Raw genomic sequence first — 57,671 nt, 5'->3', positions numbered from 1 at the left:
AGTCTGTATGCGATTCAGGCAGATAACCGTATTTTTGAATGCCTTCTCCAAGACCGAGACCGAAAAAACCGCCTGAGCCGATCGCATAATACGAATTTATAATCTGCAGGCCTGATGTGCTGGCGTATTTAAATGGATTTTCAAGGCTTTCAAACCGGCTCATACGCCCGGGTGTCAAAATATCGTCCCATTTCAGATAGATGATCGGGCTGACAAGGAGCAATACGATTCCCGCCATGAGCACCAGCCTGAGCAGGGTCCTTCCGCTGAATCCCGAACACATAATGACGCAAAACGCGATCAGACCGATAATCATCGCCGTTCCGAAGTCGGGCTGAATGGCGATAAGCGCACAAATAACTACGGTGACGATCACCGGCGGAGCAACCCCCGTCAAAAGCTGATCGATGTAGCTTTGTTTCTTTGCGTATACCGCGGCAAGGTACAGTATCAGGGTCAGCTTGACAAATTCCCCCGGCTGAATGGCCATTCCGCCAATTTTAAACCAGCTTTGCGCGTTTCCGGCAACATGTCCGAAAACAAACAGCGCGCAAAGCGCAGCCACTGACGCAAGCAGTATGAATTTCTGGATCTTTTGATGGGCGAACACTTTGTACGGAAAAACGGCTGCGATGATAAACAGCACAAACCCCGCGATGACGGCGAACAGCTGCCGTTTAAAGAAATAGTCGCTGCTCACGCCGTAACGCATAACGGCGGTAATCATGCTTGAGCTGTATACCATTACCAATCCGAAACTGCACAGCAGAATGATAGCGCATATCAATGAATAATCGTAAGATTTTAACATTCTTTTAAACATAACATCCTCTTTCCTGCTTAAAGCTTACGTTTAATACCTATTGCGTATTATATTTTACTATAATTCATAAACATTTTACGCAGTTTCTTTATAGTTTTTCGGATGAAATGCAGATTAAGAGACCGTCTTACGAAAAGAAGATGCAAAAAAACGGTTTACGGTTATAAAAAAACCCAAACCGTTGAATAGTTTGAGTTTGATCATTTATTTTCCTGTAAACGCGTCATGCAAAGCAGACAGTTCTCTTTCAAGTCTGTCCAGCAGCTCTTTGCCGTCGTTTTCGTCAACTAATCCCAGGCGGACAGCAAAATCGATTTCCCTCGACAGTCCGAACATCTGAGTATCCAAGACCTCTTCATACAGAGGACATTGAGGCATCGTTAAGTTATCCATTTGTACTCGGATCAGCTTCAAAATCTTCTCAGCATCTAACTTCAACAGCTCGAATGCTTTCTGCTGATGGTCAACTATAATCTCTGAAGCCAAAAGTATCCCTCCGTTCCCCAGGCGAGTACCTAATTCTTCTATTTATCATAAAGGGTATCAGATGAAATTGCAAGAGGATTTAAGCAGATGTTATGATAAAAAATGTTTCAAAAAATACTCAGCCTGTATTTCTCAGACATGATTTCCAAAAGCTTCACACCCGCGATGCTGTTGCCTTTTTCATCAAGCGCCGGGCCGAATATACCGATTCCGAAGTTGTACGGCGAAATGCCCATGATTCCTCCCGAAACGCCGCTTTTAGCGGGAATGCCGACCTTAATCGCGAATTCCCCGCTCGCATTGTACATGCCGCATGTCACCATAAACGTCTTGCAGATTCTCGCCACATCTTTTTTAATGACCTGCTCCCCGGTTTCCGGATGCTTGCCGTCAAGGGCGAATACGCAGCCGATTTTGGCTAAGTCCAGACTGCTCATCTTAATCGCGCACTGTTTTGTATACAGATCCATGACCTCTTCTACATCGCCTTCAAAAATGTCATACTGCTTCATGTAATAACACATGGCCCGATTAATCATGGATGAACTGAATTCCGATTCCGCGACATGTCTGCAATATGTAATGTCCTGATTATTCGCAAGTCTTCTGATGAATCCGAGCAGGTAATCCAGGCGGTCTTTCGGCGAATGCCCTTTAATGAAACCCGTAACGACGAGAGCGCCCGCATTAATCATCGGATTTAAAGGCTTGCCCGGATTCACTGTTTCAAGCTTAATCATGGAATTAAACGGGTCGCCGGTCGGCTCCTGACCCACGCAGCTGAACACCTTTTCCTTTCCGTAATCCATCAGTACGAGCGCCAGAGAAAGCACTTTCGAAATGCTCTGCAGCGTAAATGTCCGGTCGGCGTCTCCTGCCGTCAGACATGTATTTTCCGCATGATAAATTGTGACCGAAAGGCTGTCTTGTTCAGATTCAGCCAGAGCCGGAATATAGTCTGCCACTTTGCCTTCTTCGGTCCTTTTTTTCGCTTCTTGAACTAATGCGTCCAGCTCTTGGTAATGCCGGCATACCATGTCGATCATCCTCACTTCGCTGCCGTTGTATACATCTAATTTGCGACGCAAAGTGACAATTCATGCGAAAACTTTTATACTTTAAGTAAAGGGGGGCTTCACCATGAGCGTTATTCAAGTAAAAGGCAATGTTACATACCCGATTACAATTGATCCGAGTGTCTGGATTTTCGATGACCGCAAGTTTCCGTTTGAAAAAAATCAGCCCGTTCATCCGGACGGCTCTGCAGAAACCCAGGAGCATACGCTTGATCCGGAACGGGTGATCAGAGAAGGGCGCATTTCGCCGCCGACTTTAAAAAGCGAAAAACGTTATGAAAAAGAAAGACTGATGAACGGCAGCTTCGCCATGAAGCTCGGCGCTGTTTTAGCAAATGCCGAGCCGAAAGAAAGCGCTGTCCTGTGCGCATTTATTTCAAAATCAGAAAGAACCGAAGTGCCGCTCGAAAAGGCGATGGACGCAATCGCGCATTTCAGCGATGCGGGGAAACCCCTTCAAGCCGGCGGCCCGGTCCATTTTTACGTGGACGGCGACTTTGAGAAACCGATAACGGGCGTCACAGAAATCGAAGTTTTATAACAAATCGGCGGCAAGCTGTGCAAGGCCGGATCTCTCACCTTTCACAAGCTTCACGCTGCCGGAGACGGTTTGTTCTTTAAACCGTTCTACAACATAAGCAAGTCCGTTGTTTAAACTGTCTAAGTATGGGTGATCTATTTGCTCCGGATCGCCCATCAGGACAATTTTGCTGCCCTCTCCCACCCGAGTCAAAAGCGTTTTGACCTCGTGCCTCGTCAAATTCTGAGCCTCATCAATAATAATAAACTGATCCGGAATGCTTCTTCCCCGAATGTATGTCAGCGCCTCCACCTGAATCGATCCGATTCCTGCCAAAATCGCTTCAAGTTCACCCGGCTTTTTCGCATTGAATAAAAATTCAAGATTATCAAAGATCGGCTGCATCCACGGCTTGAGCTTTTCCTCTTTTTCGCCCGGCAAATATCCGATATCCTTTCCCACCGGGACGATGGGACGCGCGACGATCAGTTTTTTATAAATACCGAGATCCTCCGTCTGCAGAAGCCCTGCCGCGAGAGCAAGCAAGGTTTTTCCCGTTCCCGCTTTTCCGATCAGGGTGACAAGCGGGATATCTTCCCTCAGCAGGAGTTCAAGCGCCATTGTCTGCTGGACGTTCTTCGGCCTGATACCCCATACGTGCTCATCATCGAAAACGAGTCTTTTTACGGTCTCGCCTTTCTTATCTGTCATGCCGACCGCAGACGAAGATCCTCCTAATTCATCTTTCATCAGCACAAATTGATTCGGATAAACCTGATGTTGCTGAAGCTCCTTGACTGAAATTTGTTTGTCTCTATAAAACGAGGCAAACCGCTCTTTATTCATAAATATATCTTTGTACCCGCTATATATTTCATCATGGTCAACGACTCTGTCGTTTAAAAAGTCCTCCGCCAAAAGCCCGATGGCATCCGCCTTTACCCTGACAAGCACATCTTTGCTGACCAGGATGACGAGGCGGCCGTTTTCTTTCGTCTCCTCCTCAAGGCTTAAATTTTTTGCCACCGCCAAAATTCGGTTATCATTCGTTTTTTCGATAAAAATTTCTTGGAGCTGGTGAAATGACCGGTGGTTCAGTTCAATTCTGAGCGTTCCTCCGCTTTCAAGCGGAACTTTCTCGTGCAGCCTTCCTTTCTCCCTGAGCCCGTCTATCAGCTTAGATACGTGCCTCGCATTCCTCCCGACCTCGTCCATATACCGCTTTTTTGAATCGACCTCTTCCAGCACGACGGCGGGGATGACAACTTCGTTTTCTTCAAAGGAAAAAATGGCGTTAGGATCCTGCAAAAGTACATTCGTATCTAACACATAAATTTTACTCAAGTCTCAGCCTCCTGAAATAAGGATCAAAGCCCATCGTGTGCTTCTCTTTCCGCGAATAACGGGGATGCCTGCTAAAATATATGATTTGGTGAATAAAGATAGAAGGTTAATTCAACAATAAAATAAATGAAAGCATTCAAGGAGGAAATCTGACGTGCGAATTCTTTTCATTATCATACAAGCCTTTTTTATCCTTACCGGCTGCACTGCTGTACAGGACGGCCGCGGCCGCAATATTCAGAACGAATCAGCCGATCAGCGCGATGCAAAACCGATCCATGTGAAAAATACGGCTCCTGAGACAGCTGAAAATCCCGGCCGGACAGACATCGCTAAGCATCTCGTCGAGGTAACCGAAAAAATCCCCGGCATTTCAGATGCCACTGCGGTTGTACTCGGAAGATACTCCGTTGTCGGTATCGATGTGGATGACAATTTAGAAAGAAGCAAAGTGGAGAGCATTAAATACACGGTTGCCCAGGCGTTAAAAAACGATCCTTACGGCGCCAATGCCGTTGTCGTGGCTGATCCTGATACGGTTTCCCGTCTGAGAGGCATGGGCAGCGACATTAAGGCCGGCCGCCCCGTTTCAGGCATTTTGGACGAACTTGCCGCCATCGTCGGCCGTGTCATGCCGGAAGTCCCGAATGATGTGACCGACAATGAAAAAGAATCACCGACTCAATCGAATGATGATCAGCTGAACCAAAGAGACCAGAACAAGCTGCAGAACGAACAGAACGATCAATCGGATCATCATATGAAAAACCGCCGGTAAAAAGCAGCGCCCGCTCCAAAGGAAGGGCGCTGCTTTCTTTCCCTTTGGCAGGAGGGGCATCCATGATATAATGCTTGTCATAGTGAAAGAGGTGAAAATCAATGAGAGTAAAATGTTCCATTTGCGACAAAATCGAACAAATTGATGATGAAACACTGACAGCCAAACGCCTCCGCAATCGTCCGATTCATACATATATGTGCCGGGAATGCCATGACCGAATCAAAGTCAAAACGGAGGCGCGGCTGAATACCGGACACTTTTCCTTTCATCCCGGACAAAAAGCGAAAAAAGATAAACTGAAAAAATAAACCGAATAAAAAATGACCCGCCGGAAGGCAAGGTCATTTTTTTATTGCGGTTTAGCTGACTGGCTTTTTTTGGACTGGTGCAGACGGATTTTGTAAATGATCAAAATCAAGGCGGCGACAACAAGCCCTTCTCCGACCGGCAGAAACACACCGAAAAAAGTCAGCACGGTGCAGCCGAGCACGAGAAAGAGATAAACTGCCGCAGCCTTCAACACCGGCAGCCGTTTGGCAAAGCCGAGTTTAAATACAATCACCGAAAGCACGACGATCGTTCCGTATAACAGCCACATTCCCGTCAGCGGATGCTCATCCACTTGGTAAAGAGCCGCAAAGAACGACAGTCGTTCACTTACTTCATTCAAAAAGATCCCCCTCCCCTTTTCCGTTCGGGTTCTACCTTTTCAAATTCTGCAAGTGATTAAGACATTCCTGCTGTTTTTTTCTTTTTCGCCGCTTTTTCACGTTCGTTTTTATTCAGGATTTTCTTTCTTAAACGGATGGATTCCGGCGTTACTTCACAGTATTCATCTTCGTTTAAGTACTCGAGTGATTCTTCAAGCGACATAATGCGCGCTTTCTTAATCGTAGTCGTTTGATCCTTCGTAGCGGAACGGACGTTTGTCTGCTGTTTCATTTTGCTGACATTGACGACAAGGTCATTGTCACGGTTATGTTCACCGACAATCATGCCTTCATATACTTCTGTTCCGGGCTCAACGAAGATGACGCCACGGTCTTCAATACCTTGAATTCCGTAAGATGTCGCTTTTCCGTTTTCCATGGAAACGAGCACACCCTGACGTCGGCCTCCGACTTGGCCTTTTTGCATCGGCTGATAGCTGTCAAACGTGTGGTTCAGAATACCGAAACCGCGTGTCAGTGACAGAAACTCAGTAGAATAGCCGATGAGTCCACGTGAAGGTACGGTAAAGATCAGGCGGACCTGGCCGTTTCCGTTATTAATCATATCAAGCATTTCGCCTTTTCTCGCACCCATTGATTCCATAACAGAACCGGTATGCTCTTCAGGCACGTCAATCTGCACGCGCTCAACAGGCTCGCAGCTTACGCCGTCGATTTCCTTAATGATAACTTCAGGTTTAGACACTTGAAGCTCATAGCCTTCACGGCGCATGTTTTCAATTAAAATGGACAGGTGAAGCTCACCGCGTCCTGAAACAACCCATGCGTCAGGTGATGCAGTCGGTTCGACACGAAGACTGACGTCTGTTTGAAGCTGCGCGTTCAGACGCTCTTCAATTTTGCGGGCTGTGACATATTTGCCTTCACGGCCTGCAAACGGGCTGTTGTTTACGACAAATGTCATTTGAAGCGTAGGCTCATCAATGCGCAGAACCGGCAGCGGCTCATGGTGGTCAGCCGGACAAACCGTTTCACCGACATTGATGTCTTCCATGCCCGAAACGGCAACGAGGTCTCCCGCTCTCGCTTCTTCAATTTCCACGCGTTTCAATCCTTGGAAACCGAAGATTTTCGTTACGCGGAATGATTTTACCGTTCCGTCAAGTTTCATCAATGAAACCTGCTGACCCACTTTCATCGTGCCGCGGAAAACGCGTCCGATACCGATACGGCCGACATAATCATTGTAATCAAGCAGCGCCACTTGGAATTGAAGAGGCTCTTCGGCGTTATCTACCGGGGCAGGGACATGTTCAAGAATCGTTTCATACAGTGATTCCATATTTTCGTCCTGCTTTTTCGGATCCAGACTTGCCGTTCCGTTAATCGCAGAAGCGTAGACGACAGGGAACTCAAGCTGTTGTTCGTTTGCGTCAAGCTCGATGAACAAATCAAGCACTTCATCAATGACTTCTTCCGGGCGGGCGAAATCACGGTCGATTTTGTTTACGACGACAACCGGATTTAAGTTCTGCTCAAGCGCTTTTTTCAGTACGAAACGGGTTTGCGGCATGCAGCCTTCATATGCGTCAACGACTAACAGAACACCGTCAACCATTTTCATAATCCGTTCTACCTCTCCGCCGAAGTCGGCGTGTCCCGGAGTGTCCAAAATATTAATGCGTGTATCTTTATAGTTAATCGCAGTATTTTTCGCAAGAATTGTAATACCGCGTTCACGTTCAAGATCGTTTGAATCCATTGCGCGTTCGGCAATATTTTCGTTGGCACGGAATGTTCCGGCTTGGTGAAGCAATTGGTCTACCAAAGTCGTTTTCCCATGGTCAACGTGGGCAATAATCGCGATGTTGCGAAGATCGTTTCGAAGTTTCACATTTTCATCTCCTAAAAAAATTAGATAACTTTCATATTATACCACACATCCTCTTTAAAAGCGTTACGTTTTTCTGTAAACTGAAAGTATGACGTTAAAGGGGATGGAAATATGAAAAAATTGAATTGGCTCTTATTATTATTTGCATTCGCAGCAGTCTTCAGCATGATGCTGATCGGCGTATCAATCGCTGAGAAAAGCGCATGGGGCATCATCGGAAGCATTGTTCTCGTTATCGCCATGATGGGAAGCGGTTTCACTGTAAAGAAAAAAATGCGCGAACAGGGACTGCTTGATTAAAAGCATGACCCTTTGCAAAATTCCGTAAACATGGAAAGAAAATATCTAATGAAGCCTGAATCAAAGATTCAGGCTTTTTTACATCCTCAAAACAGGCTGAGATGTAAGGCTTATCTCCCCCGCCGCCTAGTCAGGAAGCCGGAAATGACAGCTCCCATTCTAGTTACATCAGCAGATTCCCTCAGAATATGCAGTCTGAAATAGTCCGGCATCGTTATGCAGAAAATACCATACCTCCTATTTCAATTCCATCATTGTCTTTTTATACTTGTGGCTGTAAGCAAATACACATGACAAGGAGAGAACGAAATGAAAACATCTTTTTTGAAGAAAACCGCTGTAACTGCCGCCGCAACCGCCTCAGCCGCCTTGCTTGCATTCAGTCCGCTTGATTCTGCCGGCGCAAAAACGATTCAAGCAAATGAACCGCATGCCCTGCAGGCTTCCGCAGAGAAAACACCGGAAGACGCGGCAAAACTCATTGACATCATCAGCCAATCGATTTACGAAAAAGACGGTGTCTATTATTTTGACGGTGAAAAAGCGGTTGAATTGGGATTAGATCAAGAACAAGCCCAGATCATTCAAAAGCTGTGGGACAGTTCAACCGAATTTTTAACCGTACTTTCCCAATGTATTGAGAAAACGGACGGCGAATATACATTTAATAAAGAAAAAGCGGTGGAGCTCGGCTTTACGGAAAAAGAGGCCCTTATCGTTGATCAGCTGTTCACCGCTTTTTCCCAAAGTCTTCATATCCTTCAATCTGCGCTGATTGAAGAAGACGGTGTGTATACATTTGATCAGGAACTTGCTGAAAAAGCAGGAGCAGGAAAAAAAGAAGCAAAGCTGTGTGCCGGATTCTTTAATTCACTGCCCCAGGAATTGCTTGAAGGCATTTATACAGCCTTTCATCCGGCTGAGTAAACGGATTAGAACGCCCGGTCATTCAGCCGGGCGTTTTTTTAAATCAGCAGTTTAAGGACCAGCATGATAAGAAATACAGCGCCGAACAAACAGGCTGCTTTTATCAGCAGCTTTCCGTAATACCGTTCCTTAAACCGCCTTTCTTCTTCTGCATAACAGGCTGGCGCCTTCATCTCAGGGCTGCCGAGGTCAAGCGGCTCCTTCATCATATGATATAAACTCCCGCACTTACCGCATGATTCAAGATGGCGGGAAATAAACCGCTCCGTTTCTGTTTCACAATCGCCTTCAATATATAAAGGGAGTAAATCTCTCACTAAACAGCAAGTCATATCTGTCCGTCCTTCCTTTTTTCCCCAAAGTGCTGTTTCAGCTGCATTCTCGCCCTGTACAGGGTGCTCTTCACCTTCGAAAGACTCCAGTCCAAAACATCAGCAATCTCTTCGTAAGACAGCTCTTGAAATTCCCTTAAAATTAAAACGGTCTGCTGATCGCTTTTCAGACGCTGAATCTGCCCGGTCAGCGCATTCTGAGTGTCTGTCCGGGCGACGTAATGCTCCGGCAGTTCATATGTTGTTTGCTGAAGCCCTTCATTCAGGGTGATATCTGAAAATTGATATTTTCTATCACGTCTGTACCAATTGATGAAGGTATGATGCGCAATTGCATAGAGCCACGTTCTGATAGACGAATGGCCCTTAAACGAATCAAGCCCGTTAAATGCTTTCATAAATGTATCCTGAGCGAGGTCTTTAGCGGTCTCAGCATGATGTGTGCGTCTGTAAAGGTAATACATAATATCTTGATAATGTTCACGATACAGCTGTTCAATTGACATCTTGTTTTTCATTTAAAAATAAAACCACACTGTCATCCAGATTGAGAGCACAATGAAGAATCCGTACAATCCATACGTCAGGCATTTCATGTATTTAATCTGGCGGATATCGCCGGACGGCGCATTCAAACCATGTTCATACTGCCCTTTTCTGTTTTCCGCCTCAGCTCCGAATAAATGCTCATGTTCTTTCATCCACTGGAGCGTGCCGCCTTCAAGTTCCCCCTCCTTATATAGGTCGTATAAATCGAAGAAGACAGCCTTTTTTTCTTTATTGTTCATAAAGGTTCACCGCCTCGTAAGTATCCGCGTTCACTACATATGCGTCATGACGGTTTGAACCGAACGGCTGAATAATGACGAGCCATGCGTTATATGTTACGCCGTCTTTCACCGCTATGACAGGCTTCACCCGCTTTTTGTAAATGGTGCCGTTATAAGCTGCCGCCACTTTGTTGAAGGCTGTTTGTCCGTCTCTGTATGTATGCGGGAATGTTTTGGCACTTACCTGTCCGTAGAATGAGGCCTCTTTCATGCCTTCTTCATTCCGGAGCGTATAAACGAATGTGCCTTCAGAGTTTTCAAAAACGAGATTGCCTTCCGATTTATCAATTTGTCTAAGCTTTGAAGTATCCGCGTCCAGCAATGAAAAAAGCTTCTTCTGAAGTTCTGTTTTTGTTAAAACGGTGCTGTCAGGTGAGACTCTGATTTTCATAAGACGTCCGGATACTGCATCAAATATCAGCTCCGTTCCGTTATTCGCAGTTACGGTCAAACTGCTGCCGATCAGGCTGTTTATATCTGTATTTGTGATTTCAAATGTCTGATCAGGCATTTGAAGCGTACGAAAGGCGGCTTTTGATGCTTTCACTATGTCTTTTTCCGTCATATGCACCTGCGGCAGTGACTCAAGCTGATAAATAGACGGGTCTTCTGAAAAACCCATAATGGTGTCTTTTTCCCAGTAAAATACTGTGCCCGAATCTTCGTGTTTCGTCCCTTGTGTTTTCGGCGCAATCTCCACGACAAACTGTCCGTTTTCTTTTCTCACTGTTGTCTGAATGCCTTGTGTTTTTATTTTTCGGCCGTGTGCCGACAAGAAATCCAGCGACTTTTTCCGGTATTCCTCTTCTGTTAAAGTGCGGCCTTCCGGTTTTTTAAGATATTGGTAATTTGTAATCAATCGGGAAACCTCGTCCACTTCCGCTTCATAATCTTTCGTTTTAAAACGGTAAAAGTAATGGAGATCCTGATTGGTTTCTGTTAAATAAATCGGATTCTCTGCCGGAAAAAATGATGTAAGGATCCGTTCCGCTTGGTCTGAAGTGATATGTCCACCAACATCCTCAACAGTATCTTCAGCCATTGGCTTTGAAACCGCAAAAGCGGCATCTCCCGCATTGTATACCGGATTCAAAAAGACAATAAAACCAGCGGCCGTTGCTCCCGCAAGAAAGCTTTTCGTCCGCTGTCTGATCCTGTCTGACCGATGAAATAAATGATGGGTCATCAGAAAACCGGCCATCGTTAAATACACCGTAAATGGGAGAAGTCTGCCGTAATCTTTTGTTACACCTGCCGAGGGCGCAGCGAGCACCCACACCAACAGCCCGATGACTCCAACATAAAACACTCCGATAAAAACAGGTCTCGGTTTCCAATACATTTTAAAGAATAAAACATTCATAGAAATCAGCAGAAGTAAAACAATCGTAATAAAACATAGCATCGAAACTATATCCTCCCCCGCCATCGCATCGGGACTGATATTCCAGAAAGTGAAAAAGCTGAAGATCAGCTGAATGACGGGCAGTGTCACCACAGCGAGATCAAACGTATAAAACATGCCCTTTCCCCTCTGCTCCCGCGTCATGAGCATATAGTGAAACGCGGTGAGCAGCACATACCCATACATTAAGAGATGAACGATCGGAAGAAGCTCTCTTTCTTCCGATATCAAATAGTGCGCGCTAAAGTAAGTACTCTGCACCTGATGAACCAATTCAACTGTTATGCCCGCTAATAATACGGCCCTGAGCAGAATTCCTGAATAAAACCAAACTCTCTCACGGCTGATTTTCGGATGAAAAGTCAGCGCGTATAAAACAGCAAGGCAGACGGCTGACCACTGAATGATCAACACGCTCTGTCTGCTTAAAATGAAATACCTGTCGAAATGCTGAATAAAATGACTGAAAATCTCTGACATCTGAAACAATCCTTTTCGTTTATTAAGGCCTCACCCATTTAGACAAACGGCTATAAAAAAAGTTTTACAGATCGGAACATTTTTCCCCTATCATTTTTCCCGACTTCATTTGTCATTTTTTTCAGAATAAATCGCATCATTCGACTCATGTCTGATTCAACACGTGCCTCTCGGCTTATCCCCCGATGCCGGCCGCCGGAAGCCTTTCCGGGACGATTCTATCAATTCATCAGCGGAGTCTAGTTTTATATTGCAGAATGAGAGAATGCTGGTTTATTATAACAATATAAGTTTTCATTATTTTCAAAAAGGGGGATTTATTGTGGGTTTAGGTAAGAAATTGTCTGTTGCTGTCGCCGCTTCTTTTATGAGTTTAACTATCAGTCTTCCGGGTGTTCAGGCCGCTGAGAATCCTCAGCTTAAAGAAAACCTGACGAACTTTGTGCCGAAGCATTCTCTGGTGCAGTCTGAGTTGCCTTCAGTCAGTGACAAAGCAATCAAGCAATACTTGAAACAAAACGGCAAAGTCTTCAAAGGCAACCCTTCTGAGAGACTGAAGCTGATTGACCACACGACCGATGATCTCGGCTACAAGCACTTCCGTTATGTGCCTGTCGTTAACGGTGTGCCTGTGAAAGACTCGCAAGTCATTATTCACGTCGATAAATCCAACAATGTCTATGCGATTAACGGTGAATTAAACAACGATGCTTCTGCCAAAACGGCAAACAGCAAAAAATTATCTGCAAATCAGGCGCTGGATCATGCTTTTAAAGCAATCGGCAAATCACCTGAAGCCGTCTCTAACGGCAACGTTGCAAACAAAAACAAAGCCGAGCTGAAAGCAGCGGCCACAAAAGACGGTAAATACCGCCTCGCCTATGATGTAACCATCCGCTACATCGAACCGGAACCAGCTAACTGGGAAGTAACCGTTGATGCGGAGACAGGGAAAGTCCTGAAAAAGCAAAATAAAGTGGAGCATGCCGCTGCAACCGGAACAGGTACGACTCTTAAAGGAAAAACGGTCTCATTAAATATTTCTTCTGAAAGCGGCAAATATGTAATGCGTGATCTTTCTAAACCTACCGGAACGCAAATTATTACGTACGATCTGCAAAACCGACAATATAACCTGCCGGGCACGCTCGTATCAAGCACTACCAACCAGTTCACAACTTCTTCTCAGCGCGCTGCCGTTGATGCGCATTACAATCTCGGCAAAGTGTACGATTATTTCTATCAGACGTTTAAACGCAACAGTTACGACAATAAAGGCGGCAAAATCGTATCTTCCGTTCATTACGGCAGCAAATACAATAACGCGGCCTGGATCGGCGACCAAATGATTTACGGTGACGGTGACGGCTCATTCTTCTCGCCTCTTTCCGGTTCAATGGACGTAACGGCCCATGAAATGACACACGGTGTTACACAGGAAACAGCCAACCTGAACTATGAAAATCAGCCGGGCGCTTTAAACGAATCCTTCTCTGATGTATTCGGATACTTCAATGATACTGAGGACTGGGATATCGGTGAAGATATTACGGTCAGCCAGCCGGCTCTCCGCAGTTTATCCACTCCGACAAAATACGGACAGCCCGACCATTACAAAAATTATCAAAACCTTCCGAACACTGATGCCGGCGACTACGGCGGCGTGCATACAAACAGCGGAATTCCGAACAAAGCCGCTTACAACACGATTACAAAAATCGGCGTGAAAAAAGCAGAGCAGATTTACTACCGCGCACTGACGGTATATCTCACTCCGTCATCAAACTTTAAAGATGCAAAAGCAGCTTTGATTCAATCAGCGCGGGACCTTTACGGCTCTCAAGACGCTGCAAGCGTAGAAGCGGCCTGGAATGCGGTCGGCTTGTAAACAAGAAAAGAGACCGGAGAAATCCGGTCTCTTTTTTATATCTGAAACATTTCACAATGGCTTCACCATGATCATATATGTCTTTTCACGATCGTCTTTTTCAAGCTTAAGCTGTTCAAAGCCGCATTGGCTTAAAAACAAAACCCATTCCTGCCTGTCCAGGGGAACGGCTGAAAACATCGCTTTATGCTCCCCTCTCAGCCGGCCCGCAATCTCTTCAATGACCGCGCGTCCGATTCCTTTCTCTTTTGCTTCCGGAGCGACGGCCACGGTTCCGAGCCACGGTTTTCCGTTTGAAGGCGCCCATTCCAAATGAAAACTGACGGCGGCAGGAGCGCCGTCAATCTCCCATACGAGCCATGTTCCATTGTACATGGAGTATGCAAGCATAAACTCCGCCGCATTTTTTGTTCCGAACTCTTCGTTTTTCCACACCGGGTGTGATGTCGCCAGCTGCTCCAGAAACCCGAGATCTTCTTCTTCAAAATCTCTACCTGTCAGCATGTAAATAGTCGTCAAAGATAATTTTATGTATTGCCGGATTGCCCGCAAGCACGCTGTGGTTGTCTAAAAACGTAAACGGTTCGCCGTCTGTGGTCGTGTAAATGCCCCCGACTTCGTTCAGCAGCACGCAGCCGGCAGCGTAATCCCACGGCGCGAGCCTCATCGTAATGTATGCGTCAATGCGGCCGGCCGCAACACTGGCCAGCTCAAGTGCCGCCGAACCGTAGGAACGCGTTCCTCTGACCCGTTTTACGAGCGGCGCCAAAATACTCGGGTCAATCCTTCTGTTTTCCGTCACCCATGTGGCATTGATTGCAATAATGGCTTCTTCAATGGAAGCTTCTTTTAAAGGAGCAAGCGGCGTGTCGTTCAGATAAGCCCCTTTTCCGCTGAATGCGTGATACAGTTCGTCCTGCATCACATCATAAATTAAGCCGATTTTGCCTTTTCCGTCTTCAAAGATGCCGATGGAGATCGCGAAATGCCGCTTTTGATGGACAAAATTCATCGTTCCGTCAATCGGATCAATGATCCAGACGATTCCGTCAAGGGAGCGGAGTTTATCCCCCTGCCCTTCTTCTCCGAGAATCCGGTGTCCGGGAAAAGTTCCTTGTATACGGTCAATGAAAAAGCGCTCCGTCTCTTTATCAATATTTGTGACTAAATCATTCGGATTTGATTTTGTTTCAATCGTCAAGCTTTCCTGCATGGATTGTCTGATTCTCGTTCCGGCTTCTTTTACCCATTGTTTTGCGATATCATCAATTTCCGTCCAATTTGTCATACCGTGTACCTCTTTTCTATGTATAGCTTATTCTATAGCATACTGATAAAGGCGATGAAAAAGCAAGGAAAATGAAAAAAATGCCTTCTCACGTAAAAACGAACCAATTCCTGCGGTTCGTTTTTACTATTCTTTATCCGTTAAGCCGAATCCATTCTTTTCTGAGACGTTCCAGTTTTCTTTTGCTGAGATCGATTTGATCTTCATTCTCTTTTTGCATGGCCTCATACAGGGTTGCCAATTCATAATCAACCTCTAGTCTCCAGACAGCTACACGGTTATTTTTTTCCTCCCTGAATCCTTCCTTCACCACTTGCCTCATTGTCTTTCGCCCCTTCCAGAGATCATTTGTTAAAAAAGCATCCCATTTTCCAATTTATTAATGATACTTCTTATATCGTATGGAAACTTATATTCGGCTGTAACAACATTCTTAAAATTGTGTGTTTACCTATTCGTTTTTTACCACCAATCCTCTCGGCTCAAACGTTCTCAATGTTTTTGCGGCCGGCGGCGGCTGTGGTAAAATATGAATACTTACGATAAGGAGGAAAAAGATGACTCAGATGCGTTTTACAAAAGAAGACTTCGATACATTTACAATAGAAGGTTTAGATCCGCGCATGGAGGTGTTAAAAGAACAAGTCCGTCCGAAGCTGACCTTGTTAGGAGAGCATTTCGCACCGACATTGTCAGCATTGACAGGAGATGAAATGTTCCCGCATGTCGCCAAGCACGCGAGAAGATCTGTCAACCCGCCGGCTGACAGCTGGGTTGCCTTTGCCAACAGCAAACGCGGGTATAAGAAACTCCCTCACTTTCAGATCGGTTTATGGGACACCCATATGTTTGTATGGTTTGCCATCATTTATGAATCTCCGATAAAAGAGGAATACGGCAGATTGCTGGAAGCGAAGCAGGAGGACATCACAAAACAGATTCCCGGTCATTTTGTATGGTCGCCGGATCATACGAAGCCAGGGGCGTACAAGCAGTCCGACATGGATCAGGAGCAGCTGAAAACATTATTTGAACGCCTGCAGACAGTGAAAAAAGCAGAGCTTTTGTGCGGCATTCAGCTGCAAAAAGAAGACGTGATCAACATGAACAACAATGAATTCCTGCAAACCATTGAAGATGCTTTTAGGAAGCTTTCCTTTTTATACACACTGACTCAGAAAGTCTCATAACATAAAAAGCGGGCCGATTGCCGGCTCGCTTTGTCTACATTTTGATAATCGCTTGATCTGATTGTTTCGCCTGTTTCACAGTCCGATACGGGGAATAGGTGCTGTCAGCTTCAAATTGGCTGCAGATTTTCTTTTCTTCCGCTTTCCCGGGAACGATTTCTTTAAAGCGGCGGTACGCATTCAGAAGTCTGTCTCGGTCAGCTCCTTTTTCATAGGCGTTTTCCACCTGCTGAAAAAAAGCAATAACATCCACGGCCTCCTCTGTCGTCCAGTCCTCATTCATCGGATATTGATATTCCAAATGTCTTCACTCCTTTATAATCATGCTCAAAATAAGCATCTTCCATAGATCATAAATTGTTCTTTACTTTCTTTCAAGTTCATAATATAATTCATTTGTTTTACGTTTAAAAAACGGGTAATAAAACTGAATGTAATACAAACTAATCCGTAGGTATTATGATAAAGGTGGGAAAACAATTGCCGCAACATGAAACACCCCTGTACAGCGGACTGAAAAAGCACGCGGACAGACAGCCTGTCCAATTCCACATTCCGGGCCATAAAAAAGGCGCGGGAATGGATCCGGAATTCAGACAATTTATCGGAGAAAACGCGTTAAGCATAGATTTAATTAATATCGAACCTCTGGATGATTTACATGCGCCAAAGGGCATCATTAAAGAAGCCCAGGATCTGGCCGCTCGAGCATTCGGCGCAGACCATACCTTCTTTTCCGTACAAGGGACGAGCGGCGCCATTATGACGATGGTCATGGCCGTATGCGGACCCGGAGATAAAATCATCATCCCGAGAAACGTTCATAAATCCATTATGTCGGCCATTGTATTTTCCGGAGCGGTGCCGATTTTTATACACCCGGAAATTGACGATGAGCTCGGAATTTCTCACGGCATTACGCTCGAGTCCGCCGAGCGGGCTTTGACGGAGCACCCTGACGCAAAAGGCCTGCTTGTCATAAATCCGACGTACTTCGGTGTGGCAGCTGACTTGAGCAGCATTGTAAAGCTCGCGCATTCTTTCGATGTGCCTGTGCTTGTCGATGAAGCGCACGGCGTGCATATTCATTTTCATGATAAGCTTCCTCTGTCCGCCATGCAGGCGGGCGCTGATATGGCAGCTACTAGCGTGCACAAATTGGGAGGCTCCCTGACGCAGAGCTCCATATTAAATGTGAGAGAAGGCCTTGTTTCCAAAGAAAGAGTACAGTCGATTTTAAGCATGCTGACGACAACGTCAACATCCTATCTGCTTCTCGCTTCACTTGATGTCGCAAGAAAACGCCTCGCTACAGAAGGCCGCGATCTTCTTGAAGATACGATTCTGCTGGCGGATCAGACACGGGAACGCCTCAATCAAATTGAAGGCATCCGCTGTGTCGGCGAAGAAATCACAGGGTCTAAAGCTGCATTCAGTTATGATCCGACTAAATTAATCATTTCGGTCAAAAACCTCGGCCTGACGGGTCATGACGTTGAAAAATGGCTCCGCGAATCATATAATATCGAAGTCGAGCTGTCCGATTTGTATAATATTTTATGTATTTTCACCCCCGGCGACAGAGCGGGAGATGCCGACCGTCTTGTAAGCGCGCTTACAGACATTTCAAAGCAGGCTTCCGACAATGACTATGCTCATCAGCAAACCGAAGTTCTGCTTCCTGAGATTCCTCTGTTAGCGATGACGCCAAGAGACGCGTTTTACGCAAATACGGAAGTCATTCCGTTAAAAGAATCCGCAGGACGGATCATCGCAGAGTTTGTCATGGTGTACCCGCCGGGAATTCCGATCTTTATTCCGGGTGAGATCATTACTGAAGAAAATATCAGCTACATTTTTAAAAACTTGGACGCCGGCCTTCCTGTGCAGGGTCCCGAAGATGCAACGCTTGAAATGATCAGAGTCATCAAAGAGCAAAAAGCCATCCAATAAACATAAAGAAGCCCGAAACGAAATCGTTTCGGGCCTTTTTACGCTTTTTACTCTTCTTCAAGATGACACTGGCATTGTCCGCAGCATGTTCCGTATAACGTCGTGACCTTCTCATCCTCAAAGTAATGAATCGCTTCGTTACAGTCTTGGCAAACAATTGTACCCATCTGTCATTCCCCATTTCTCAGAATTTGAAAACGCTTAATTTTTACTTGTTGTTATTATATTATTATGTCACATTTAATATGTCAACTGATAAATTGTATAACACATTTATTTTTTACGGTCTTTTTATAGCTCGAGGGTCAATCACGGTATATCCTTTATGACGCAATCCTTTTACAATGTCCGGCATGGCTTCCGCCGTCCATTTCCGGTCATGCATCAATATGTTGGCCCCGTCCCGCAGATAAGGACTGTTCAGTGTGATATCGGTAAGCGCTTTTTTAGATTGATATTTCTGATCCCAATCATACCCGAAGGTCCAGTTCATTTTCACCATACCTTCTTTTTTTATAAGTCTGTCACTGTAGTCCGTATTGCTTCCGAAAGGCGCCCTGAAAAATGCGGGTTTCTCTCCTATTACCTTTTCAACCGCTTTATTGACGCCAATGATTTCTTCCCGTTGTTTTTGTTCGGAAAGATCTTTTAAGTTTTGATGAGTCATTGTATGATTACCGATCATAAAACCTAACTCATGAATATGCTTAAGCGCTTTCTTATTTTCATCTTTTTTCAAAAAATGTCCGTTTACAAAAAAGATCGCTGACGCATTGAGATCGTGCAGTTTGTCCGCAATCTCAGCGGCATGCTGATCAGGCGCGTCATCGATCGTTACCAATGCGATCGGTTTTTTCTCTTTCTGTTCATCCATTTTTTCCACAGAAAAGCTTTTCGGATTGATATAGTAACGGGGCTCCGCCTTCTGTTTTTTCTGTTTTTCCTCTTTTGTATAGTGGTTTTCCCGTTTGGCATGATTGGCCGCGGCTTGAGAATGGGGTTTGTTTGTTTGCATCTTTTCATTTGATTGGCAGCCGGCGAGTAAGCACATACATATGACAGCTGCAGCGGCTTTATACATGACAATCCCTCCTGATATGGTTTTTCTCCCAGTATAACGAAAAAACAGCGCTCTCACGAAAAACAATGTGCCTTTTTTACACATCGGCTGCGCAAGTTGTCACACGTATTATTTCTTCATTAAAAACGGTTTCAATTATATAACAATTCAGTAACAAGCCTTAGGTTTTTCACCTCTCGTGATACACTTGATATAGTCCTTATAAATGGATGAACCAATATATTATATAAAACAGAGGAGTAAGATAGATGCGCTACCGTACGGTGATTCCCTTTTTTTTGATGCTGTTCGTTCTGTCAAGCTGTTCGGTTTCTACTGTCAGTCCATTCAAAAAAAACCGGATCGACAGCATTCATCACACTCAAATCTTGTTTTTTTCCGATGAAAATCATATAGATAAAGAAGTGCCTTATTACGATGCGATCCTTGATTTAGAAAAGAAATATCCCCATCATGTCGATCAAATGAAGGTTTATGACAACAGAAAGGGATGGGAAGAGGAAATCAACACGTTCCCTGCGCTGATGGTGATCAATCATCGGCATGTGGTCATGAAGATTGAGGGATCCGTAAAGAAAAAAGAGGATATCATCAAACCTATGCAGCATGTGCTTGCACAATAAAAACAGCCCCCGCTTTTACAAACGGGGGCTGTTTCTTTGCTACATTATTATTTTACGATATGGATCGGGCTTCCGATTGCTACTTCGGCAGCTTCCATAGTGATTTCGCCCAATGTCGGGTGAGCGTGAATTGTCATTGCGATATCTTCAGCAGTCATTCCGCCTTCGATCGCCAGGCTCAATTCAGAAATCATGTCAGAAGCGCTTGCGCCGGCAATTTGCGCACCGATTACAAGACCGTCTTCTTTACGAGTGATCAGCTTCATGAAGCCGTCAGTTTCGTTAAGAGACAGCGCACGTCCGTTTGCTGCAAACGGGAACTTAGCTGCAACGACTTCAATGCCTTCTTCTTTCGCCTGTGCTTCAGTGTAACCGACAGAAGCCAGTTCAGGCTCAGAGAATACAACCGCCGGAATACCGAGGTAATCGATTTCAGCCGGCTCTCCTGAAATAGCTTCCGCAGCGATTTTACCTTCGTAAGACGCTTTGTGAGCCAATGGAGGTCCGTCAATGATGTCACCGATTGCGTAAATGTTCGGTACGTTTGTGCGGCACTGCTTGTCTGTTTTAATGACACCGCGGTCAGTCATTTCGATACCGACTTGCTCAAGGCCGAGCTCGTCAGTGTTCGGACGGCGTCCGACAGTGATTAATACGTAATCAGCATCAACCGTTTTTTCTTCGCCTTTTACTTCGAATGTAACTGTTACGCCGTCAGGTCTTTCTTCAACGCCTTTAGCCATAGCGCTTGTATGGATTTCAACGTTGCCTTTTTTCTTCAGTCTGCGGGTAACGAGAGAACTCATTTGTTTTTCGAAGCCAGGAAGAATTTCATCTCCGCCTTCTAAAATAACCAATTCAGTTCCGAAGTTCGCATACGCTGTTCCAAGCTCAGTACCGATATATCCGCCGCCGATAACAACGAGCTTTTTCGGAATTTCTTTAAGCGCAAGTGCGCCTGTAGAGTTCAGAACGCGTTCGCTATATTTGAAGTTTGGCAATTCGATAGGGCGAGAACCGGTAGCAATGATTGCGTTTTTAAATGTGTATGTTTGCGCAGAGTTCTCATCCATTACGCGGACAGAGTTGCTGTCTACGAAATAAGCTTCCCCTTTTATAACGTCCACTTTATTTCCTTTTAAAAGACCTGCAACACCGCCGGTAAGCTTATTTACAACAGAAGCTTTCCATTCTTGGACTTTTGTAAAGTCAACCGTTACGTTCTCAGCAGTGATTCCCATGTCATCTGAATGTTTTGCATTCTCGTAACGATGGCCTGCATTGATGAGCGCTTTTGAAGGAATACAGCCGACGTTCAGACAAACGCCTCCAAGAGTTGCTTTTTCAACGACTGTTACTTTTTGTCCAAGCTGAGCAGCGCGGATGGCAGCTACATAGCCGCCAGGTCCCGCACCAATCACAAGAGTATCTGTTTCAATAGGGAAATCTCCTACTACCATAACATTACGCCTCCATTAAAATAAGTTGTGGATCGTTCAGTAAACGCTTGATGTGGTTTAACGCATTTTGTGCAGTTGCTCCGTCAATCATACGGTGGTCAAAGCTGAGAGAAAGAGCTAAGACAGGAGCAGCTACAATTTCACCGTCACGGACGATCGCTTTTTCAGCAATACGGCCGATACCGAGAATCGCAACCTCTGGGTGGTTGATAACCGGTGTGAACCATTGGCCTCCGGCAGAACCGATATTTGTGATCGTGCAAGAAGCGCCTTTCATTTCCGCAGGTGCAAGCTTGCCTTCACGCGCTTTTGTAGCAAGGCTGTTGATTTCATCAGAGATTTCGAAAACGGCTTTACGGTCGGCATTTTTCACTACCGGCACAAGCAGGCCTTTTTCGGTATCCGCTGCAATTCCGATGTTGAAGTAATGTTTTTGGATCACTTCATCTGTTTTATCATCAATAGATGTGTTTAAAACAGGGAATTTTTTCAAAGCGGATGTTAATGCTTTGACGACGTAAGGCAGATAAGTCAGCTTGATGCCTTGATCAGCAGCAACTTGTTTGAACTGTTTGCGGTGAGCAACAAGATTTGTTACGTCAACTTCATCCATAAGAGTTACGTGCGGTGCAGTATGCTTAGAGTTCACCATTGCTTTCGCGATCGCTTTACGGATACCGCTCATTTTTTCGCGTGTTTCAGGGAATTCGCCTTCAGGAGCCTGAGCCGCTGCAGGTTTAGCTGTTTCCTGAGGTGCAGCTGTTTCTTGCGGTGCCGCTTCTTGAGCCGCTCCTCCATTTGCAAAGCTGTCGATATCTTCTTTTACAACACGTCCGTTATTGCCTGAACCTGTTACTTTACGGATATCCACGCCTTTTTCACGGGCATATTTGCGTACGGAAGGCATCGCAATCACGCGTTTGTTCGGATCAGCTTCCACTTGGTCCTGCTGTCCTGCGCCGGTTTCTTTTGCAGGCTCTTTAGGAGTCTCTTCTTTAGAGATATCCTGCCCTGCTTCAGCAGACGACTGAACTTGAGCTTCAGTTTTCGCATCTCCTGAATCATGGCTTCCTTTAAATTGAAGATCTTCGTAACCAGGTGCGTCAAACGTAATAATCGTTTGTCCAACAGTTGCAACTGTTCCCTCTTCAACTTTTAATTCTAATACTTTTCCTTTAACAGGTGAAGGAATTTCTACCACTGCTTTATCATTTTGCACTTCAGCCAGAACATCGTCTTCTTCTACCTCGTCGTTCGGCTTAACAAACCATTTTACGATTTCGCCTTCGTGGATACCTTCCCCGATATCCGGAAGTTTAAATTCAAATGCCACAGTTTTCGACCTCCTAGTTGATTAAGCAAATTTTAGTTATGCATTCGCAAGCATTGAACCTAGTAAACAGATTCCTTCATATAAGAGAAAAGGACTCTCTTTACCGTCTTTTATGATGCCTGATTAAAATTCAAGAACTTTTTTCGCAGTTTCAAGAACGTCTTTATGGTTTGGAAGCCATACGCTCTCAGCAAGCGAGAAAGGAAATACTGTATCAGGCGCCGCAACACGCAGAACCGGAGCTTCCAGGCTCAGAATCGCGCGGTCATTGATTTCAGCTACAACGTTGGCAGCGATGCCGGCTTGTTTTTGAGCTTCCTGCACGACAATTGCGCGGCCTGTTTTTTCAACAGAAGCAATAATCGTATCAATATCAAGCGGGCTTACAGTGCGAAGGTCGATAACTTCAGCAGAAACGCCTTCTTTTTCAAGCTCTTCAGCAGCCTTAAGCGACTCATGAACCATCGCGCCGTATGTGATGATAGAAAGGTCAGTACCTTCGCGTTTCACATCAGCTTTGCCAAGCTCGATTGTGTATTCCTCCTCAGGAACTTCCTGACGGAAAGAACGGTAAAGTTTCATATGCTCTAAGAAAACAACCGGATCATTGTCTCTGATAGAGGCAATCAGCAGTCCTTTTGCATCGTAAGGAGTGGAAGGGATAACAACTTTAATACCCGGCTGCTGAGCGATAAGGCCTTCCAAACTGTCAGCGTGAAGTTCAGGTGTATGAACCCCTCCGCCGAATGGAGAACGGATTGTCACCGGAGAAGTCCAGCGTCCGCCGGAACGGTAGCGGAGACGAGCCATTTGTCCTGAGATTGAATCCATTACTTCATATACGAATCCGAAGAATTGGATTTCCATAACAGGACGGTAATCTTGCAGGCCTAAACCGAGAGCGAGACCGCCGATACCGGATTCAGCAAGCGGCGTGTCAAATACGCGGTCCTCACCGAATTCTTTTTGAAGGCCTTCAGTTGCACGGAATACGCCTCCGGCAACGCCTACATCTTCCCCGAAAAGCAGAACGTTTTCATTGTTTTTCAGTTCTGTGCGTAACGCATCAGTGATCGCTTGAATCATTGTCATTTGCGCCATGGCTTACTTCGACTCCTTCGCTTTGTAAATTTCAAGTTGTTCTTTCAAGTTGAACGTCGGCTCTTCAAACATATTCTCAATCAGCTCTGTTACTTTCGGTTTTGATTCGCCGTCAGCCTTTTTGATAGCTTGTTTGATTTCTTCTTTGGCCTGTTCAATCACTTTGTTCTCTTCTTCTTCAGACCATAGTCCTTTGTTTTCCAAGAACTTGCGGAAACGTACGAGCGGGTCTTTTTGCTCCCATTCATTTTCTATTTCTTTCGTACGGTATTTAGTCGGATCGTCACCGGACATTGTATGAGGTCCGTAACGGAATGTAAGAGTTTCAATCAGAGTCGGACCTTCACCGTTAATTGCGCGCTGGCGTGCTTCTGCAGTTGCAGCGTAAACGGCTAGTGCGTCCATTCCGTCTACTTGAACACCTGTAATACCGACGGCAACTGCTTTTTGGGCAATTGTCTGTGCGGATGATTGCTTTTCTACAGGAGTTGAAATCGCATAGCGGTTATTCTGAACAACGAAGATCGCTGGCGCTTTAAAAGCTCCGGCAAAGTTCATTCCTTCATAGAAGTCACCTTGAGAAGCTCCGCCGTCACCAGTGTAAGTAATAGCAACCGCTTTTTTACCGCGCTTTTTAAGACCTAAAGCTACACCTGCGGTTTGAATAATTTGAGCACCGATAATAATTTGAGGTGATAAAGCATTTACTCCCTCAGGCATCTGATTACCTTTAAAATGGCCTCTTGAGAAAAGGAATGCCTGATGTAAAGGAAGCCCGTGCCAAATCAGCTGAGGAACGTCTCGATAACCCGGAAGGATAAAGTCGTCCTGTTCAAGCGCGAAGTGTGATGCAATTTGAGAAGCTTCCTGGCCCGCTGTCGGTGCATAGAAACCTAAACGTCCTTGACGGGAAAGAGAAATTGAACGCTGGTCTAAAATGCGGATATACACCATTCTTCTCATTAATTCTTTTAACTGATCATCTGAAAGATCAGGCATTGCGTCTTTATTTACGACTTCTCCTTCAGCATTTAAAATTTGGAACGTTTCAAACTGCTTATGAATAGCATCAAATTGTTTTTTGCTATCAACAATTGAAGTTTTTGTCTTTGCAGCCATTTTTTAAACCACCTCTTCTTTTGATTTAACAGGGTTAGGATACCGTTTAGCCATCCGTATTAAAAACAGTCTTATCATGCTCTGCAATTCTAAAATTAATCATTCAGAAATTCACATAGCGCTTAAGCAAAGATAATGACGTTTAAACTGTACTAATAAAAAAAGATTTTTTATTAGTACAATATGATCAACAACCATAGTTTACAGTAATTAAACAAAGCCGTCAATTATTTATAACCTTATTTTGAAACCGCTTATAAAGCTTAAGATCATACTGCGCCAAACTGTACTATAAAAGACTTTAAACTGTATTATAAAAATGCTCTACTGTACTATAATTAAAAAAAATTACAAAGAGTAAATTAAGTTATTTAACTTAGGGGCGGGCTTTGAAAAGATGCCGCGGGATAAAAACGGGCAGTTAGCAATCGTCCCGCCTGCAGAACAGACGGGACGACGCTTTTGTCTAATTATTCAATACCCGCCCACACGATATTCAGCGGCGTCAGCACGGCATGAGGATGAAACTCGGAAATCGGAGTGAAAAATACATACGTAAAATCTTCGGCTGGATCAGAAAACATGCCGCACCACCCCATTCCAAGATGTGAGAAGGTGCCTTCTGTCATGAAATAATGGTCACCGGCCGGCCACAAATTAATGCCTAAACCAAAGCCGCCTTCCTCTCTGGGCGCTCCGAAGAAGTAAAAAGGAAGACCGGGCTTTATTTGATTTCTCAGCATCGCTTCGACTGTTTTTCTTCCAAGCAGCTTCTTATCTTTCAATCTGCCTTTATTTCTAAACATTTCAGCTAACTTCCAAATATCTCGCAATGAAGAGTACAGACCGCTTGTCGCTTTATTCGGAAAATACGGGTGATGACTTTTTTCCAGCTGTACGCACTCGTGCTCATTGATCACACAAACTTCTTCTTTTAAAGCATCAGGCACATAAAAATACGTTCTTTCTAATCCGAGCGCTTCAATAATATGCTTTGTTACATACTGTTCGTAGGATACGCCTGTTACTTTTGAAATAATGATGCCAAGTATAACAAAACCGGTTCTGGAATAGTTCCATGCTTCATCCACTCCGTACTCCAAAGGCGTACTGACGAGATAGTTTATCCATTCTTCCTCATTCGTTAAGTCAATGCCTTCAGCCTTTTGAATATCCAGCTCAAAACTTAATCCCGCCGTATGAGTCAAAAGGTGCAAAATTTTAATTTCTCCGAAACCCGGTTTATCAAACGCTGGCAAAATGAGCTTGACCGGCATTTTCAGATCGAGCAAACCTTTTTCGACGAGCTGCATGACGGCTACAGCGGTAAACACTTTTGTCAAAGAACCGATTTCTCTGATTGTATCAAGCTGAAATGTTTGCTTTTCTTTTTGTCCGCCGGTAAATTCCCCTAACGACTCAGCTGCAAAAACCTCACCTCCTCTTGACATCATATAACTCGCACATTGCAGATCTCCATTGTCTATCATCGTCTGATAATGGCCGTTAAGAGCGTTAATTTGTTTCATATTAAATGCCGGATTGCTTATTGTTTGTTTCATTGTTTTCTCCCCCTGTACTGTATGTATCGTTTTCATCCCTTACTTACTGATTTCTTGATGAATTCTGACACCGTTTTATTAAATTCTTCCGGATGTGTAATGTTCGGAAGATGCCCCGCTCCCTTAATTTTCTTTAATTCTGCATTGCTCAGCAGTTTCTGCAGCCTTTTTGTTTCTTTCTGATCAACTACGCTTTCCTTCTCACCCGTAAGGATAAGCGTTCTTGTATGAATGTCTTTTAAAAAGCCGATTGTAGAATAGCCTTCTTGTTGATGTATCTTCATAAAACGTTCAATAGAAGCATTTAAGAATTGATTACTGTATAAACTTTCATATTCATGCGACTTTCCTATAGCTATAAAATCATTTTTCAGTTTTTCCTCGACACTGCTTTCAGGGTCTTCTTCGTATGCGGTGTAACTTCCGGAAAGAATGAGTGTTTTTACTTTTTCAGGGTATTCATAGGCTATCCTCTGCCCTATCATGCCTCCCCAAGAAGCTGCCGCAATGTGGATCGGCCAAGCAACCCCTATCTCGTTCAGCACTTCGATAAAAGTCTGAGCCAGCCCGCTCAGTGTAAAATCGGCGCTCCCCTCACTCAGCCCGTAACCCGGTGTGTGTATGACAATTACATTAAATTGATCTGCCCACTCCTTCATTTGTTCTTTCCACATGTAAGCAGTGGTAGCAAAACCGCAAATCAGTAAAATTGTTTCACCCTTACCGCTCATCAATATTTCCATATGCCGGGCATTTTCTGTGTTTGCCAGAAAATGAACGGTTTCCGTTTCTTCTGTCTGGTAAAAAGCGATGAGTTTTTTTGCGGCATCGCTTTGATTGTGCTGAAGGGCTCCTTTCTTCAGTCTGCTCCAATAATGCAAATAATCGTCGAGATGATGATTGGAAGCTGTGCCGAGTATCCGGAAAGGACTTTCAGCTTCTCCCGTAACGATTGACGAAGCATCAAAATCGGCTGCAATCGCTGAATCTCTTACCAGAGGCGGTGCTGAACGGGCGGATAACGGCTTGAAATCGTTTTGTATTTTTTCTTTTTCTCCGTATAACACGATCAGCTGGTGGCCTCGGCCGAGAAGCGAGTGTTCAAAAGCTTTGATTCCGGCAGTATTTTCTAATGGGTGAAGTCCGTACTCCGTTTTCATAATGTCTTGAATGCCGGGATCAACTGACATGCCTCCGTCTTTCCAGAAAGGCCAATTTACAGCGATGGTTTTTCCAGATCTTCCCCCCGCCTTTCTCATACATTCCCTCCACTCGGCAAAATGCTCCAGAAAACGATTGGCGTAGGCGTAATCGGCTTGACCCAGACTTCCGATTTCTGAGGAGATGGAAGAAAACAAAACAAAAAAGTCTAAAGGCATATCTCTGAGCGCTTCATCCAAATGAATCACACCATTGACCTTTGATTGCAGCACCGCTTGAGCTTCCGCGTCTGTTTTATTCATAATGAGAGAGTCTTTTAACACGCCTGCACTGTAAATGACCCCGTTGATTTCGGAATAATCAGCATGAATTTTTTCCGCTAACTTGATGACCTGCTGCTTATCTGACATGTCAGCCTGGATATAAGAAATGCTTGCCCCGTCATATCGGATGCTGTCTAATTTTTCTTCCATGTCTGCTGTCATTTTCGATCGCCCGGCAATGATAACGCTGGCTCCGTGATTTGCATAAAGAAACGCTGAAATAATCCAGCCGATGCCGCTTAATCCTCCAATGATGAGATACACCCCGTTTTTTGCAAACTTGGCGGCCTTTTGTCCTGTTTGCGACGAAGCGTCTTTATATGCTGTCACCCGCCTTTTTTGATCGCCGTCATATTTCACAGCCTGATGATGTCCGGCACTTAATTCATTGAGAAGCAAAGGTGCTTTTTCAATGGTTTGTCTTGAAGAAATCTCAACCGTTTTACACTTTATATTCGGCTGCTCCGCATTCAGCGTTTTAAAAAAGCCTCCAATCGCGGCGTAAACCGGATTTGTATATTGACCCTTGTCATGTACGTACAGAATGTTGATGTTTTCTTTTACTTTTTGATGGATCAAAGCTTTACTCAAATAAAGAATTGAATAAAAGCTGTGAGTCAGATCTAACGCTGCCTCAGTATAAGCTTTTTTTGACAGGTAATGAATGATTGACGCCGGAAATGCTCCGGACTTTTTCATATCTTCTAACAGTCTGGAGTAATGAGCAGACTGCTCCAGATTAAATTTATAATGCTTTTCATTTACCATTTCATATTCAGCGGCGGCTTCCGCATAAATAACATTTTCACTGCCGATGTACTTTCGGATTTCATCACTCAATGAACTGTCGAAATCGAAAATCAGTGTATTTTCCTTAGGTACTTCTCCGGACTTTAATGGCGATTCTATCCATTCTTTTTGTAAATATAAAGATTCAAGCACCGGCTTTTCAGACGGCTCTTTCGTTTGCGTTTTTTCTTTAAAAGCTGCGGCCGGCGTATTACGCACATCATATTTTTCTTCTAAATAAGCCGCTAAATCATGAATATTGTTATAATCAAAAAGCAATGTCGGATACAATTGTGTATCCAATCTTTCCTCGAGCATTTTCGATATATGCAGCAGCTGTTTTGAGTCAAGACCCAGTTCGTAAAAAGATTGGTGTTTGTCCGCTTTATTTGGCGGTGTGTTTGTAACCTCTCCAATAATGGATGACAGCTCATCTGTTAATGTTTTATGACTGTCTTGGTGCTGAACTGTATCAGAGATAGAGTCTGTAATGTCGGCTCCGTATTTCTCCTGCAGAAATTCCGTCAATTCACCGATTGTGGAGTAATCAAATAATAAAGTCGGGTACAGCTTTGAACCTAACATCAGTTCTAATTTTTTGGATAAGTCTAATAATTGTTTAGAATCCAAGCCCATCTCGTAAAAGGAAATATCATTCTTCACTGTTTCAGCAGGTTTTTCAATCATGCCGGCTATCTCTTGGATCAAATTATTTCTAATCATTTCTTTATTGTTCGCTACGCTGCCGACCTCTTTAGCTTTTTGGGAATGCTCCAGCCTTTGTATTGATTTTTCATTTCTGACTCTTTTCACACCGAATCGCTCATAATAAAAAGCAAGCTCTCCATCAGGCCTGTATACTTCTATGTCCGCATATAAAATATCTTTTGAAGGCGGCTGCGTTATACTGGTTTTATTAATATACACAAAACAAGACCCAGTTGTTTTATGCAGTGCCCGGAATGTCTCAATATATATTGGGATAAACGCATTTGTTCCTTCATCCGGCAAGTCTGATGTAAGGATTCCCAACAAGCTGAGAGACCCATCCAAAAATGCGGGATGCATGTAAAAGTCATCTGTATATTCTTTTGAAAGTCCGCTTAAACTGACCTCTCCCAGAATATAATTTTCACCTTCATATACTGTACCTTCCAATTTCATAAAATCTTTATGAATCAGGCCGCCCCTGCGCAAATTACGATAGGCGGATTCAGCATCCGAAGTCCGGACGGCCCCTTTCTTTAATTCTTCGATTGAAATTGTCTTTTCTTTTATCGCATTTTTTCTTATGATTTCCGCCTGCAAGTTGACTGACGCTTCACCTTCCGCCTTTTCAGCGACCCATTTCCTGCTTGTTGTTTCAACAAGCCAGCCGTTTTCTTGTTTCGTAAACTGGAAGGTGACTTTTTTATCAAAATGGACTGACGTCGCAACAGGTTCACGGAATAAAACATGTTTGATTTCAAAACTTCGGGGTGATATCCCTTTCTCAGCTAAAAATCGTGTTATTAAATCCAGATACGTTACGCCGGGTATCGTACGCACTTGATGAAGGACATGGTCTGAAACAATATAATCGTCATGTTTGACTAATACGCTGAACCTCATGCAACTCGACAACCTTTCTTCTTTTACAAAGTAAAGAAACAGAGCAGGTGCTACTCTGTTTCATCAATAATTTCAAGAAGCCGTTTTTTATTCTGTTTGATTTGTTTTTTCCGATTTGAATCCGGCCAGTACTCTTTTCTGACAAACTCGGCAGGCGGCAGCGGAGTTCTGACGGAATGATATGAATCATCCAGGCCGCTTACCAAAAGGTGGGCGTTTGTTCCGCCAAAACCGAAAGCGCTGATGCCCGCCCTCCGTTTTCCATCCTTCCAGCTTCTCAGCTCTGTATTCGGATAAAAAGGCGACTTTTCAAATTCAAAGCGGGGATTTGGCGTTTCACAATTCAATGTAGGCGGAATTTCCTTATGCCATATTGATAAAATCACTTTAATGAAACTTGCCGCTCCGGCAGCGCTTAATAAGTGTCCGATATTGGTTTTCACACTTCCTACTCCGCAAAATTGCGTTTTGTTTGTGTCTCTTCGGAATACTTTTGTCAGAGCCTGAAGCTCAATCGGATCTCCAATCATCGTGCCTGTGCCGTGAGTTTCGACGTAGCTGACTGATCCGGGAGTGATATCGGCTTTTTCAAATGCATCTTGAATAACCTGCTCTTGAAGCTTAGGATTCGGGGTCGTAATTCCCATTGTCGCACCGTCGTTATTAATAGCTGATGCTTCAATGATACCGTATATCCGATCTCCGTCAGCTTTCGCTTTCTCCAGCGGTTTTAACAGAACAGCGCCAAAACCCTCTCCGGGTACAAAACCGTTTGCCCTTTCATCAAAAGTAAAACACTGACCGTCCGGCGAAAGAGCTCCTCCTTCTGTTAACATCAGGTAAGGAATTTCATCCAAAAGGAGATCCGCCCCTCCTGCCAGCGCCATCTCTGAATCACCGTTTTTTATGCTTTGGCAGGCTAAATGAATGCTGACTAATGAAGAAGAACAAGCGGTATCAGAAACCATGCTTGGACCGTGAAAATTAAAGAAATGCGACACATGTGAAGCAATAAAGTTTTGACTAAGCCCGACGATGTGGCTGCTGCTTTCTTTCGGCAGTTTGTGACCGTAACCGCCCATTCTGGAACCGACAAATACGCCGACTTTTTTTCCCGATAATTCTGTTTCTTCATAACCGGCATCCCGTACAGTCTGTACACTCGTTTCTAAGAAATGTCTTATCAGCGGGTCCGTTTGGATGGCTTTCTCCTCTTCCATGCGGAAATACTCCGGATCGAAGCTGCCGATTCCATTGATAAATCCTCCCCATTTGCTGATGCTTTTTCCCTTTTGCTGCACCGGAGAGTAATTTTCTTCTATATTCCACCGGGAATCAGGTACTTCTTTAATATGATTCTTCCCTTTTCTCAGATTGTCCCAAAATTCCTCTTTATCAGCCGCTCCAGGGAACTTACATCCGATTCCGATAACAGCTATCTTTGCAGAGGAAGCCGTCTGCGGTTCTGTATTTCGGATCGTCACAGACTGCATATCTTGCATATCTTGCTGATTGCTGCTTTGAGAATCAGTCTGTTCGATTTGTTTCTTCAACGGCGGCGCCGTCTTACCGATATATTCCGCAAGACCATGAATCGTGTTGTGTTCAAGAAGCACAGTAGGGTCAATTTTTTTCTGAATCATTGCTTCTATTCGATGTATAATGCTGACAAGTAGTATAGAATCCACACCGTATTCCTGAAAATCCGTATTTGGGTTAAGCTTTTCAAGGGGAATGCTCAATTCCTCGGCAAATACGGCAGAAAGTTCACTGACAAGCCCTTCTGAATGATCAAAAGTGTCGGGAGTCTCCTGTCTTCGGACTGGAACCGAAGCTCCGCCGGTTTTATTGATGTTCAGGAGACTGTCTGCATGAAACACTGTTCCTTTTTTCACGATAGGAATGATATTGGCCGATTTTCTCTCCAGTGCATGATACAAAATCGCCAGTCCTTCCCGTGTGGATAGAGAGTCCAGTCCCAATTCATCATATAAAGGACTCGTCACAGTACCCATTCCGACTTCTTTCCAGCTCGGCCAATTGATGGACGTGAAATACGTTCTCCCCTTTTGAAAATGATAAGCCGCGAAATAGTCCATATATGCGTTTGCAGACGCGTAATCAGTCATTCCTTTCGACAGTTTGGGTGACTGTGCTGCAATTGATGAAAATAGAATAAAGAAATCCAGCGGCCTATTATTAAAAATCCGCTCCAAATTCTGAAGTCCAGTGACTTTCGGCCCGTACACCGTCTTAAATTCACTCATTCTTTTATGAATAAAGGCCGGATTTCCGCCGCTGTGCAGTCCGGCACAGTGTATGACACCGCTTATATCTTTAAATTCAAGGCTTACTTGGTGAAAGAATGAACGCAGCTTCTCTTCATTTGTGAGAGAACCGCTGTAATACATATAGTTGACACCTTTCTCTTCAAAACTTTGAAACAGTTTTATATTGCTGACTGTCTTTTCGTCCTGTCTGCCCTCTTTCAGCAAATGATCCCATTCACTTCGCAAAGGTAATGGACGCGTACCCGTCAGCACGAGTTTTTTCACTCCCCGTTTCACCAAATCTTCAGCTATTGCTCTGCCAATGCCCCCTGTCCCGCCGGTAATCACGATGGCTTTATCCGCAGGAAATGAAACAGGCCCGCCGGTATGGATTCTTTCTTCTTCAAAATACGGAACATATCTGACGCCGCTGCGGTAGCATACTTCATTCTCTCCGGTACATTGCGCCCTTTCATTCTCAATGATTTGTTTCAGCTCATGCGTTTCTTTCATGCTGTCTATATCTATTGTTTTCACATGAACAAAGCCGTATTCCGCAGAAAGGGCTTTCAGAAAAGCCGCTGATTCTGCACCCGTCAGCTTTGGTTTTTCCGCTTTAAATACCTGCAAGCCATTGGTGATTTGTAAAATGGATAATGGTGTTTCCTTTTTACTCCGCTTAATTATTTCTTGTATAAATAAGAATTTACCATATGGGATGCCGTTCTGATTGTCACTCTGGTTTCCGATATCTGAGAAATCAAATATATTTTGGACCTGCCGCTCACCGCCCGAGAAGATCTCACGGATAACGTCGTATGCGTGGTTTTCATCTAATAAAGAACACTCAAACATTTGATCAGAGTGTTTTATAAATGAAGAGTGATGTTTGATGACAATCAGATTCTCCTGATCTATATCCGAACAAATGGAGCGGGCAATTGATTCTGTGTCTTGATTTACAAATGCTACTGTCAGTCCGTACTCTTTTGTTTCGGATGGATTGACAAACGGATTTTCCCTCCATTTTTTTTGCAAGTGATGTTGAAAAGAATGCTGAGGGATCTCTGTCTTCTCAGTCCTGAACGGAACCCAATAACGTTCTTTTGCAAACGGATAAGTCGGAATTGAGATCCGTTTACCCGGCTGCTTTAAATGTTGATGAACGGATTTCCAGTCGATATCCGCCCCCCAAACCCATAATTGAGCCAGCTTTTCCGCTTCACCGTTCTCAATAATAGTCTTTACAAACAATTCACCTGCTGTGCCTTCCGTTAACGCCTTCATTTTTTCAGCAAATGCATCTGCTGATTGCTGATGAACATATACGCCTGGAACTTGCTTGTCACCGCGGCAAAACTCAAATAATTTATCTTTGATTTCTTTAAGAGACGTACCGGTAATCGCCGCTCTGGCCTCCATCGCTTCTCTTCCCGATTGTGTAGTGTATGCCAGATCCCGTAAAACGACGCTTTCCGATTGGCTGCCTTCCATCACTTCATTCGGGAACAGGTTTCTTATCGCTCCGGCATATTCCTTCAATAAGTATTCAGTAACCGCTTGAATGGAAGGGCAATCAGTTAATTCATACATCGTGAGTTCAATATGAAACATTTCGTTAATAAAATCCGCCACCCGGCTTAATTCCAAAGGCCCTACGCCAAATTCACTCAGGTGATCAGCAATATTAATTTCTTCCGGATGGATATGAAGCAATTCCGAAACAAACGGTTTGAGTACTTCATACACCTTTTCTTTCATATCAGGCTGCTTATCCTTTACTTCAGGACTTAGTGAACGTTGGATAAAATCTCTCATGTTTTCGGCATACTCAAGAAGACGTTCATTGTCTTTGGCAGATAACAGGACAATATGCGGTTCGTTCTCAACATGTTCTGTTGAGACGTTTGTTTCTTCATATTCTTCTATAATGATATGAACATTCGTTCCTCCCGCTCCGAATGAGCTGATCCCCGCTCTTCTCGGAACAGTTACTGTTTTTCCGTTTTCCTGCAGTTTCGGTTTCTTCCAATCTTGCAATGACTGCTGTACATAAAAGGGAGATGCTTTAAAATCAATATTTGGATTCAACGTCTCCGCATGTATGGAAGGAAACAGTTTTTTCAGTTTCATTTGCAAAAGAACCTTTGTCAAACCGGCAATTCCCGCTGCGGCCTCAAGATGGCCGATATTTGATTTGACAGAACCGATGGAACAATATTGAGTGTGCTCCGTAAATTCCCGAAACGCTTTTGTTAACCCGGTGATCTCAATCGGGTCGCCCAGAGAAGTTCCCGTTCCGTGAGCTTCAATATAACTAATTGTACGAGGGTCAATACAAGCTTTCTGAAGCGCTTCCTGTATCAGTTCAGACTGACCATTTGGATTAGGAACCGTAAAACCGTTTGTTCTTCCTCCGTGATTGACCGCTGTCGCTTTAATCAGCGCATAAATATGATCTCCATCCCTTACCGCTTCCGCCGCCGGCTTTAAAAGTACGGATCCCACTCCTTCTCCCGGTACATAACCGTCACCGCCCTCGCCGAATGTACGGCATCGGCCATCACTTGCAAAGAAGCGGCTTTGATTTAATAATGTATATTTATTGGAATGAAGCGTAAGATTGACCCCGCCCGCAACAGCAAGTGTGCTTTCTCCTCTTCGTATACTTTCACAGGCTAAGTGAATGGCGTTAAGAGAGGATGAACACATTGTATCAACCGCCATACTCGGCCCCTTAAAGTTAAAGAAATATGATATTCTGTTTGCTATTGCAGAAAATGGAGACCCGACGGCCAGTTCATTTCCTTTAAGTGATTCTTCAACGCCGAAAAATTGATAGCTTCCATATGTGACGCCTGCAAATACTCCAACCTTTTTGCGGGTCAGATCTGAAGGTTTATAACCCGCATCCTCTATGGTATTGTACACTGTCTCTAAAAAGAGACGTTCCTGAGGATCAAGAAAAGCCGCTTCTTTCGGTGATATCCGGAAAAATAAAGGATCAAACCGGTCTGGATTTTTCAGAAAACCTCCCCACTTATAGCAGCTTCCCTCCAGCATTTCTTTCCGGTCATCAGGAATTTCGCTTACGCAATCCCGTCCATTCATCAGCACATTCTGGAACTCCCTGATGTTTTCCGCACCCGGGTATCTGCCGCTGACACCGATAATGGCTATATCAGCAGAAAGGGGATCGGCCGCAATGTGCTCTTTTGAACCTTCTCCTTCAGAGCGTACCGGCGCTTTTGATTCCAATGGTTTTCTTTTTGGCTTTTTTTGATATGAGACAAGTTCAGATGTTCCGGCCGGTTTCAGCAGTTTCATCATTCGTTCGCTGTGATGACTCAGGAAATATTCGGCTAACTGCGATATTGAATGATATTCAAAAAATAATGTTTTCGACAATCTGCCGATACTTTGCTCCAGCTTTTTGGTCAGACGCATGATCATTACTGAATCAATGCCGTATTTCTCTAGGTATTGTTTCTCATCTATGAGTGAGACCGGTAATTTCAATTCCTCTGACATTATATTTTTCAGATAACTGATGATATTTTGTCTTAATTCATCGTTTTGCAAATCGGCATCTTCCTGCTGGTCTGAATGTAAGCTGATTGTGCCGGCACGCTTCAGCACATCCTCAATCTTTTCTTTTCGGCCTTTCAGGGCAATCAGCTGTTCAGATGATTGACACAAGCTGTTCTCCAGAGCCTGTATTCCGTCACCGTCATCTAACGGGTCAAGACCGAGTTCCTGTTTCATGTAGGATATTCCTTCATCGTCAATATTCATCCCGCCGGAAGTCCATAGCGGCCAATTGACTGACACTACCCTTCCGGCAGACTCTTTTGCGGTCATAACTGCTGCATACTGATCCAAACAGGCATTGGCGAAAGCATAGTCACATTGGCCGGCTGAGCCGAAGACTGCCGATGTGGATGAAAACAAGACAAGTAATTCAACTTTCATTTTTTTGATTTCTTCCGCCAGCCACAGCGTGCCATAAACTTTCGAACCTGTGACTTGATCAATTTCTTCTTTTGTCTTTCTTAAGATAAAAGAGTCACGGAGTACGCCGGCACTGTGAAATACGCCATGTAAGGTGCCGAACTGCTCTTTTGCAAAAGCAAACATCCGTTCAGCATCACTTTGTTTTGAAACATCAGATCGGATATATTCAACTGTTGAACCTGAACTTCTTAAATATTCGATCTTTTTTTTCTGCTCTTCAGTTAAATCAGAGCGCCCTGTCAATATGAGATTCGCTTTCCATTTTTCCGACAGATGTTTTGCCAGTATATAACCGAGACCGCCCAGGCCTCCTGTAATCAGATAATTCCCATGATGTTTCAGCGGCTGGGTTAAATCGAATGAGCTGGCTTTATTATAGCTTTTCGTAAAACGTCTGCCGTTTTCATAGCGCACTTCAAAATGGCTATCCCGTTTTTCGTCACACTCTCTCTGATATATATCAGCTATTGCTGGAAGAGCGGCTCCCGCACCCTCTGATTGAGTGATATTGATAATCTGGTAGTGAAAATTGGGGTGTTCCTGGTGAACGGTTTTCACCAATCCGCCGAGAGCATGATGCAGCGGCAGTTGTTCTTTATTCTCTGTTTGAAAAATATGCGTCAGTTTTATTATCTTTTTCCATTTCAGTTCAATCAGCGCCTGTGTAATATACAGAAGAGAAAACAATCCGTTTTCCAATTGTTTCTGTATACCTCCCTTACTCATGTCAGCCTGAGAATCAGACCACAAGTGAAGAATCTTTTCGGGCAGCTGATAATGATCATGAATGTATCGGAACAGCTTTAGATAATCGTCTTTTTTCACGTGGTTCATACAAATCGTATCATCATGTAAAACAGCAAATTCTTTTCCGCGGATGACAAACAAGAGAGTACAGTCCTTAAACAAACCGCTCAATTCTTGTATTTGCCGTTCATTTTCTGCAAAAATCAGGAGCAATCCCGTCAAGGGTACGCTCTTCTTACTCTGAATGAACGATTCAGTCCATTCCGGCTTGTAATATAAAAGCGGATGGTTCGATGCCCGTGATTTTTGATTCTGAATGGATGTCACACGGGCATAGCCTTCGTCAGCCGACATTTGTCCTGTTTGAATCAGATCAAGAATATCGCTGAGTTGTTCACGTTTTCCGTTCATCATTCTTCCCCCATTAATTGTTTCAATACAGCCTTCTGATCAATATCATTGGTTTCCAATTGACGCAGGAGACGAATGAGTTCGTCGTCCGTCTGAACAGTGTCTTTTTCATGACCATATCTGAATCTCACATCTCTGCACTCTGCCAGAATGCTTCCGTTTTTATCTGTAAACGTCATATGACACGTTACATCACGGCTGTTCTGCCGGTTCTCTTTTTGAGTATAGACATAAAAATTTTGAGCGAGAGGGTGATAGACATCCGCCGCTCCCATTCCGATCAATTCCGGGAAGGTTTCTCCGCTGACAAAAAACGCACTGGCTTGAATCGCGGACTCAAGCGCTTCAGGAGAGATCGTAAAATTCTCTCTTTTTGCATAAAGCTCATCCGGCAATGAATGAAGCGACAGCATTCCGTCACTGTTTTTCGCTGATTCAATGACAAAAGGCGCTTCAGCCGGATGTTCAGTCATTTTTGATTTGACTTCAGCAATATCAAGCGCTTCAGGAAGCATACCGCTTTCAGGCTTAACAATATGCGCATTTCCCCTGGCAAGACGTACTTTATTCTCATCTTTTGTGTTTGCATATATGTCAAACCGCGCAAAGTCGCGCTCAGGCGTCAGCGTAATTATCAGTTCCCGTATATCAGTTATTCCGTTCATGCTTTCGGTCCACAATAAATCAGTCAATGTTTGAACTGGTTGTCCAAATGCCGCCGCTGCATTGACGATAGCCATTTCAGCCAAAGATGCATAAGGGAAAAAGGACACGTTTCCTTCAGACAGACTTAGTGCGAACGGATGATTACGGGTGATTTTTTTCGTGAAACTGAACTGATTAAAATCGGACGTGTTACTCCCCAAGAAAGGGTGACCCGGCTTACTCATATCCGCTGAAACAAGTGCTTCCCCTTTTTCCGCTATCCAATACCGCTGTTTGATCAGCGGTTGTCCCGGAATAGAAATCCTGCGAGCATTCCGCTTCACCTCAAAAGTCTCCCAATCTATCTTTCTTCCATTTACCCATTTGGATGCTGCTTCGGCGTAATCTGAACAAACGTGAGGCATTTCATTGTGAACTTCTGATTCGAATGTATTACCGGTATAGCTCAAGCTGCTTTTTTCACCCCTGATATAAGCTGAGAGCTCTTCAGCAATGACCCGCCCGGAATCTGCCACTATCGCCAGCCGTTCTTCCATATGATCGCGTCCCGTCTGAAGTGTATAGGCAATATCCTGAAGACGCAGTTTATCATTGTTATCCTTCGATTCATTTTCTGATAGAAAATCAGCCATAACCTCCGCATATTTTATCAGCCGTTGTTTGTCTTGAGCCGATAAAACAAAGATCACTCGGCCGCTTTGATGATCAAAAGCTTTTGGCGGCTCATACGCTTCCAATATAAGATGCGCGTTTGTTCCTCCTGCCCCAAAAGCGCTTACCCCGGCTCTCAAAGGATGAACAGCATTGCTGTTTTGCGGAATATTCCATTCAGCCGCTTTCCGCTGCACTTGAAAAGGAACCTGATCAAAATCTATAAACGGATTAACAATATCGGAATGCAGAGAAGGAACAAGCTGCTTATTCTTCATTTGGAGAAGCACTTTCGTTACCGCAGCGATTCCTGCCGCAGATTCTAAATGTCCGATATTTGATTTCACCGAACCGATGGCGCAAGGATGGTTCAATTGATAGGAATCTTTCAGTCCTTGAATTTCAATCGGATCGCCTAATGACGTACCCGTTCCATGCGCTTCAATATAATTGACGGTATTCGGATCAATGTCAGCTTTACGAAGCGCTTCTGAAATGACCTCCGCCTGTGCATCCGGATTCGGTATGGAATACCCGCTCGTCTTTCCTCCATGGTTAACGGCGCTTCCCTTAATCACACCGTATATTTGATCTTGATCTTCTATTGCTTTTTTCAATGGTTTTAACAATACGGCCCCGACTCCCTCACCGGGAACATAACCGCTTCCGTCTTTTCCAAAACTCCGGCATCTGCCGTCACTTGATAGAAACTGTCCCATACTGAGGAACTTATATTTATTCGGATGTATTGACAAATTCACTCCGCCGGCTAATGCCATATCGCTCTCTCCGCAATGTATGCTTTGGCATGCGTAATGAATAGAGGTCAGTGATGAAGAGCACATTGTATCCAGAGCCAAACTCGGACCTTTTAAATGAAAATAATAAGACACCCGATTGGCAATTGAAGAATAGACGGACGCCGGCGAGAAAGCCACTCCATTTTCTTCTCCTTCAAATAGTTGATATTGGCCCCACATTGCACCGACAAATACACCGACTTTCATCTTTTCCAGCATGTTTCTCGGGTACCCTGAGTCTTCAAAACAATGTTTGGCCGTTTCTAAAAAGAGCCTTTCCTGGGGATCCATAAGTTCTGCTTCCCTTGGGGAAATATGAAAGTAAAGCGGATCAAATTGATCGGCTCCGCTGATAAAACCTCCCCACTTGCTGTAAGACTTTCCTTTCATATCTCTGTCTTCGCTGAAGAAATCATCCATATTCCAGCGGTCAGGCGGGATTTCTGTAATACAATCTTTTCCGCTCTTTAAATTCTCCCAAAATTCAGGTAAGTCTTCAGCCATCGGATACTTCCCGCTTAATCCGATAATGGCAATGTCCTCATGCCTTGTATCAGCTGTTTCATTTATTTGGATCTCACGGCTTTCATCCTCTATGAAGGTATCTTGAAGTGCAGATTCCAATTTTTCTTTGTCACCTTCAAACACGATCAGCTGTGATGCGTTCAGAGAGAGTGAATCTTGAAAAGCTTTGATCCCATTGGTTTTACTAAGGGGAACCATACCGATTTTTTGTTTCATCCATTTTTCAGTTTGTTTATCCACTTTCATGCCGCCGTCTTCCCATAGCGGCCAGCCGATGGCTACTGAGACGCCGGAGCGTTCTTTTTTCCGCCTCATTCCTTCACGCCACTCAGCGAAAAGATCGATGAACCGGTTGGCCAATGCGTAATCCGTCTGTCCGATATTCCCGTACATCGAGGTGCTTGATGAAAACATCACAAAGAAGTCCAAAGGTTCGGTTTGCAGCAAGCTGTCCAATAAGACCGTCCCATTTATTTTCGGAGCGATCACTTCCTGAATTTCATCTTTTGATTTTTGAATCAATAAAGCGTCGTGCGTCACACCGGCACTGTGTATCACACCGTTGATTTCTCCGAATTGCCTTTTAATGGTTTTTATGATTCGCTCTGCATCGCGGCTATCTGAAAAATCACCTCTTATATATTGAACCGAAGAACCGCCTGCTTTCATTCGGCTGATTTTGTTCTTTTTGTCTTCCGTAAGTTCAGAACGGCCCGCTAAAATAATATTGGCTTTCGTTTGGGCTGCGATATGTTCTGCAAATATAAGGCCTAAGCCGCCGGCCCCTCCTGTAATCATGTATACTCCGTTTTCTTTAAAGGAGAAATCTGAGTTTGGAGCCGGTTCTGCTTCCCGTAAGGCACGGACCCAGCGCACATTTCCTTCATAATAAAGATCGGTTTCTCCCGGATGCGCTTCCGTAGATTCGACTCTGATGATTTCAGCTGTAAGTTCCGTCAACGATGACTTGTCTGAAACTGATATCCCGATTGTCTTAAGGGCCAGTTTCGGGTTCTCAAGCACAATAGACTGCCCTGCGCCATGGACTGAAGCGTAAAGCGGCTGATCATTTTTATGATCCGCCGGATAAAGGAAAAGCGATACAACCTTTTTTTCCGTCTTGCTGCGCATCAATGCCCGGCTGAAAAAGAATAGCGGGTAAGCCCCCTTAGAAAGCTGTTCACTTATTTTTTCCGGGCCGGCAAATGACCCTTCCGGCCACCCGTAAACCACGGTGTCGGGCATTTGCCCCCTTTTTTTCAGATCAGCTGCAAGCCTGTCAAAGTGAGCTTCCTCCCTGTGATCTATCTCATAAACACCGTCTCCGTGATAGGAGAAACGATTCCCTGATAAAACGAGAATGATCTGTGTATTTTCGAATCCATTTTCAGCATTTTCCCGCATAAAATGAAAAAGCTCTCTGTCATATTGAAACAGCAGGCATGTTCTTTTCTTTTTATTTCCGCAATTCGGGTCCCAAGCCGCAGCCTTTTGGCTCCAATGCGGCGTTAAATAGGTCAAAGCCGTATGATTCTCTCCATGATGAAGAGGGAGGTCTTTTTCAACGGAAGTTTTTTCGCCGCTCTCTGCAAAATAATTTGCAAGTTTTTGAATCGTCGGATACTCAAACAATAAAGTAGGATACAGTTCCCTGCCTGTTTTCTCCTCCAATGCTTTTACGGCTTGCATTAGTGTGACGGAATCCAGGCCTTGTTCATAAAAACCTTTTACCACAGAGAGTGTTTCAGGGGCAGTCCCTTTGATGTCTGCGATCAGCTGCTGAATGTCTCCTTCTGTTATAAGAGCGGAAAGATTTTGGTTCTTACTTTCTTTCATGTCAGGCAGTTCAGCCGGTTGATTTTGCGTTAAGAAATAACTGGACATTTTTTTATTTTCTTTAATATACGCGGCGAGTTCCCGGATCGTTTTCTGCTCAAACAGGAGTGTAGGATACAGCTGTTCTCCTGTTTTGTTTTCAAGTTCTTTGACAATGGCAAGCAAAGAAGCGGAATCCAGGCCTTGTTCATAAAAACCAATGTCTGTCCTTATGTCACGCAGATCTAGATTTGAAACCCCGGATATTAATTCTTTAAGGTGTGTCTCAATGCTTTCGCTTCGATCTATGATTGAATCTTTTCTGATCAGGCCGTCTTTTGGCTGAGAAGCCGCTTCAGTTTCCAAACGAGTCTGCTTCAGATTTTCAATTAAATCTTTTGAGCGAATATGTTTCACAGACAGCCGCGTAAAATAAGCGATCATCTCCCCGTGTGCATCGTACAAACCGTAACTGACTTGGATGACATCCCCTGAATCATGATGTTGGTCTTGCTTCTCTATGTACACATAACACCTGTCTTCCAGGCGCTTCGTCATACGGAAAGATTCAATATGAATGGGAATATACGTTTTCATCCGGCTTGCCGGAGATCCTTGTGTAAAATATTCGGGACATGCCTGATAAAGGATCGATATGATGGTAGACGCATCAAGAAAAGTGGGATGCAATTGAAAATAGCCGGTATATTGTTTGGCAATTTGGCTGAGCGACAACTCTGCAAGTACAGAATGATCAGACGCATAAACCTTCCCCAGACTCTTCATAAATTCAAAATGCTCTATATCAACCTTTTTTAAATAGTCATAACATATCTCCATATCGGCTTCACGGACGGAGGCATGTTTGATTTCATCGATATGAATTGAACTCATGCTTTCCGGGAATTTCTGCATGAGCCTGCAGTTCATATTCTCATCCCAGCTTTCATCCAGAATGCGGTCATCTTTTACCTTTCTGCTCTTCGCCTGAATTTCCCATCCCTGTTCCAATCCCTGAAAACGGATGCGGATTTCTCTGTCAAAAGTATCCGATGTTGCTACAGGTTCCAAATACAAAATATTCTGACACTCGAGTTCTTCAATAGGCAAACCTTTGCTCAGCGCCATACGGTATATCATATCTAAAAATGTAACACCGGGTATAATCCGGGTGCCATGCACCCGGTGATCCCTGACAATATAGTCCGTATGTTTAATTGTTAATGTGAACTGATAGTTTTGATTACTGGCCACCTGTCTCATTCCTTTTCTTTTCTTTTCTTTATAATTCTTTGAAATCAAGTAAAGGAATCAGCAATTCTGACTCTTCCTTTTCTGGAGTTTCTCCATTGTCGATCCAGCATTGTTCCTTATTGAATATAACCGGAGAAAGCGGGTGTCTTTTTGTCTCTCCATATCCTAACGTGAGATGGCTGTCGCTCAATATCATATGTGCGTTCGTGCCCCCGAATCCAAAAGAACTGATTCCGGCTCTCAAAACCCCTTTTCTGGGACGCCATTCTTTTAAAGACGTGTTCGGAAAGAATGGCGACTGATCAAATTTAAAACGCGGATTTGGCGTTTTACAATGTAATGTCGGCGGGAGCATCTGATTTTTTATGGATAAGGCAACCTTTATAATACTCGCTATCCCCGCTGCGCTCATTAAATGTCCGAAATTCGTTTTTACGCTGCCTACTCCGCAAAATTGCGTTTCTTCCGTAACCTCCCGGAACACTTCAGTCAGCGCTTTTAATTCAATCGGATCTCCTATCATCGTACCGGTGCCATGCGTCTCGACATAACTGAGAGTATCTGCATCAATTCCGCCTTTTTTCAGGGCTTTTTTTATCACTGCGCTTTGCGCTTTCGGATTAGGTGTTGTCATTCCCATTGTCTGTCCGTCATTATTAACCGCGGATGAGTCAATTACCGCGTAAATTCTGTCACCTTCGGCAAGGGCGTCATCAAGTCTTTTCAAAAGGACTGCGCCGCATCCTTCTCCCGGTACAAATCCATCTGCCTTCTCATCAAATGTATGACATTTTCCTTCAGGTGAAAGCGCCCGAGCCTCACTCAGCATGACGTAAGGCTTTTGATCCAGCAAAATGTCAACCCCGCCCGCAATCGCCATATCTGACTCTTTTGACATCAGGCTTTGACAAGCGAGATGGACGCTGACCAATGAGGAAGAACATGCCGTGTCTACAACCAGATTCGGTCCTTTCAGATTAAAAAAATGTGAGATATGCGCGCCTATGAAATTTTGTCCTATACCCACGATCGTATTTTTTGAAGGTGAACCTATTTTGGACATAAACGTCCCGGTCCGCGAACCGATGAAAACGCCGACTTCTTTGTTTGATACTTCTTCTTTTGTATAGCCGCCGTCTCTCAATGTCTGGACGCTGACCTCAAGGCATTTTTTGATTAACGGATCAAGCTCTGATGCTTCACTTTTGTTCATATTAAAAAACGCGGGATCGAAAGACTCAATATCTTGAAGAAATCCGCCCCACTTACTGATACTTTTTCCTTTTTCATAGGTGTCAGAGTAGTATGAAGAAATATCCCATCGCGACGCCGGGACTTCACGGACACTATTTTGTCCTTTCTTCAAATTTCTCCAGAACGTTTCTGTGTCCGGAGCATCCGGAAACTCACAGCCCATTCCGATAATAGCGATTTGGTTCAGACTGGTTTGTTGCATTTGAGATCCGCTGTCCCGTACTTCGGAAGCATTTTGATTTATATGTTGCTCTTTTTTCCGAACCTCAATGTTTTCTGAATTAATTTGAGGACTGATCCCCTCACTTGCAAATAACTCGTTCAAATAGGCGCCCAGTTGTGAAAAACTCGGATACTCCAGAAAAGCCGAAGGTTCAATTTTTATTTGAAATGCATCTTCCGCTTTTTTGACAAGCTGAACCAGTAAGATTGAATCAACTCCGTAATCCGCAAAAGACGTATCCTGATCTAATTTCCCGTAAGGTATTTTCAGCTCTGCGGAAAAAATCTCCATTAACTTCCTGATCATAGCTTCATTGTCTCCATGACCAGAGACCACTTTTTCCTCAGCATCCGGGTTATTTTTAGCAGCTTGAATTCTTGTCTGAAGCAGCTGCTGCAGCTTGAATTTCTCCTGATGTGTCTTTGCCGGTATAAGGCATGGATATCCGTTTATCATCATGATTTCATCCAGCATGGAAATACCTGTTTCTGTTGAGTGTGAAAGTAAACCGAGTGCCTGATATGATGGACTTGTCACCTCGCCCATTCCAATGTCCTTCCAGCTCGGCCAGTTAATTGATTGATAATATGTTCTGCCGGCTGCATGCTGATACGCTGCAAAGTAATCCATAAAAGCGTTCGCCGCGGCATAGTCACTTGTTCCGGCGCCTAATAAAGGAAAAGCGCTCGCAACAGATGAAAACAAAATGAAGAAATCAAGTTCGTCATCAATAAAAATGTCATGAAGTACCTGCATCCCCTGCACCTTTGGCTCAAATACTTCTCTTATTTCTTTATCAGATTTATGAATAAAAGCCGGATTCGAATGATTGGCTGCACCAGCGCAATGAATCACCCCGCCGATTTTGCCGAACTTCATTCTCACCTCTGAAAAGAAGCGATGTAATTTTTCTTTTTCCGTGAGCGGCCCGGAATACACTTCCACCTGAACTCCCTTTTGATCCAACTCATGCAGCAGTTGTAATTTCGAATAAAGAGGTGACTTTTCATCGGTGTCTTCTAACATGCCGGCTATTTTATCAGATTCCGGAAGGTCGGTTACTCCCATCAGCACAAGTTTTTTGACTCCCTTGCCGGCATAATGTCTGGCAAGTTCTGCTCCGATCCCTCTTGTTCCCCCTGTAATAACCAGGGTTTGATCCGTACGGCATACCGGCAGACCGGATAGGTTCCGGTTTATTTCCGCCGCATGTAATTTCTCGACGTATGGAATATAACGTTCACCGTTCCGGTAGCAGATTTCACTATACAGCCCGTCAGCGCAAGCTTCATCTGTGATTACCTGTCTCAGTTCCGCCGCAGTCCCGACATGCCCGTCTACATCTATTGTTTTTGATTTTATCTTTTGATACTCCGCGCTCAGCATTTTATATAGTCCGGCTGTTTCGGCTCCGGCTAACGACGGCTTGTCATTCAGAAATGTCTGCAGCCCTCTTGTCACATGTAAAACGAAAAGCTGTTTACGTGTCTTTATGATTTCCTGCAGCAGTGTCAGCTTCCCGATTGTGCCGGTGCGTGCCCCGTTTTGATCACTCCGCAAATCTGACAGGTCAATCATGCCGATGATTTCCGGATTTTCTTCTATGACTGCTAGAGCCGTTTTTTTGGCTTCCCCATCCGATTGATCCCAGTTATCTGCGCAAATGACAGCGGATTCAATCAGAGGATCTGAATCAAACAATTCGAATGCAAGCCGCTCACTTTCACTATTAGCCAGGATCATCACCTGTCCTTTCGTAAAAGCGGAAGGCGCAGCCTTTTGTTTTTTCCACGATTTTTTTAATACATCAAATGATAAGTCAGTCGGTGCATGGGGCAGACTCTGCGGTACACCTGTTTTTTTCTGTTTCTCTGCTGCTTTAGCGGCAGGCACCCAATATCTGTTCCGTTCAAAAGGATATGCAGGAAGAGAGATAAGCTTCGGTAATTCCGCAGTGTACATTTCTTCCCATTCAACGTCTCCTCCGTTCACCCAGTGAATGGCCATATCTCTTGTATTTTCAAAGTGAGCGGCTGACAGGGCATTCTTTTGACCAGCGCCTCGGCGGGCCTTTCCCCTATATAAACCGTTTAACTTATGATCTGACCGCAAATACATCGTCAGCTTATTGCGAAGATCGTCAATGCTGCTAACCTCAACAGCGAGCCGCTCTTCCATAGCGTTTCTCCCGGTCTGCGAGGTGTACGCGGCATCAGCTAGTGACGTTTTTGGCTCCAGTTCTTTTATATATGCATCAATCAAGAGTCTGAGCCGTTCTTCATTTTTGGCAGAAAGCAGAATAAATTGCGTCTTGTTGCTCTGTACCGTTTCCATCTTTTCTTCATTCTTATACTCTTCGATGATAATGTGGGCATTAGATCCTCCAGCGCCGAACGAACTGATGCCCGACCTTCTGGCTTGATTTTGCGGCGTCTTCCAATCAGTCAGTTCAGACTGCACGTAAAACGGTGTTTCCTCAAAATCAATATTAGGATTTAAGTTATCGGAATGAAGAGAAGGAGCAAGTTGTTTATACTTCATTTGCATCAGCACTTTTGTGATAGAAGCAATTCCCGCCGCGGCCTCTAGGTGTCCGATATTTGACTTAACCGAACCAATTGCACAACGATAATCGCTTTTCGAGCTGTGCAAAGCTTTGGTTAAACCTGAAATTTCAATCGGGTCTCCCAAAGATGTCCCGGTGCCATGCGCTTCAATATAACTTATGCTGTCTGCATCAATCCCCGCCTTATCAATAGTTTCACTGATGACGTTTGCCTGCTCGCCCGGATTTGGCACAGTGTATCCGTTTGTTTTTCCGCCGTGATTTACAGATGTTCCCTTAATCACACCGTAAATCCTGTCCCCGTCAGCCTTTGCGGCAGAAAGCGATTTCAAAAGAACGGCCCCGACTCCTTCTCCCGGCACATATCCGTCTCCTCCCGCTCCAAAGCTTCTGCAGCGCCCATCGCTTGAAACAAAATGATTTTGAGAAAGTAAAGTATATTTATCCGGGTGTAAGGATAAATTCACTCCTCCGGCTATGGCGAGAGTGGATTCTCCTCTTTTTATACTTTCACATGCAAAATGAACAGCAGAAAGTGAAGAAGAACACATTGTATCAATTGCAAGGCTGGGTCCGTGCAGGTCAAAGAAATATGACACCCGGTTTGCGATAGACGAATAAGAAGATAAGAGCGCCTGACGTCCCTCATCATCTGAAGCACCGGCTGCAAATAACTGATAGTGGCTGTAGGTGACGCCGACAAATACACCTGTCTTATGCCGTTTCAACTTTTTCTTTGTGTAACCCGCATCTTCAAACGTGTGCCATGCTGTCTCTAAAAATAACCGTTCCTGAGGATCAATTAACTCGGCATCACGAGGCGAAATTGAGAAGAACAGCGGATCGAATTTATCAGCGTCTTTTATAAAACCTCCCCATTTGCTGTCATGACGGGCATTGTCACCTGTGTGATAATATTTCCGAAAATCCCAGCGCTCTTTCGGTATTTCCGTTATACAATCTTTTCCGGAAGAAATATTTTCCCAAAACTGTTCCACATCCTTCGCCATCGGGTAGCGGCCGGCTATACCGATAATTGCAATATCTTCCTCGGAAGGTGCGGATGGTATGCGGGAAACGGAAAGCTTCTCCCGTTTCGCCGGCGCCGAATGATCAATTCGCTGTTCGGCTGCCGGTAAAAACGCCTTCTTCAACTCATGTTGATAGTGTTCAAGAAAATACTCTGACAGCTCTTCAACACTGCTGTATTCAAAGAAAAGAGTCTTAGACACTCTTCCAAAATACTTTTCCAGACGGGAGTTAAGACCTAAAATCGTTAGAGAATCAATTCCGTAACGGTCAAATGTATCCTCGGGTAAAATGCTGTCCGCCGGTCTTCCCGTTTCCGCACCGACAATCTCTGTCAATAGACGGATCGTTTGCTTTTTCAGATCTTTTTCATTTAATTGCGGCAGACTGTTGTTTTCAGGCACAGTCTCTATCTTTTTATGGTCAGTTGAGAGTAATTCACTTATTCTATCTTTGTCTCCGCTGATAACAGCCAGCTGAGAAGCAGAACGGCTCATACTGTCCTGAAAAGCGGCAAGCCCTGCTTGGGCAGATAAAAGTTCCAGCCCCGTGTGTCTTAAAGCCTGCAGCTCTGCCGGACCAACTGTCATATTCCCCGCATCCCATAAAGGCCAATTAATAGAAAGTGTTTTCCCGGGACGTCCCTTCATGCTTCGATACTGGGTGAATCCGTCCATATATCCGTTAGCGAAGGCGTAGTCGCTCTGACCCGCATTAGGCAGAACGGCCGAAAGGGATGAAAACATAACGAAGAAATCAAGAGGCTCTTCTTCAGCTGCTTTATCCAGCCAAACGGTTCCGAATACTTTAGGCGCTATAACTTCTTCTATGCTTTCTTTCGCTTTTTTTATGATAAATGCATCCTTAACAAGTCCGGCACTGTGCAAAATTCCGTTTAATTCTCCGAATGTCTGCTTAATGTGCTTAATTAACGCGTCCGCCTCTTTTTCCTTTGAAATATCTGCCGGGACATATAAGGCTTCAGCGCCGAGATCTTCAAGAGCGCTCAATTTTTGCGCCGTTTCACGGGATGCCGGGGAACGCCCGGTTAATACCAGCTTGACTTCTGCCTGTTTCGCCATATATTCCGCAAACAGATACCCGAGACCGCCGGCTCCACCCGTAATTAAATACACACCGTTCTTTTTTACACTGAAACTATGTTTCTCCCCATCTTCTTTTTTTACTCTTTTAAGCTGCCTTTTATAATAATGCCTCGGCTCATAACAGGTAAAGTGGTCCGTCTTGCATTGATTGTTCCATTCAAAAGAGATGACATCTGCAATATGCTGCTTTGTAAACGGCTCGTCAAACATTGATTTCAGCTCTGCAGCCTTACATGTGAAATTCGGGTTTTCGGCCTGTACGGTCTTAAGAAAACTTTCAACCGCGTTATAAATGGGCTGAACCTCGCCCTCGGCATTTTCATACAGATACAAAATTTCTGCTTTCGGACAAAGTTTGTTCGCCATGAAGGCCTGAAACATTTGAAACAAGGAAAAAAGACTTTTATTGAGCTGCTTTCTCATTGCATCTTCTGTATTTTTGAAGAGCCCGGCAGCTAAAAAATGAATAATATGGCGGGGTCTTATATTTTGAGAACGCAGAACCCCGCATAACGCATCATAATCCTCATCTTTTGCAAAGTTCATTTTAAAACGACCGTTCCGGCAATCTTCGAAACGCTCGCCGGAAGTCACGTAAATGAAAGGCGCCTCATAACCTTCAAGCTGTCTCTTCATTACGGTATACATGCTGTCGTCTTTGCAAAAAAATAAAATTGGCTCTTTCGTATGCGGGAATTTTTCACTGCTTTTAAATTCATGTCTATCCCATACCATTTCATATAGATGGGTTTTCCCCAAGCTCTTAATTAATTCCAGCCCTTCTTCACGCGTCAGGCTGCCTTCTTTCACCTTTTTCACGATTTGCTCAATTTGCATCGTTTTTTCATTCATGGAAAAGCAACTCCTCTATCAGCTCTGACGTCTCTTTCGTATTCATCTCACCTGTTTGTGCTTTTTCAAGAAGCGACATGATTTCTCCATCTGCTGTATCTTTATTTGAGTTGTGAAGCTCAGTGTTCGAGAAAGCCTCAGCCTTCTGCGCTTCATCTTTATTTAAATGAATCCAATGTCTGTTCTTGCTGAAAGGATAAAGAGGAAGAGACAGTTTAACCGGTTTGAGTTCCTCCTCATACAAGTCTTCCCAGCTGATTTCACAACCGATCGTCCACAACTGAGCCAGTTTGGCCGGCTTGTTTTGCTGAATCAGTGATTGAACATATGCATGACCTTCGGGGCCGCCGAATAAAGGAGCGTACAGACTATCAAAATCCGTTACATTTCCTTCATAAACACCTTGCAGCCTGCTCCCCTGAATGTAACCGTTTAATTTTTCAAGAAGATCTCCGATATTCGAGCAAGTGATCGCAAGGCGGCATTCAAATGGTTCCCTTCCGGTTTGCAGCGTATATGCTATTTCTTCAAGACCGATTCCGGACTTTTCTCTAAAATTGCCGTTATACGGTTTATCAGCTGATCGATCCCGGACGCTGCTGATATAGCGGCACAGCTCGCTCAGGGTCATTAATTCCTGAAATATGTCTAGTGATATTTCTGTGCCGTACATTTGGTTTATATAAGAGATTAATTCGGAATAAGCCAACGGATCAAATCCGAATTCCGAAAGAGGTGTCTTTGCATCTATATTTGCGGTATCTAAACGCAGGATACCCGCTGCCGCTTCCCGAACCGCCTCTTGCACATCACGTTCCTGCACCTCTTGCTGACTGAATTGAACTGATAGTTCTTCATGTAAAAACGTTGTTAACTCTTTGGCTTTAACCATCAGCCTTTCCTTTGTTTTGGCCGATAGAACAATGATTTGATCCCGCTCGGCAGTTACTGCTTTATCTTGTCCGTATTCAAATTCTTCCACGATGACATGAGCATTTGCCCCGCCGAATCCAAAGGAACTGACTCCGGCACGGCGCGGAATTTCATTTCCTTTTCGATCTTTTAATCTGGCCCACTTCATAGTTTTATTGACAATATGAAACGGTGTTCCGCTTAATTGAATGTAAGGGTTCAGCTCCTTGACATGAAGTGTGGCAGGCAATGTTTTATACTTCATGGATAGTAATACTTTAATCAGCCCCGGCATTCCAGAGGCGGGCTCTAAATGACCGATATTCGTTTTTACTGAACCGATGCCGCAATATTGGTCATGATTCTTTCCTGGATGCGGCTCAAAAGATCCAAACGCTTTTTTCAAGCCTTCAATCTCAATCGGATCTCCCAGTTCTGTCCCGGTTCCGTGTGCTTCAATATAAGATATCGTATCAACAGGAATATCGGCATTTTTATAAACAGACGTTAACAGTTCTGCCTGAGCTTCCGGGTTCGGAGCGGTCAATGAAGCAGATCTTCCTCCGTGATTTTCTCCGGTTCCTCTCAGGACTCCGTAAATATTGTCTCTGTCATTCATTGCCGCTTGCAATGGTTTCAATAACAGAACAGCTGCACCTTCACCGCGGACATAACCGTCGGCAAGTTTATCAAACGTCTTACATCGGCCGTCCCTAGACAAAATACCGAGTTTATCAGTATACATATGCGTGACTGGATCTAAAAGCAGCGAAACCCCGCCTGCTACCGCCAGCTCACTTTCACCATTTTGAATCGAGCGCACAGCTCTGTGGATTGCTACAAGACTGCTTGAGCAGGCTGTATCAATGGACTCACTCGGACCTCTGAAATTAAAATAGTGGGATACACGATTGCTGATGAGCGCCTGGCTGTTTCCGGTTCCCGCAAACGCATGCGCCCCGTCCGAATGCCTCATCAGCAGCTGGCGGTAATCATTAAATTGAATGCCCGTAAACACCCCGATATTTTTGCCAGACAGCTTTGAAGCTTTGTAACCCGCATCTTCTATCGCTTTCCAGGTTTCCTGCAAATAAATTCTGTGCTGAGGATCCATGAGTTCTGCTTCCCGCGGATTAATATTGAAAAACGCCTCATCAAATTTATCAGCATCTCTGATAAAGCCGCCCCATTTCGAATGTACTTCGCTGCTTCCTTTGCCTTCGGCGTATTTTTTCCAATCCCAGCGATCCGGGGGAATTTCCTGAATTGAATCTTTTTCATTGATTAAATTGATCCAAAACTCATCTGCATTTTTTGCTCCCGGAAAAACACAACTCATCCCGATAATGGCAACTGGCTGCTTCTCTGGATGATGGTCAGCCTGTCTTGCTGTCTTTTTTTCAAACGGAAAACTTCGCGGCGGCTTCACTGTTTTCCCGGTGGTTTTCCCGGCGTGCACTACTTTCCTTTTTTCAGAAATGGTTTTTTCTGCATCTGTATTCCCTTTTGCAACAGTACGCAGTTCACTGTTTAGAAATTCCGAAAGAGACTTTATATGGCTGTAAGTAAAGAAAACGGCAGGTGTCAGCTTAAGCTTGTATTTTTTATTCAGTCGGACAGCTAATGTTTTCAAACTGATAGAATCAAAGCCGAGATTGCCGAAATTCTCTGCCGTATCCAGCTGTTCAATGTTTATTTTCAATAATTCCGACACCATTTGCTTCAGTTCTTCAAGGACATTGTCTGCAGAATCCGGTGCTGGATAAGAACTTTCCTCTTGACGAACCGGAAGTGTATTTACTTTTTGATGCGGCAGATCTTTTTTTGCTGGTGTAGTTCCGGCATCCCCGGTAACAACCGAAATTTGCGGACAGTCACTTGCCAAAACCGTCTCAAAAGCCGCTATCCCTTCTTCCGTTTCCAAATAATCAAACCCGGATGCGGAAAGATATGCGTCTTCAGCTTCTTTGTTTAAATGCATTCCGCCTTTACGCCACAACGGCCAGTTAATCGAAATGCTCTTGCCTTGTCTCTCTTGCCGGCGGCTCTGTTCGGATCTCCAATTTATATATTGATCTTGAAAATAATTGCCCATCGCATAGTTAACCTGTCCAAAATCACCGAAGACCGAAGAAATAGAAGAAAATACAATAAAGAAATCAAGCGGCTCATCTTTCGTTAATTCATCTAAGCATACCGTTCCTTCAATTTTAGCAGTCATGCCTTCTGAAAAATCAGTCAGATTCATCTCTGTAAATAACCGATCATCGGCATGACCAGCTGAATGAATAACGCCTTGAAGGGAGCCCCAAGTCCGTTTCGTTTCTTCTATGACCCGTCCCATCGTCTTTTGATCTGCGGCATCAGCTTGATAATATACCGCATCCCCTCCAAGCGCCTGCAGCCGGTCAATGTTATGTCGTTTATCAGCTGTTAACGGTGACCTTCCCGTCAATACCAATTTTGCTTGATACTGAGAGGCTAAATATTTTGCGAAAATCAGGCCCAGACCGCCCAAACCGCCCGTTATGAGGTAAATCCCTTTCTGTTTCAGCTGATGAGAGTGCTCTGTATGATTGAATACATACTCCTTTAATGTCTTAACATACCTCTTGTTATTTATATATTTAACTTCTTCCGCCTGCCGTTCCACGCCTGAAACCATTTCGTTAAGACAAAATTCAGCCATTTTTTCAATTGATATACGTTCTGAAAAACCGATTGACTTCACATTCTCTGCGGATGGCACCAACATATTTGCCGTTTTTAAACAGCCTGCAAGAGCGCCCGTATACGGATCATTCACGCCTTCTTTAAAAGAGTGAACAAGAAGCAGAGAATGAAGATAAAGAGAGGCGTCATTGCGGGCGCTCAGGGCTTTTAATAAATAAAAAATTGATTCCAGGCCGCTGAGAAGGCGGTCACCCGCGTAAAATGTTTCTCCCGTGTGCAAGATGACATCAGGAGAAAACCCCTTTTTCTCCAATTCTTCGAATAAACGAATATAATCTGACGTCACTTCCGGGTTTATACAGAATGTCAGCAGATTTTGATCGGTCTGCCGCTGATCCGGCGTGACGAGAATGACACGGCTGTCTGATTGATTTTTCAGAGCTCCAGCCAACGCTTCATCTTTTGCAAAAACCAGAATTGTTTTTGGCTCCCTATCTTTCATTTCAATCAGAGGGTTTTTTTGATCCCACTTATGCTCATAAAAACGTACATTTTTATTAGGCTTTTCGCCAAAAACCAGCCCGCTCAGTTCCATCAAAATCCCGCCGGCATTGTCTAATACATACACATCATAAGCCGAATCGCTCTCTTCAGTTTGTTCTGCATATACATAAACGGGTTCAGTCTCATGATCAAAAATCGTACATTCTTTAATATTTTCCGGGAGCTCTCCGGCATTTTCCCCCGCAAGGTATATGACGGCTTGATATGCGCTCTCAATCACTTCCGGTTTGATTATGCACCCTTTCGGCCCGGCCTTTGCTTTTATCTTTAAAAGCACCTGTCCGTTCCTGCTGACGCAGTGCTCTGCCGCTTTCAGACTGTCACTGCAGCTGTATCCGAATTCGGCAAGCCGCTGATAAAACGCTTCGTACGGTATGCGGTCTGCACGCTGAGACAGAAACGGCTCAAGATGAATATTTCCGTTCTCGTACGCCCCGTCTTCTAATTCGATCCGCCCTGAGGAATAAATGGATGAGTCGCTCTGTTTTTCTATAGAATACGATGCACCCTGATTATCCGGGGTTAATACAATCCGGATCTGCTCATTGCTTTCGCTTTGTAACATCGGTTCTCTAAAGGAGAGCTCAGTTAATTTAATAATCGGATTTCCTGAAGCCATCGCTCCGGCAGTCCTCGCCATTTCAATCTGGCTGAGCCACGGAAACATTTCCTTGTCTTGATACTTTGTTTTTATATACAAATCGGTATCGCTTACATTGATAAGAAACTTCTGGGCTTTAAAATCAGATATATTGCATGAAATGTAAGGATGCAGATCGTTATTTACGTTCATCCGGCGGCTTCCCGTATTTTGCGCATCTATTCTGCATAGCTCTTTGGCAAATGGATATCCGGGTGCTGATACCCGTCTCAAAGTGACATCTTTATAAAGTGACGGCCAATCTACTCCGTTACCGCCAACCCAGTATTCAGCAATCTTCACAAGATCCCTGTTTGCGGCTGCTTCTTCAATCTCAGCTTTGTTCATCCTTTTTGCTTCTGTTGTGTCTTTGCCGCTTGTAAAAATATGATCCCTCGCGTTTCCGAGAGTATAGTCTGTCAGCCCTTTAAGCAATTCATCTCTTGTGGAGGCGATAACAGCCAATCTGTGCGGCATTTCTTCTCGGCCGGTTTGTAAAGTAAATGCTGTATTTCTAAGTGTTTCTAATGGATAATCTCTGGCTGCTATATGTTCTTTTGCACGTTTTGCATATTCTGCCAGCCTGTCGGCATTTTTTGCAGAAAAAACAAATAAAAGCTGTTCAGGTTCTTCAGCCGCGAGAGGAGAGATAGCTTCATCCGCAAATTCTTCTAAAATAACATGGGCATTAGCTCCTCCTGCCCCGAAAGAACTGATTCCGGCACGCCTGGGAACGGATGACTCCCATTTTTCGGCACTGTCCGGTACATAAAAAGGTGTTTTTTGAAACGGTATATTTTCATTCAATTCAGCAGAATGAGTCAGTGACGGAACAATCGTTTTATGTTTCATTTGAAGAATAACTTTCGTAATGCCCGCTATGCCTGCAGCAGCCTCAAGATGTCCGATATTTGATTTAATCGACCCGATCGCGCATGTTTTCTTATCGCGTTCGGCACCTGAAAATGCTCTGGTCAGACCGGTGATTTCAATCGGATCTCCTAACGCGGTGCCTGTTCCGTGAGCTTCTATATAGCTGATGCTGTTTGGATCAATAAATCCTTTTTTTAAGGCTCTCGTAATGACCTCACTTTGAGCTTTGGGATTCGGCACAGTATATCCATTCGTCTTAGCACCGTGGTTGATGGCTGTTGCCTTAATAACTGAATAAATCTGATCACCGTCCGCAATAGCCTTTTTTACAGGTTTCAGCAGCACGGCACCTGTCCCTTCTCCCGGCACATAGCCGTCTCCTCCGGAACCGAAGCTTCTGCACCGGCCATCACTGGATAAAAATCCGCCTTGAGTCAGGAGTTCATATTTATGAGGATGAATGGATAAATTGACGCCTCCTGCAATTGCAATTTCACATTCATTCCTGATTAAACTTTCACAGGCAAAATGAACAGCCGTTAATGATGAGGAACACATCGTGTCCAAAGCAATACTTGGTCCGCTGAAATTAAAGAAGTACGATACCCGGTTGGCGATTGATGCATATGAGGAAGAAACGGCCGCTTCGTGACCAACGCTGTACAGCTGATAGTGGCCGTACATAACCCCTGCAAAAACACCGACGTTTTTTCGTTCAAGCGTTTTCTTTGCGTACCCCGCATCTTCTATGGTGTGCCAAACCGTCTCTAAAAACAGTCTCTCCTGCGGATCAATTAATTCAGCTTCGGCAGGAGAAATATTAAAGAACAACGGATCAAAATGATACACATCGTCAATAAATCCCCCCCATTTGCTTTGGTTTTTTACTTCGTCGCCCGCCGCAGGCTGATAGTGCAGCCCCGAATCCCACCGATCCTCAGGTATCTCAGTTATACAGTCTTTACCGTTCAATAAGTTTTCCCACAGAGTATCAAGATCATTTGCCATCGGGTAACGTCCGCTGATACCGATAATCGCGATATCATTGTCATGATACTTCTCCTGCTGCACCTGATTTTTCATCTGGATTTTCTGTTTCCCGTTAACATCGGCTGTCTTTTCATGATCTTTTTTCTTCTGTGATGGGGTGCTGCTCCCGTTTTCTCCTAACCGGAGTTTATGAAGAAGAGTATCCCTGTGCTCCTCAACGAAATACTGTGACAATTCTGCCGCAGTCTGATATTCGAATAACAGCGTTTTTGAGAGCGCGCCGAAATGTTTTTCAAGCTCATTCGTCATATTGATAATCATAACGGAATCAAGTCCGTATTTTTCCAATGCCTCTTCTGCATCTATTTTGTCCGCAGGCATCCTGAATTCTGCAGCAATCACTTTTATGATGAAATCAGATGTTTCAGCTGTCAGTTTCTCTGAATCAAATGATTCGATATTTCTCCCTGTTCCTTCATCTGCCT

Annotated in this window: 35 protein-coding genes (2 of these 35 cut by a window edge); 9 read left to right on the top strand and 26 right to left on the bottom strand. The window is 44.2% G+C overall.

The features are described 5' to 3' along the window. The 3 genes from G9F50_RS04005 to glsA form a co-directional block, all read right to left on the bottom strand. Positions 1-823: the 5' portion of an FtsW/RodA/SpoVE family cell cycle protein gene (locus G9F50_RS04005; protein WP_053104324.1), read on the bottom strand. It extends 389 nt beyond the left edge of the window; 823 of the gene's 1,212 nt are visible here — the first part of the coding sequence; it begins with the start codon at positions 821-823; its stop codon lies beyond the left edge, outside the window. A gap of 204 nt (positions 824-1,027) precedes the next feature. Further along, positions 1,028-1,309: an Fpa/YlaN family protein gene (locus G9F50_RS04000; protein WP_003154494.1), complete on the bottom strand. Its 282-nt coding sequence runs from the start codon at positions 1,307-1,309 to the stop codon at positions 1,028-1,030. 107 nt (positions 1,310-1,416) lie between these two features. Next, positions 1,417-2,346: a glutaminase A gene (glsA, locus tag G9F50_RS03995; RefSeq protein ID WP_012117487.1), complete on the bottom strand. Its 930-nt coding sequence runs from the start codon at positions 2,344-2,346 to the stop codon at positions 1,417-1,419. Positions 2,347-2,449: 103 nt separating this feature from the next. Here glsA and G9F50_RS03990 point away from each other — a divergent pair, with 103 nt between their 5' ends. Continuing rightward, positions 2,450-2,926 (top strand): hypothetical protein, encoded by a 477-nt coding sequence (locus G9F50_RS03990; protein WP_060561729.1) that lies wholly within the window; start codon positions 2,450-2,452, stop codon positions 2,924-2,926. Here G9F50_RS03990 and G9F50_RS03985 read toward each other — a convergent pair. Beyond that, positions 2,921-4,249 (bottom strand): PhoH family protein, encoded by a 1,329-nt coding sequence (locus tag G9F50_RS03985; protein WP_015239795.1) that lies wholly within the window; start codon positions 4,247-4,249, stop codon positions 2,921-2,923. The two genes, G9F50_RS03990 and G9F50_RS03985, sit on opposite strands and share 6 nt — an antisense overlap. Positions 4,250-4,403: 154 nt before the next feature. Between G9F50_RS03985 and G9F50_RS03980 the strand changes: the two genes are divergently transcribed. Both G9F50_RS03980 and G9F50_RS03975 read left to right on the top strand, forming a co-directional pair. Further along, on the top strand, positions 4,404-5,027 hold the full coding sequence (locus G9F50_RS03980; protein WP_060561730.1) for a YhcN/YlaJ family sporulation lipoprotein: 624 nt from the start codon (positions 4,404-4,406) through the stop codon (positions 5,025-5,027). Positions 5,028-5,128: 101 nt separating this feature from the next. Then, on the top strand, positions 5,129-5,338 hold the full coding sequence (locus tag G9F50_RS03975) for a YlaI family protein (RefSeq protein ID WP_007409677.1): 210 nt from the start codon (positions 5,129-5,131) through the stop codon (positions 5,336-5,338). 41 nt (positions 5,339-5,379) lie between these two features. On the opposite strand, the gene G9F50_RS03970 is transcribed toward G9F50_RS03975, so the two are convergent. Next, the gene (locus tag G9F50_RS03970; RefSeq protein ID WP_015239793.1) at positions 5,380-5,700 is read right to left on the bottom strand and encodes a YlaH-like family protein; all 321 of its coding nucleotides are present in this window, start codon (positions 5,698-5,700) and stop codon (positions 5,380-5,382) included. A 56-nt stretch (positions 5,701-5,756) separates the two neighbouring features. Further along, on the bottom strand, positions 5,757-7,595 hold the full coding sequence (gene typA / locus G9F50_RS03965; RefSeq protein ID WP_007409675.1) for a translational GTPase TypA: 1,839 nt from the start codon (positions 7,593-7,595) through the stop codon (positions 5,757-5,759). Between the two features lie 111 nt (positions 7,596-7,706). Between typA and G9F50_RS03960 the strand changes: the two genes are divergently transcribed. Together G9F50_RS03960 and G9F50_RS03955 are read left to right on the top strand one after the other, a co-directional pair. Continuing rightward, positions 7,707-7,895, top strand: coding sequence for a YlaF family protein (locus G9F50_RS03960; RefSeq protein WP_003154504.1), 189 nt, complete (start codon positions 7,707-7,709; stop codon positions 7,893-7,895). Positions 7,896-8,204: 309 nt separating this feature from the next. Then, entirely contained in the window at positions 8,205-8,822 is a 618-nt protein-coding gene (locus G9F50_RS03955) for a hypothetical protein (protein ID WP_038463860.1), read from the top strand. A gap of 38 nt (positions 8,823-8,860) precedes the next feature. Here the strand turns inward: G9F50_RS03955 and G9F50_RS03950 are convergent, their stop codons facing one another. The 4 genes from G9F50_RS03950 to G9F50_RS03935 are packed head-to-tail and all read right to left on the bottom strand — an operon-like array spanning position 8,861 to position 11,869. Then, complete coding sequence (locus tag G9F50_RS03950; RefSeq protein WP_025284687.1) at positions 8,861-9,154, bottom strand: anti-sigma factor family protein; 294 nt, start codon at positions 9,152-9,154, stop codon at positions 8,861-8,863. After that, on the bottom strand, positions 9,151-9,672 hold the full coding sequence (locus G9F50_RS03945) for a sigma-70 family RNA polymerase sigma factor (RefSeq protein ID WP_060561731.1): 522 nt from the start codon (positions 9,670-9,672) through the stop codon (positions 9,151-9,153). The genes G9F50_RS03950 and G9F50_RS03945 overlap by 4 nt, the downstream gene beginning before the upstream one ends. After that, positions 9,673-9,942 (bottom strand): hypothetical protein, encoded by a 270-nt coding sequence (locus tag G9F50_RS03940; protein WP_007611185.1) that lies wholly within the window; start codon positions 9,940-9,942, stop codon positions 9,673-9,675. Next, positions 9,932-11,869: a hypothetical protein gene (locus tag G9F50_RS03935; protein WP_060561732.1), complete on the bottom strand. Its 1,938-nt coding sequence runs from the start codon at positions 11,867-11,869 to the stop codon at positions 9,932-9,934. The genes G9F50_RS03940 and G9F50_RS03935 overlap by 11 nt, the downstream gene beginning before the upstream one ends. A gap of 322 nt (positions 11,870-12,191) precedes the next feature. Between G9F50_RS03935 and G9F50_RS03930 the strand changes: the two genes are divergently transcribed. After that, positions 12,192-13,757, top strand: a complete 1,566-nt coding sequence (locus tag G9F50_RS03930) for a M4 family metallopeptidase (protein WP_007409672.1) — start codon at positions 12,192-12,194, stop codon at positions 13,755-13,757. A gap of 51 nt (positions 13,758-13,808) precedes the next feature. On the opposite strand, the gene G9F50_RS03925 is transcribed toward G9F50_RS03930, so the two are convergent. The 3 genes from G9F50_RS03925 to G9F50_RS03915 all read right to left on the bottom strand — a co-directional run bounded on the left by G9F50_RS03925 (position 13,809) and on the right by G9F50_RS03915 (position 15,367). Beyond that, a complete protein-coding gene (locus tag G9F50_RS03925; RefSeq protein WP_060561733.1) occupies positions 13,809-14,261 on the bottom strand; it encodes a GNAT family N-acetyltransferase in 453 nt (150 codons plus the stop codon). Next, positions 14,248-15,045 (bottom strand): inositol-1-monophosphatase, encoded by a 798-nt coding sequence (gene suhB, locus G9F50_RS03920; RefSeq protein WP_007409670.1) that lies wholly within the window; start codon positions 15,043-15,045, stop codon positions 14,248-14,250. Before suhB ends, G9F50_RS03925 begins: the two co-directional genes overlap by 14 nt. Before the next feature lie 133 nt (positions 15,046-15,178). Next, positions 15,179-15,367 (bottom strand): hypothetical protein, encoded by a 189-nt coding sequence (locus G9F50_RS03915; RefSeq protein WP_003154513.1) that lies wholly within the window; start codon positions 15,365-15,367, stop codon positions 15,179-15,181. A 235-nt stretch (positions 15,368-15,602) separates the two neighbouring features. Between G9F50_RS03915 and G9F50_RS03910 the strand changes: the two genes are divergently transcribed. Then, positions 15,603-16,235, top strand: coding sequence for a DUF1054 domain-containing protein (locus tag G9F50_RS03910; RefSeq protein ID WP_007409668.1), 633 nt, complete (start codon positions 15,603-15,605; stop codon positions 16,233-16,235). A 34-nt stretch (positions 16,236-16,269) separates the two neighbouring features. Here the strand turns inward: G9F50_RS03910 and G9F50_RS03905 are convergent, their stop codons facing one another. Then, entirely contained in the window at positions 16,270-16,536 is a 267-nt protein-coding gene (locus tag G9F50_RS03905) for a UPF0223 family protein (protein WP_007409667.1), read from the bottom strand. 179 nt (positions 16,537-16,715) lie between these two features. Between G9F50_RS03905 and G9F50_RS03900 the strand changes: the two genes are divergently transcribed. Next, a complete protein-coding gene (locus tag G9F50_RS03900) occupies positions 16,716-18,188 on the top strand; it encodes an aminotransferase class I/II-fold pyridoxal phosphate-dependent enzyme (RefSeq protein ID WP_012117476.1) in 1,473 nt (490 codons plus the stop codon). Positions 18,189-18,235: 47 nt separating this feature from the next. Here the strand turns inward: G9F50_RS03900 and G9F50_RS03895 are convergent, their stop codons facing one another. Next, a complete protein-coding gene (locus G9F50_RS03895) occupies positions 18,236-18,355 on the bottom strand; it encodes a GapA-binding peptide SR1P (protein WP_003154518.1) in 120 nt (39 codons plus the stop codon). Positions 18,356-18,468: 113 nt separating this feature from the next. Next, entirely contained in the window at positions 18,469-19,269 is an 801-nt protein-coding gene (locus tag G9F50_RS03890; protein ID WP_060561734.1) for a polysaccharide deacetylase family protein, read from the bottom strand. A gap of 248 nt (positions 19,270-19,517) precedes the next feature. Between G9F50_RS03890 and G9F50_RS03885 the strand changes: the two genes are divergently transcribed. After that, the gene (locus G9F50_RS03885; protein ID WP_014417650.1) at positions 19,518-19,892 is read left to right on the top strand and encodes a hypothetical protein; all 375 of its coding nucleotides are present in this window, start codon (positions 19,518-19,520) and stop codon (positions 19,890-19,892) included. 47 nt (positions 19,893-19,939) lie between these two features. Here the strand turns inward: G9F50_RS03885 and lpdA are convergent, their stop codons facing one another. From lpdA to G9F50_RS03835, 10 genes are all read right to left on the bottom strand, one after another. Continuing rightward, a complete protein-coding gene (gene lpdA / locus G9F50_RS03880; RefSeq protein WP_007409663.1) occupies positions 19,940-21,352 on the bottom strand; it encodes a dihydrolipoyl dehydrogenase in 1,413 nt (470 codons plus the stop codon). A 4-nt stretch (positions 21,353-21,356) separates the two neighbouring features. Next, entirely contained in the window at positions 21,357-22,685 is a 1,329-nt protein-coding gene (gene pdhC, locus G9F50_RS03875) for a pyruvate dehydrogenase complex dihydrolipoyllysine-residue acetyltransferase (protein WP_012117474.1), read from the bottom strand. A 123-nt stretch (positions 22,686-22,808) separates the two neighbouring features. Then, entirely contained in the window at positions 22,809-23,786 is a 978-nt protein-coding gene (pdhB, locus tag G9F50_RS03870; protein WP_003154528.1) for a pyruvate dehydrogenase complex E1 component subunit beta, read from the bottom strand. Positions 23,787-23,789: 3 nt separating this feature from the next. Continuing rightward, positions 23,790-24,905: a pyruvate dehydrogenase (acetyl-transferring) E1 component subunit alpha gene (pdhA, locus tag G9F50_RS03865; RefSeq protein ID WP_007611171.1), complete on the bottom strand. Its 1,116-nt coding sequence runs from the start codon at positions 24,903-24,905 to the stop codon at positions 23,790-23,792. Between the two features lie 470 nt (positions 24,906-25,375). Then, complete coding sequence (locus G9F50_RS03860; protein WP_060561735.1) at positions 25,376-26,467, bottom strand: serine hydrolase domain-containing protein; 1,092 nt, start codon at positions 26,465-26,467, stop codon at positions 25,376-25,378. A 32-nt stretch (positions 26,468-26,499) separates the two neighbouring features. Next, positions 26,500-30,351 (bottom strand): alpha/beta fold hydrolase, encoded by a 3,852-nt coding sequence (locus G9F50_RS03855; RefSeq protein ID WP_165417691.1) that lies wholly within the window; start codon positions 30,349-30,351, stop codon positions 26,500-26,502. A 50-nt stretch (positions 30,352-30,401) separates the two neighbouring features. After that, the gene (locus tag G9F50_RS03850; protein WP_060561737.1) at positions 30,402-37,793 is read right to left on the bottom strand and encodes a type I polyketide synthase; all 7,392 of its coding nucleotides are present in this window, start codon (positions 37,791-37,793) and stop codon (positions 30,402-30,404) included. After that, on the bottom strand, positions 37,793-43,504 hold the full coding sequence (locus G9F50_RS03845; protein WP_060561842.1) for a type I polyketide synthase: 5,712 nt from the start codon (positions 43,502-43,504) through the stop codon (positions 37,793-37,795). Before G9F50_RS03845 ends, G9F50_RS03850 begins: the two co-directional genes overlap by 1 nt. 28 nt (positions 43,505-43,532) lie before the next feature. After that, positions 43,533-50,534, bottom strand: coding sequence for an SDR family NAD(P)-dependent oxidoreductase (locus G9F50_RS03840; RefSeq protein WP_060561738.1), 7,002 nt, complete (start codon positions 50,532-50,534; stop codon positions 43,533-43,535). Continuing rightward, positions 50,527-57,671, bottom strand: the 3' portion of a protein-coding gene (locus G9F50_RS03835) for a type I polyketide synthase (protein ID WP_060561739.1). Its footprint extends 1,564 nt past the window's final position; the window shows 7,145 of its 8,709 coding nt (coding positions 1,565-8,709); its start codon lies off the right edge, out of view — the gene reads right to left on this strand; its stop codon occupies positions 50,527-50,529. The genes G9F50_RS03840 and G9F50_RS03835 overlap by 8 nt, the downstream gene beginning before the upstream one ends.

The organism is Bacillus sp. EKM206B (assembly GCF_011066015.1).
Classification (GTDB): domain Bacteria; phylum Bacillota; class Bacilli; order Bacillales; family Bacillaceae; genus Bacillus; species Bacillus velezensis.
This window is presented reverse-complemented; position numbering and strand designations above follow the sequence as displayed.

What these genes read in the sequence shown, in the direction of transcription:
- G9F50_RS03955 (WP_038463860.1), top strand. Translation starts at nt 8,205, where the DNA reads ATGAAAACATCTTTTTTGAAGAAAACCGCTGTAACTGCCGCCGCAACC.
- G9F50_RS03975 (WP_007409677.1), top strand. Translation starts at nt 5,129, where the DNA reads ATGAGAGTAAAATGTTCCATTTGCGACAAAATCGAACAAATTGATGAT.
- G9F50_RS03925 (WP_060561733.1), bottom strand. Translation starts at nt 14,261, where the DNA reads ATGCTGACAGGTAGAGATTTTGAAGAAGAAGATCTCGGGTTTCTGGAG.
- G9F50_RS03950 (WP_025284687.1), bottom strand. Translation starts at nt 9,154, where the DNA reads ATGACTTGCTGTTTAGTGAGAGATTTACTCCCTTTATATATTGAAGGC.
- G9F50_RS03990 (WP_060561729.1), top strand. Translation starts at nt 2,450, where the DNA reads ATGAGCGTTATTCAAGTAAAAGGCAATGTTACATACCCGATTACAATT.
- G9F50_RS03940 (WP_007611185.1), bottom strand. Translation starts at nt 9,942, where the DNA reads ATGAACAATAAAGAAAAAAAGGCTGTCTTCTTCGATTTATACGACCTA.
- G9F50_RS03895 (WP_003154518.1), bottom strand. Translation starts at nt 18,355, where the DNA reads ATGGGTACAATTGTTTGCCAAGACTGTAACGAAGCGATTCATTACTTT.
- G9F50_RS03935 (WP_060561732.1), bottom strand. Translation starts at nt 11,869, where the DNA reads ATGTCAGAGATTTTCAGTCATTTTATTCAGCATTTCGACAGGTATTTC.
- lpdA (WP_007409663.1), bottom strand. Translation starts at nt 21,352, where the DNA reads ATGGTAGTAGGAGATTTCCCTATTGAAACAGATACTCTTGTGATTGGT.
- G9F50_RS03885 (WP_014417650.1), top strand. Translation starts at nt 19,518, where the DNA reads ATGCGCTACCGTACGGTGATTCCCTTTTTTTTGATGCTGTTCGTTCTG.
- G9F50_RS03860 (WP_060561735.1), bottom strand. Translation starts at nt 26,467, where the DNA reads ATGAAACAAACAATAAGCAATCCGGCATTTAATATGAAACAAATTAAC.
- G9F50_RS03960 (WP_003154504.1), top strand. Translation starts at nt 7,707, where the DNA reads ATGAAAAAATTGAATTGGCTCTTATTATTATTTGCATTCGCAGCAGTC.
- G9F50_RS03850 (WP_060561737.1), bottom strand. Translation starts at nt 37,793, where the DNA reads ATGAACGGAAAACGTGAACAACTCAGCGATATTCTTGATCTGATTCAA.
- glsA (WP_012117487.1), bottom strand. Translation starts at nt 2,346, where the DNA reads ATGGTATGCCGGCATTACCAAGAGCTGGACGCATTAGTTCAAGAAGCG.
- G9F50_RS03945 (WP_060561731.1), bottom strand. Translation starts at nt 9,672, where the DNA reads ATGAAAAACAAGATGTCAATTGAACAGCTGTATCGTGAACATTATCAA.
- pdhA (WP_007611171.1), bottom strand. Translation starts at nt 24,905, where the DNA reads ATGGCTGCAAAGACAAAAACTTCAATTGTTGATAGCAAAAAACAATTT.
- G9F50_RS03890 (WP_060561734.1), bottom strand. Translation starts at nt 19,269, where the DNA reads ATGTATAAAGCCGCTGCAGCTGTCATATGTATGTGCTTACTCGCCGGC.
- suhB (WP_007409670.1), bottom strand. Translation starts at nt 15,045, where the DNA reads ATGACAAATTGGACGGAAATTGATGATATCGCAAAACAATGGGTAAAA.
- G9F50_RS03915 (WP_003154513.1), bottom strand. Translation starts at nt 15,367, where the DNA reads ATGAGGCAAGTGGTGAAGGAAGGATTCAGGGAGGAAAAAAATAACCGT.
- G9F50_RS03855 (WP_165417691.1), bottom strand. Translation starts at nt 30,351, where the DNA reads ATGAGGTTCAGCGTATTAGTCAAACATGACGATTATATTGTTTCAGAC.
- G9F50_RS03910 (WP_007409668.1), top strand. Translation starts at nt 15,603, where the DNA reads ATGACTCAGATGCGTTTTACAAAAGAAGACTTCGATACATTTACAATA.
- G9F50_RS03840 (WP_060561738.1), bottom strand. Translation starts at nt 50,534, where the DNA reads ATGAATGAAAAAACGATGCAAATTGAGCAAATCGTGAAAAAGGTGAAA.
- pdhB (WP_003154528.1), bottom strand. Translation starts at nt 23,786, where the DNA reads ATGGCGCAAATGACAATGATTCAAGCGATCACTGATGCGTTACGCACA.